42 protein-coding genes and 1 pseudogene (1 of these 43 only partly in view) are annotated in these 57,671 nt (G+C 62.5%); 19 read left to right on the forward strand and 24 right to left on the reverse strand.

The window, feature by feature from the left end:
• Window positions 1-9 precede the first annotated feature (9 nt).
• Both CAQU_RS11460 and nagA read left to right on the forward strand, forming a co-directional pair.
• Window positions 10-816: a DeoR/GlpR family DNA-binding transcription regulator gene (locus CAQU_RS11460; protein ID WP_075727876.1), complete on the forward strand. Its 807-nt coding sequence runs from the start codon at window positions 10-12 to the stop codon at window positions 814-816.
• 19 nt (window positions 817-835) lie between these two features.
• On the forward strand, window positions 836-2,005 hold the full coding sequence (nagA, locus tag CAQU_RS11465) for an N-acetylglucosamine-6-phosphate deacetylase (RefSeq protein WP_075727878.1): 1,170 nt from the start codon (window positions 836-838) through the stop codon (window positions 2,003-2,005).
• 67 nt (window positions 2,006-2,072) lie between these two features.
• Here nagA and CAQU_RS11470 read toward each other — a convergent pair whose 3' ends face one another.
• The 5 genes from CAQU_RS11470 to CAQU_RS11490 form a co-directional block, all read right to left on the reverse strand.
• Window positions 2,073-2,378, reverse strand: a complete 306-nt coding sequence (locus tag CAQU_RS11470) for a hypothetical protein (protein WP_075727880.1) — start codon at window positions 2,376-2,378, stop codon at window positions 2,073-2,075.
• A 159-nt stretch (window positions 2,379-2,537) separates the two neighbouring features.
• Window positions 2,538-2,711 (reverse strand): hypothetical protein, encoded by a 174-nt coding sequence (locus CAQU_RS12870; protein ID WP_169836045.1) that lies wholly within the window; start codon window positions 2,709-2,711, stop codon window positions 2,538-2,540.
• Between the two features lie 448 nt (window positions 2,712-3,159).
• Entirely contained in the window at window positions 3,160-4,701 is a 1,542-nt protein-coding gene (locus CAQU_RS11480; protein ID WP_075727884.1) for an acyl-CoA carboxylase subunit beta, read from the reverse strand.
• A gap of 7 nt (window positions 4,702-4,708) precedes the next feature.
• Complete coding sequence (gene pks13 / locus CAQU_RS11485) at window positions 4,709-9,607, reverse strand: polyketide synthase Pks13 (RefSeq protein ID WP_075727886.1); 4,899 nt, start codon at window positions 9,605-9,607, stop codon at window positions 4,709-4,711.
• 495 nt (window positions 9,608-10,102) lie between these two features.
• Window positions 10,103-11,953, reverse strand: a complete 1,851-nt coding sequence (locus CAQU_RS11490; RefSeq protein WP_075727888.1) for a FadD32-like long-chain-fatty-acid--AMP ligase — start codon at window positions 11,951-11,953, stop codon at window positions 10,103-10,105.
• Between the two features lie 422 nt (window positions 11,954-12,375).
• Here CAQU_RS11490 and CAQU_RS11495 point away from each other — a divergent pair, with 422 nt between their 5' ends.
• From CAQU_RS11495 to CAQU_RS11520, 6 genes are all read left to right on the forward strand, one after another.
• Entirely contained in the window at window positions 12,376-12,603 is a 228-nt protein-coding gene (locus CAQU_RS11495) for a hypothetical protein (protein WP_075727890.1), read from the forward strand.
• 262 nt (window positions 12,604-12,865) lie between these two features.
• Window positions 12,866-13,921, forward strand: a complete 1,056-nt coding sequence (locus CAQU_RS11500; RefSeq protein ID WP_075727892.1) for an ABC transporter substrate-binding protein — start codon at window positions 12,866-12,868, stop codon at window positions 13,919-13,921.
• Window positions 13,922-14,920, forward strand: a complete 999-nt coding sequence (locus CAQU_RS11505) for a FecCD family ABC transporter permease (protein WP_075727894.1) — start codon at window positions 13,922-13,924, stop codon at window positions 14,918-14,920. It abuts the gene before it with no gap.
• Window positions 14,917-15,918, forward strand: a complete 1,002-nt coding sequence (locus tag CAQU_RS11510) for a FecCD family ABC transporter permease (protein WP_075727896.1) — start codon at window positions 14,917-14,919, stop codon at window positions 15,916-15,918. The genes CAQU_RS11505 and CAQU_RS11510 overlap by 4 nt, the downstream gene beginning before the upstream one ends.
• Window positions 15,915-16,712 (forward strand): ABC transporter ATP-binding protein, encoded by a 798-nt coding sequence (locus tag CAQU_RS11515; RefSeq protein WP_075727898.1) that lies wholly within the window; start codon window positions 15,915-15,917, stop codon window positions 16,710-16,712. Before CAQU_RS11510 ends, CAQU_RS11515 begins: the two co-directional genes overlap by 4 nt.
• A 5-nt stretch (window positions 16,713-16,717) precedes the next feature.
• Entirely contained in the window at window positions 16,718-17,545 is an 828-nt protein-coding gene (locus tag CAQU_RS11520) for a siderophore-interacting protein (RefSeq protein ID WP_169836046.1), read from the forward strand.
• A gap of 91 nt (window positions 17,546-17,636) precedes the next feature.
• On the opposite strand, the gene CAQU_RS11525 is transcribed toward CAQU_RS11520, so the two are convergent.
• The 4 genes from CAQU_RS11525 to CAQU_RS11540 all read right to left on the reverse strand — a co-directional run bounded on the left by CAQU_RS11525 (window position 17,637) and on the right by CAQU_RS11540 (window position 21,687).
• Entirely contained in the window at window positions 17,637-18,062 is a 426-nt protein-coding gene (locus CAQU_RS11525) for a hypothetical protein (protein ID WP_075727902.1), read from the reverse strand.
• 5 nt (window positions 18,063-18,067) lie between these two features.
• Window positions 18,068-18,991 (reverse strand): cutinase family protein, encoded by a 924-nt coding sequence (locus tag CAQU_RS11530; RefSeq protein ID WP_075727904.1) that lies wholly within the window; start codon window positions 18,989-18,991, stop codon window positions 18,068-18,070.
• 179 nt (window positions 18,992-19,170) lie between these two features.
• A complete protein-coding gene (locus CAQU_RS11535; protein ID WP_075727906.1) occupies window positions 19,171-19,728 on the reverse strand; it encodes a DUF732 domain-containing protein in 558 nt (185 codons plus the stop codon).
• Between the two features lie 12 nt (window positions 19,729-19,740).
• Window positions 19,741-21,687 (reverse strand): alpha/beta hydrolase-fold protein, encoded by a 1,947-nt coding sequence (locus tag CAQU_RS11540; RefSeq protein WP_075727908.1) that lies wholly within the window; start codon window positions 21,685-21,687, stop codon window positions 19,741-19,743.
• Between the two features lie 367 nt (window positions 21,688-22,054).
• Here CAQU_RS11540 and CAQU_RS11545 point away from each other — a divergent pair, with 367 nt between their 5' ends.
• The gene (locus CAQU_RS11545) at window positions 22,055-23,227 is read left to right on the forward strand and encodes an oxidoreductase (protein ID WP_084563083.1); all 1,173 of its coding nucleotides are present in this window, start codon (window positions 22,055-22,057) and stop codon (window positions 23,225-23,227) included.
• A 96-nt stretch (window positions 23,228-23,323) separates the two neighbouring features.
• Here CAQU_RS11545 and CAQU_RS11550 read toward each other — a convergent pair whose 3' ends face one another.
• The 8 genes from CAQU_RS11550 to glf form a co-directional block, all read right to left on the reverse strand.
• Window positions 23,324-24,337, reverse strand: a complete 1,014-nt coding sequence (locus CAQU_RS11550; RefSeq protein WP_075727909.1) for an alpha/beta hydrolase — start codon at window positions 24,335-24,337, stop codon at window positions 23,324-23,326.
• A 301-nt stretch (window positions 24,338-24,638) separates the two neighbouring features.
• Complete coding sequence (locus CAQU_RS11555; RefSeq protein ID WP_211276116.1) at window positions 24,639-25,619, reverse strand: decaprenyl-phosphate phosphoribosyltransferase; 981 nt, start codon at window positions 25,617-25,619, stop codon at window positions 24,639-24,641.
• The gene (locus CAQU_RS11560; protein WP_075727912.1) at window positions 25,616-26,146 is read right to left on the reverse strand and encodes a phosphatase PAP2 family protein; all 531 of its coding nucleotides are present in this window, start codon (window positions 26,144-26,146) and stop codon (window positions 25,616-25,618) included. Before CAQU_RS11560 ends, CAQU_RS11555 begins: the two co-directional genes overlap by 4 nt.
• Entirely contained in the window at window positions 26,136-28,115 is a 1,980-nt protein-coding gene (locus CAQU_RS11565) for a glycosyltransferase (protein ID WP_075727914.1), read from the reverse strand. The genes CAQU_RS11560 and CAQU_RS11565 overlap by 11 nt, the downstream gene beginning before the upstream one ends.
• A gap of 394 nt (window positions 28,116-28,509) precedes the next feature.
• The gene (locus tag CAQU_RS11570; protein ID WP_157109010.1) at window positions 28,510-29,556 is read right to left on the reverse strand and encodes a hypothetical protein; all 1,047 of its coding nucleotides are present in this window, start codon (window positions 29,554-29,556) and stop codon (window positions 28,510-28,512) included.
• Window positions 29,557-30,051: 495 nt separating this feature from the next.
• Window positions 30,052-31,215 carry an RtcB family protein gene (locus tag CAQU_RS11575; RefSeq protein WP_075727918.1) on the reverse strand — a complete coding sequence of 388 codons (1,164 nt, stop codon included), beginning with the start codon at window positions 31,213-31,215 and terminating at the stop codon, window positions 30,052-30,054.
• A gap of 918 nt (window positions 31,216-32,133) precedes the next feature.
• A complete protein-coding gene (locus CAQU_RS11580) occupies window positions 32,134-32,565 on the reverse strand; it encodes a GtrA family protein (RefSeq protein ID WP_245797267.1) in 432 nt (143 codons plus the stop codon).
• Window positions 32,566-32,664: 99 nt separating this feature from the next.
• The gene (gene glf, locus CAQU_RS11585; protein WP_075727920.1) at window positions 32,665-33,819 is read right to left on the reverse strand and encodes a UDP-galactopyranose mutase; all 1,155 of its coding nucleotides are present in this window, start codon (window positions 33,817-33,819) and stop codon (window positions 32,665-32,667) included.
• A 778-nt stretch (window positions 33,820-34,597) separates the two neighbouring features.
• Between glf and CAQU_RS13320 the strand changes: the two are divergent.
• Window positions 34,598-35,548 (forward strand): annotated as a pseudogene (locus CAQU_RS13320) (peptidoglycan recognition protein family protein); the annotation flags it as partial.
• 586 nt (window positions 35,549-36,134) lie between these two features.
• Here CAQU_RS13320 and CAQU_RS11595 read toward each other — a convergent pair.
• Window positions 36,135-37,007: an HAD family hydrolase gene (locus CAQU_RS11595; RefSeq protein ID WP_075727924.1), complete on the reverse strand. Its 873-nt coding sequence runs from the start codon at window positions 37,005-37,007 to the stop codon at window positions 36,135-36,137.
• Window positions 37,004-38,956 (reverse strand): HAD-IIB family hydrolase, encoded by a 1,953-nt coding sequence (locus tag CAQU_RS11600; RefSeq protein WP_075727926.1) that lies wholly within the window; start codon window positions 38,954-38,956, stop codon window positions 37,004-37,006. The genes CAQU_RS11595 and CAQU_RS11600 overlap by 4 nt, the downstream gene beginning before the upstream one ends.
• A gap of 639 nt (window positions 38,957-39,595) precedes the next feature.
• Here CAQU_RS11600 and CAQU_RS11605 point away from each other — a divergent pair.
• The 3 genes from CAQU_RS11605 to glpK all read left to right on the forward strand — a co-directional run bounded on the left by CAQU_RS11605 (window position 39,596) and on the right by glpK (window position 44,016).
• Complete coding sequence (locus tag CAQU_RS11605) at window positions 39,596-41,341, forward strand: glycerol-3-phosphate dehydrogenase/oxidase (RefSeq protein WP_075727928.1); 1,746 nt, start codon at window positions 39,596-39,598, stop codon at window positions 41,339-41,341.
• A 240-nt stretch (window positions 41,342-41,581) separates the two neighbouring features.
• Window positions 41,582-42,331, forward strand: a complete 750-nt coding sequence (locus CAQU_RS11610; RefSeq protein WP_075727930.1) for an MIP/aquaporin family protein — start codon at window positions 41,582-41,584, stop codon at window positions 42,329-42,331.
• A 158-nt stretch (window positions 42,332-42,489) separates the two neighbouring features.
• Window positions 42,490-44,016, forward strand: a complete 1,527-nt coding sequence (glpK, locus tag CAQU_RS11615) for a glycerol kinase GlpK (RefSeq protein WP_075727932.1) — start codon at window positions 42,490-42,492, stop codon at window positions 44,014-44,016.
• Window positions 44,017-44,293: 277 nt separating this feature from the next.
• Here the strand turns inward: glpK and serS are convergent, their stop codons facing one another.
• Window positions 44,294-45,553: a serine--tRNA ligase gene (serS, locus tag CAQU_RS11620; protein WP_075727934.1), complete on the reverse strand. Its 1,260-nt coding sequence runs from the start codon at window positions 45,551-45,553 to the stop codon at window positions 44,294-44,296.
• Window positions 45,554-45,865: 312 nt separating this feature from the next.
• Between serS and CAQU_RS11625 the strand changes: the two genes are divergently transcribed.
• The 3 genes from CAQU_RS11625 (at window position 45,866) to CAQU_RS11635 (ending at window position 48,224) form a co-directional block, all read left to right on the forward strand.
• Window positions 45,866-46,615 (forward strand): GntR family transcriptional regulator, encoded by a 750-nt coding sequence (locus CAQU_RS11625; RefSeq protein WP_075727936.1) that lies wholly within the window; start codon window positions 45,866-45,868, stop codon window positions 46,613-46,615.
• A 239-nt stretch (window positions 46,616-46,854) separates the two neighbouring features.
• Window positions 46,855-47,880 (forward strand): septum formation family protein, encoded by a 1,026-nt coding sequence (locus tag CAQU_RS11630; protein WP_075727938.1) that lies wholly within the window; start codon window positions 46,855-46,857, stop codon window positions 47,878-47,880.
• A complete protein-coding gene (locus CAQU_RS11635; protein WP_075727940.1) occupies window positions 47,877-48,224 on the forward strand; it encodes a metallopeptidase family protein in 348 nt (115 codons plus the stop codon). Before CAQU_RS11630 ends, CAQU_RS11635 begins: the two co-directional genes overlap by 4 nt.
• Window positions 48,225-48,482: 258 nt before the next feature.
• Here CAQU_RS11635 and CAQU_RS11640 read toward each other — a convergent pair whose 3' ends face one another.
• The 4 genes from CAQU_RS11640 to CAQU_RS11655 form a co-directional block, all read right to left on the reverse strand.
• Entirely contained in the window at window positions 48,483-50,024 is a 1,542-nt protein-coding gene (locus CAQU_RS11640; RefSeq protein ID WP_075727942.1) for a hypothetical protein, read from the reverse strand.
• A 779-nt stretch (window positions 50,025-50,803) separates the two neighbouring features.
• Entirely contained in the window at window positions 50,804-51,976 is a 1,173-nt protein-coding gene (locus CAQU_RS11645) for an LCP family protein (RefSeq protein WP_245797268.1), read from the reverse strand.
• Between the two features lie 640 nt (window positions 51,977-52,616).
• Complete coding sequence (locus CAQU_RS11650) at window positions 52,617-53,366, reverse strand: CPBP family intramembrane glutamic endopeptidase (protein WP_075727944.1); 750 nt, start codon at window positions 53,364-53,366, stop codon at window positions 52,617-52,619.
• Window positions 53,367-53,519: 153 nt separating this feature from the next.
• Entirely contained in the window at window positions 53,520-54,923 is a 1,404-nt protein-coding gene (locus CAQU_RS11655) for an amidase (RefSeq protein WP_075727946.1), read from the reverse strand.
• A 166-nt stretch (window positions 54,924-55,089) separates the two neighbouring features.
• Here CAQU_RS11655 and pheA point away from each other — a divergent pair, with 166 nt between their 5' ends.
• The 3 genes from pheA to CAQU_RS11670 all read left to right on the forward strand — a co-directional run.
• Window positions 55,090-56,019, forward strand: coding sequence for a prephenate dehydratase (pheA, locus tag CAQU_RS11660; protein WP_075727949.1), 930 nt, complete (start codon window positions 55,090-55,092; stop codon window positions 56,017-56,019).
• 325 nt (window positions 56,020-56,344) lie between these two features.
• Complete coding sequence (locus tag CAQU_RS11665; protein ID WP_075727951.1) at window positions 56,345-57,055, forward strand: histidine phosphatase family protein; 711 nt, start codon at window positions 56,345-56,347, stop codon at window positions 57,053-57,055.
• A gap of 540 nt (window positions 57,056-57,595) precedes the next feature.
• Window positions 57,596-57,671: the 5' portion of a hypothetical protein gene (locus CAQU_RS11670; RefSeq protein ID WP_075727953.1), read on the forward strand. The gene runs 422 nt beyond the window's last position; 76 of the gene's 498 nt are visible here — the first part of the coding sequence; its start codon is at window positions 57,596-57,598; its stop codon lies off the right edge, out of view.

Below are 57,671 nucleotides of genomic sequence, written 5' to 3' on the forward strand. Positions count from 1 at the left end.
CACAACGTCATGCTGCGCAGCCAACGACTAACCAAAATTGTCGACCTCGTGACAGCCCAGGGCACAGTGTCCGTCGACGAACTCATCGACACCCTCGGCATCTCCCCCGCCACCGCCCGCCGCGACCTCGACGCGCTGGCCGAACGCGGCATGCTCCGCCGCACCCGCGGCGGCGCCAGCAGCAACATCGTCACCTTCGACCCGCCGATGCGGCAAAAAAGCAACCAAAACCCCAGCGCCAAAAGCGCCATCGCGCACCGCTGCCTGGACTTCATCCAGCCCGGCGCCGTCATCGGCATGAGCGGCGGCTCCACCTGCGGGGCCATCGCCCACGCACTCGTCGAATGGGTCACCGAACACACCAACCCCCAACTCGTCGGCAACCAACCGATCCTGACGGTCGTCACCAACGCCATCGACATCGCCTTCTCGATGATCTCCCGACCCAACATCAAAATCGTGCTGGTCGGCGGAGTCCTCAACAACAACTCCCTCGAACTCACCGGCCCCTTCGCCGGCGAAATCCTCGAAAGGCTCTGCCTCGACGTCGCCTTCATCGGAGTCAACGGCTTCGACGAAAACGGGCCCGGCACCATCGACGAATACGAAGCCGACACCAACCGCACCATGGCCTCCCGCGCCACCCGCCCCATCGTGGTGGCCGACTCCACCAAGTTCGGTCGGCGCTCATTCTCCTCTGTCGGTAGCGTGGACGTTATCGACACCATTGTCACCGACTCCGGGATCGACCCGGACGTCTTCGAATCCTTAAAGCAACGCGGCTACAACGTCATCACCGCGTCTGCCACTGTCTAGTGAAGGAAACCCACCACCCATGTCCGATCACGCCACCACCCACGGCTCCACAACCTACACCGGCGCGACCATCGTCACCGGTGAAATCGGCGGACTCATCAACGCCGGCTGCCTGCGCACCGAAGACGGCCGCATCACCCACGTCGGCACCAGTGACGACGCCGCCAACTGGCCCGCCAGCGACACCACCATCGACCTGGCCGGCAAACCACTAGTCCCCGGCTACATCGACATCCACCACCACGGTGGTGGCGGCGCCGCCTACGACGACGGCCTCGAAGCCACCGCCATCGCCCTAGCACAACACCGCAAACACGGCACCGCCCGCAGCGTCCTGTCCTTCGTCACCGCCGAACTCGACGACATCCTCGACAACATCCGCAACGCCGCCACCCTGGTCAAATCCGACTCCCGCGTGCTCGGGCTGCACCCCGAAGGCCCCTTCCTGCACCCCTCCCACAAAGGCGCACACCCCGAAGCGCTGCTGCGCGACCCGCTGCCGGAAGCCACCCAGAAAATGCTGGACGCCGCCGACGGCACCCTCGTCCAGGTCACCCTCGCCCCCGAGCGTGAAGGCGGCATCGAATCCGTCAAACTGCTCGCCGAGCACGGCGTATGCGCCGCCGTCGGCCACACCAGCGCCGACTACGACACCACCCGCGCCGCCATCGACGCCGGCGCCACCATCCTCACCCACGCCTTCAACGGCATGAACGGCATCCACCACCGCGCCCCCGGCCCCGTCACCGCTGCACTGCGCGACGAACGCATGTGGCTTGAAGTCATCAACGACACCATCCACGTCCACCCCGCCGTGGTGCGCTCCCTGTTCGAGGAAGCCCCCGAACGCGTCATCCTGGTTACCGACGCCATGAGTGCGACCTGTAACCCGGATGGTCACTACATGCTCGGTACCCTCGAAGTCGAGGTCAAAGACGGCGTCGCACGCCTGGTGGAAGGCCACTCCCTGGCCGGCTCCACCCTGACCATGGACAAGGCCGTTGCCAACGCCATCACGCGCGTCGGTGTCCCCGTAGACGTAGCCGTTGCCGCCGCTACCAGCCACCCGGCACTGGCCATCGGCATGGAAGACCAATTCGGCGTGCTTGCCCCCGGCTACCCCGCCGACCTGCTCGTGCTCGATCCGGCGACCTTCCTGCCGGAACGCATCATCTTCGACGGCGACTAACCACCCCCAACGCGACTAAAGGCTCTCCCCTTAAGGGAGAGCCTTTTCTCGTTTCCATCACGCCCCGCTAGAGGGCTTTGTTGTGCTGTTTCACCGCAGCCACCGCCTCCAGCAGCGTGGCCTGCGGATGCCGCAAACGGTATTCACGCACCTGCTCTACCGGTGGATTCGGCACATCGCTCAGCGCTTCAAGCTCAGCGAACGCCACCCGATCCTGTCTCCACCCGATAAACAGTGTCGCCAGCGAACACACCACGGTGGCAGCAAAGAGGGCCTCCCTGCCCGACCAGTCCTGCCACCACGCCAACGCCGCAGCAAAAGCCAGCACAATCGTCGCAACGGACAAAAGATTCTTCAACGTTCGGGCAGACATCGTGCTCACATCCTTAAAACCTGTACTTCCGCGCCACTGCTGCGACGCCGGCTTCAGTGGCCCCAGGATATGGGTAAACACTCCCCATGCCAAGGCCTCGGAAGGATTTATTTACCCAATCGTTAACATCCACCCCATACAGGTCGCAATGAGACCCCGTTAGTCTTCCGGGTTGCGCCACCGGAACAAGATAAAAGCGACCATCTCAACCACAAAACCGATAACAAAGACACCGAGGAAGGTGGTTAGCCCCTCTTTCCAGGATCCGCCAATAAGATCGCCCAAGGCGAAACACAGTGCGGTTCCAAGCGGCAGGATGAGCAAGACCAACACGAACCACACAAAGCTAAGTAAGCGACCAGGCTGGTTGCGACTGTTGTGGCTGCCGTGCTTGCCTGGGGGTTGTCCCTGCCGCCTGACCTGTGGCTTCACAATTCTACCCTCCTGTTCAGGATCACCCCTAGCTTGCTTAGCCACATGCTGCGCGACCGATTTAGGCTGCCCGCACGCAAAGGCGGGTGGTCCAGCTCTTTTTATAAAGCAGGTAAAAGATCTAGGGTTCGAATACTGGAATCGAGTCTAATAAAACAGGCATCTCCTTATGTGGACCTTTTCCTGGTTTTTTAACCAGGCCGGCGCTTGCCTCACACAATCGCTCACGTGAGTTGTGCTGCACAACCCACGCAGCTGCTTCGTCGAGTTTCAACCGGCGGCGTCTTGGATAGCAAAAGACCCCGAGAAAAATCTCGGGGTCTGTCCACGCGCGCAAACGCTAGCGCGTCTACATCGGCATGATGGTGTGCTTTTTCGGCAGGGTTTCTTCGCGCTTGGTTTCCAGCTGACGCAGAGCCTGGCGCAGCACCAGGCGAGTCTGGCTGGGCTCGATCATCGCATCGATGAAGCCACGCTCAGCAGCACCATAGGGGCTGGTCATGTTCTCGTCGTAGAAGTCCATGAACATCTTCTTGGCCTGGGCACGCATCTCCGGGTCAGCACCCTCGAGCTTGGCGCCCTGGATCATGACGAATGCTGCAGCAGAACCCATCACGGCGATCTGGGCGGTCGGCCATGCCAGGTTGATGTCACCGGTGAGGTTCTTCGAGCCCATGACGGCATAGGCTCCGCCGTAGGCCTTGCGGACGATCAGCGAGATCTTCGGCACGGTGGCTTCCACGACGGCGAAACCAAGCTTCGCGCCGCGGTGAATCAGGCCGGCACGTTCCTGGTCAACGCCCGGCAGGTAGCCGGGGGTGTCCACCACGAACACCAGCGGGATGTTGTAGGCGTCGCAGATGCGGATGAAACGGGCGGTCTTGTCGGCGGCATCTGCATCGATGCAGCCGGCGAAGTGCTGCGGGTTGTTGGCGACCACGCCGACGGACTTGCCGTCGATGCGGGCGAACGCGGTGATCATGTTCGGCGCGAACTCGGGCTGGATTTCCAGCACATCATCGTCGTCGAAGATCTTGGCCAGCAGCTCGTTCATGTCGTAGCCGGCGTTGGAGTCATCCGGCATGAAGGAGTCCAGGGACTCGTCGATGATTTCGTCGTCGGACGGGGCTGCGAACTCCGGGCCGGGCTCGTCGCAGGAGCTGGGCAGGTGGTCGAGCAGATCGTGGACGTAGTTAAAGGCGTCTTCTTCGTCGACGGCAACGTAGGAGACGTTGCCGTTTTCCATCTGCTGGTGGGCGCCACCGAGTTCGGCGGAGGTGATGACCTCGCCGGTGACTTCCTTGATGACGTTGGGGCCGGTGACATACATTTCGGCGCGCTCATCGACGGCGATAACGAAGTCGGTGGTCACCGGGGCGTACACCGCGCCACCAGCGCACTTGCCCAACATGATGGAAATCTGGGGGCTACGGCCGGACAGCGGTAGCTGTCGGCGGGCGATCTCTGAGTACATTGCCAGGGAGGTCACGGCGTCCTGAATACGGGCGCCGCCGGAGTCTTGAATACCGATGACCGGGCAGCCGATCTTGATGGCCATGTCCATGACCTCACAGACCTTGCGGCCGAAGGTCACGCCGACAGAACCGCCGTAGACGGTTTTGTCGTGGGCGTAGACGGCCACGGGGCGACCACCGATGCGGCCGTATCCGGTGACCACGCCGTCGCCGTAGGGGGCGTCTTTTTCGTCGGGGGTGCGACCCAGCGCACCGATTTCGACGAAGGATCCCGGATCCAGCAGGCGGTTGATGCGCTGACGCGGAGTGCTCAGCCCCTGGGCGTCACGTTTGGCGCGGGCGCGCTCACTACCAGGATCCTGGGCTTGCTCGAGGCGGGCGCGCAGGTCAGCGAGTTTTTCGGCCGTGGTACTCACGTAACTTCTAACCTCCCAGGTTATTGATGCGGCGGGTCAGATACGCGCCGACCTTGCCGATTTCCGGTTCGTCCACGATGGCGAGGTGATCGCCATTGAGTTGGACAATATCCAAGTCTTTAACGATAGCCGACCAACCACCATCGGGGTCAATCGACGCGTAGCGCGGCTCCAATTCGATCGCGCCGTCGTGCATGCGCTCCGCGCGGAACAAAGTCACCGGCACGTTCACGTCAGCCCAGTTGGCAAGGTCCACCTTGTCCAGGATGCGGTTGTCCACGAAGGATGCGCGCTGGTGTTCCAGCACACCGGCGGACAGGCCGTGCTCAGAGGCGTCGGTGTTGGCCAGGAAGTCGGCCATCATTTGCAGCATCGCGTCTTCGCCGGCGGTCTCGAGCAGTTCGTAGGGAACCGGGAAGTCCAGCCCGTAGGTCTTTTTCGCGAAGGCGGAGTAGCGCTCCCAGCGGGCACGGGTTTCTTCCGGGGTGTCCGGCACCAGTTCGCTGGGCTGGACGGTATCCAGCAGGGCGATGTGCGCGACCTCCACGTCGGTGCCGACCAGCTGGTGGGCGACCTCGTAGGCCAGCGCACCGCCGAAGGACCAGCCACCCAGGATGATGGGCAGCCCGTCGGAGTACTGCTTGATTTCGTCCAGGTAGGCGGCGGCACGCTCCGGCAGGGGGCCTTCGAGGCGCTCCACGCCGTAGACGGGAACGTCTTCGGGCAGGCGACGCATCAGCGGCTGGTACACCACCGAAGATCCACCGGCGGGGTGGAAGAAGAACACAGCAGGCTTGGTGGAGCCTTCCGGGCGGGCGCGGAGTACGCGGATGTTGCCTTCGACCTCGGTCTCAAGGCCTTCGCGGACCTTGTTGGCGATGTCTTCCAGCGCCGCGGCACTGGTGATGTCCTCGGCGGTGATCTCGGCGCCGGAGCGTTCGCTGAGTCGCTCCGCCATGGCCTGGGCGTCTTCCTCACTCAAGGTGGGCAGTTCGCTGGTCACACCGTTAGCAGCTTTGCCGGTGATGGTGGCCCAGGTGGCGAACACGAGACGCTCGGAGGCGTCGCGCGGGGCCACGCCCACGCCTTGTGCTCCGTCGTCGGATGCTTTCTCGTCGGCAGTCTCGGGTGCCGGCGCGGCGGCTTCTGCCGGGGCCGCTTCCGCCGCGGCGGTGGCAGTTGCAGCCTCGTCGGCACCGGTACCACGATGGGCAACCAGGTCTTCGACGATGGTGACCACGTCCGCCACGGACGCATCCCGCAGGGCCTGGACCTGCAGCGGCGGGATCTGGAAGTCGTGCTCGATGCGGTTTTTAATGCGCATGCCCATCAGCGAGTCCAGACCAAGATCGATCAGCGGCAATTCGCCGGGCAGGTCTTCGACATCGAAGCCCATGGACTCGGACACGATGGCGCGCAGGCGCTGCTCGACGGTTTCTTTTTCCGGATCCCAGCGGATGGTCTCGACTTCGAGGTCTTCCTCGCCGGCGACAGCGTCGTCGGTTTCTGGGCCGAAGCCCGCTGCCATGGCGGCACCTGCGACTCCGGCGGCACCGGTGGCTCCGGCTGCGGGTTCGCCGAAAATTCCGGACAGCAGATCGGTGGCGGCGGCATAGCCTTCCGCAATCAACACGGTCTGCTCCCCCATGATGCGGTGCACCGTGATGGTGGCACCACCCAAGTGGGGGCGCACCACGGTGGTCAGCTCGCCGGAGGGCGGTAGGGAGGAACGCTGATCGCACAGGGCGACCGTCAGGTTCGGGTTAACAGCCTGGGCGGCCGATTCCACCAGCAGCTGCGAGCTGGGCACCAGGTCGGCGTGGGTGGAAAACGCCACGGAGCCGTCCGGGAGGGTCACCTTGTGGCCCGGCAGTTCGTTGTTGCCGGAGGACGGGCGCGCGGCGGTCCAGTAGCGCTGGTGCTTCCACTGCACATCGGGGCCGAACAGCATGTCGCCGTGGTGCGGGAATTTCACCGGCTGGCCGGCAACATACATTTTGGCCATCAGGTCACGCATGGAATCAGAGGCTGCGACCTTGCGTTTCAGGGCGAACAGCAGCTGCGCGTCACCGTTGCCGGTGGCGAACGCGGTGTTCATCATCGGCATCAGGGCCACCGGGTTCGGGGAGATCTCCACCAGCATGGTGTGTCCGGCGGCGAAAGCCTGGGTGGTGGCGTCCTGGAAGTACACCGGGTAGCGGGTGCAGTGCAGGAAGTAGTCGGCGGTGTGCACCGTCTGGCCCGGGGAGTACACCCGGCCCTGGTGGACGGAGCTAAACAGCGGAATTCGCAGGGGCTGCGGTTCGATAAGTGACATTTCGGCCGCCAGCTCGCCGAGCAGCGGGTCGACGGCGCTGGTGTGGCCGGCGCCCTTGACGTTGAGCAGGCGGGCGAATTTGCCTTCGCCTTCGAGCTTTTCAACCAGCTGGGTGACCTGTTCGCGGGGGCCACCGACGGTGGTCATGCCGGGGCCGGCGTAGACGGCCGGCTCAATGCCGGCGTATTCGGAGTTTTCCTTCACGAAGTTCGCCAGATCGTCGGCGGCGAACTCGACCAGCGCCATCGCACCAAGTTGGTCTTCAGCCAGGGATTTTTCGCCTTCGCCCATCAGGCGGCTGCGGTGGCAGGCGATGATCATGGCGTCGTAGGCGCTCAGCCCGCCGGAGGCGTAGCCGGCGGCGATTTCACCCATGGACATGCCCATGACGGCCGCCGGGGTAATGCCCAGGTGGGCCAGCAGGTCAGTGACCGCGATTTGGATGGCGGTGATGGCGACCTGCGCGGTCTCGGTGTCGTAGGTTTGGGCGTCGTCCTCAATCAGTTCGAGGATGGACCAGCCGGACTCGAAGGTCACGATGTCGTCGAGTTCGCGCATGCGCTGCTCGAAGAAGGCGCTGTCGGCTATGAGGTCTTTGGCCATCTTGCGGTGCTGGGAGCCGAAGCCGGAGTAGACGAAGACCGGGCCGGGCTTCATGGGGGAGTCAGCGACCTCAATGCCGGCGGCTTTTTTGCCTTCGGCAACCAGACCCAGCAGGCGCACCGCATCAGCGGTGGTGCGGGCGGTGACGACCGCGCGGGAGCGGCCGTGGTTGCGGCGCGCCAGGGAGCGGGACACCTTGGCCAGCTGCTCCAGGTCGCGGGTTTCGTCGTCCTGGGTGGGCAGGGATTCGAGGTAGTCGGCCAGGGCTTTGGCGGATTGCTTGCGGCGCGACGGCAGCAGGCCGGACACTGGCAGCTGGACGGCAGCGTGGTCGAGCTCGTCGACGCGCTCGGCGATGTCGACGATGTTCTCGGCGAGCTGGGGATAGTCGGCCGGGTCGAAGGCCTGGACCACGGCGTGGGCGTTGGTGCCGCCGAATCCGAAACCGGACACACCGGCGGTGGGCTTGCCTGCGTATTCGGGCCACTCGCGCGGATCCTCAACAACTTCGAGGTGTTCGGCGTCGAAGTCGATGTAGGGGTTGGGGCCGGAGTAGTTCAGCGACGGCGGCAGCACCCCGTGCTTCATGCCGAGGGCCACCTTGATCAGGCCGGCGGCGCCGGCGGCGGATTCGGAGTGGCCGAAGTTGGTTTTCGCGGAACCCAACAGCAGCGGGTTGGCGAGGTCGCGGCCCCGGCCGAGCACGGTGCCCAGGGCGCTGGCCTCGATGGGGTCGCCCAGGATGGTGCCGGTGCCGTGTGCTTCCACGTAGTCGACGGCGTGGGGGTCGACGCCGGCGTCTTCGTAGGCGCGGCGCAGAACATCGACCTGTGCTTCGGGGTTCGGGGCGGTCAGGCCGTTGGAGCGGCCGTCGGAGTTAACGGCGGTGCCCTTGATGACGGCGACGATGTGGTCGCCGTTGGCGACGGCGTCGCGGACGCGTTTGAGCACCACCAGGCCGACGCCGTCGGAGCGGACGAAGCCGTCGGCGTCGTCGGAGAAGGCGTGAATGCCGCCGCTGGGGCTGATCACGCCGAGTTCACCGAAGGCGGTGGACACGAAGGGGCTGCTCATGATGTTCACGCCGCCGGCCAGGGCGACGTCGCATTCGCCGCCGCGCAGGGCGCGCACGGCCTGGTGCACGGCAACCAGGGAGGAGGAGCAGGCGGTATCGACGTTGACCGAGGGGCCGCGGAAGTCCAGGGCGTAGCTGACCCGGTTGGCGATGATGGAGGAGGCAGTGCCGGTCAGCGCGTAGGGGTGGGCTTCCGCCGGGTCGGCGGCGATCAGCATGCCGTAGTCGTTGTTGGTGGAGCCGACGAACACGCCGACGCTGGTGCCGCGCAGCTCGTTGGCGGGCTGGTGGGCGTCTTCCAAGGCTTCCACCGCGACCTCGAGGGTGAGGCGCTGTTGCGGATCCATGTTGGCGGCTTCCACCGGGGACAGGCCAAAGAATTCGGCGTCGAAGCTGGAGATGTCTTCCAGGTAGCCGCCGGTGGTGTTGGTTTCGGCCATGCGGCGGGTCATGACTTCGTCGTCGGCGTATTCGGACCAGCGCCCCATGGGGAGCTGGCCGGTGGCGCTGCGTCCCGCGGAGAGCAGATCCCACATGGCTTCGAGGTTTTCGGCACCGGGGAAGCGGGCCGCCATGCCGACGATGGCGATGTCGTGGTCGGCGATGTCGCCGGCCGCCGGGGTGTGGGCGCGCACCAGGGGCGCGGACTTGTCGGGGGCGCCAGCGACGAGACGCTCGGCCAGTGCACCGATGGTGGGGTACTCGTAGGCGATGGTGGCGTCGAGCTGCACTCCCAGCAGGTTTTCCAGCTCGCCGCTGAGCAGGACCACGTCGCGGGAGGACAGGCCAAACATTTCCATCGGTTTGTCGTCGGCGATGTCGGCGACGGGCAACCCGGAGGCATTTGCCACCCAGTTACGCAGCCACGTCTTGAGTTCGTGGGCGTTCATGCTCTTTGGCGTTGCATCCATGGGGCGTGTACTGGCCTTTCTTCGGCGGTGGGCGTTTGTGACATCCACACCACACTGGTGTTTCGTCGGGTGTCGACCGGGTGGCAGTGGGCGGGTTGCCGGTGGCCACGGGCGAGTCGAGGTGGTGTGCGGTTGTGGGTGTTAAACGCAGGCAGGCCACATGCCCGCAGCCATAAGCCGGTGTAAACAACGCGGTGCTGACGGGTGCTTGTCCGACTGGGGCGGCAGCTGTCAGTGGGTTGTGTACGCGTGGCGTGGTTGCGGGGCATGCGGACTACGTTCGTGCCGGATACCTCCCCGAAGTGCTAAGGAGAGACCTTTTTCGTGGTGGTACCTGGCTGCATTACTCACCAAACCATATCGTTAGCGCTGTGACTGTTGTTAACAAGCCACGCCCCTTAAGGGGACTTTTTTGGGCATATATATGTACACAGCAATGCTGCACCCCGCCGTTTGCTGCTGAAACTGGCGGGGTGCGCGGGGGCTGGGGAGGGTTTAGCCCAGGTACTTGGTCTTCATGACGCGGCGGGCGATCTTGCCGGAGGAGGAACGGGAGATCTCGTCGGGGGCGACGATACGGATGTCTTCCGGGGTGATGCCGTGGTTTTTCACCACTGCCGCGCGGATCGCTTCGATGGCGGCTGCGTCATCGGCTTCGGCCTTTTGCAGGTCACGTTCGGCGAAGATGACCAGGCGTTCGGTGCCGCCTTCTTCGGCGGCGTCGATGGCGAAGGCTGCCACGCAGTTGGGGCGGACGTGATCGGAGGCGTGCTCGACGGTGTACTCGATGTCCTGCGGGTAGTGGTTACGGCCGGCGATGACGATGAGGTCCTTGATGCGGCCGGTGATGAAGATTTCGTCGTCGATGAACACGCCGAGGTCGCCGGTGGCCATCCAGCGGTCGTCCTCGGGGGCGCCGGCGGCACGGGAGTTGGTTTCCAGGCGCTTGGCGAGGCTGTTGCGGAAGGTGGCGACGGTTTCTTCCGGGCGGTCCAGGTAGCCGACGGCCATGTTTTCGCCGTGGCACCACAGCTCGCCGATGGTGCCGTCGGCGAGTTCTTCGCGGGTGTCCGGGTCGACGATAGCCAGCTGCTGGGGTCGCACCACGGAGCCGTTGGACATCAGCGCGACCGCGCCGGCGGCGTTTTCGTCCACCACGGTGGCTTTGCCTTGGGCGAGATCGTCGCGGTCGACGTGGACGATGCGGGGGCGCACCGGGGTTTGCGGGGTGGTGACCAGCAGGGAGGCCTCGGCCAGGCCGTAGGAGGGGCGGATGACACTTTCGGGCAGCCCGTGGGGGCCGAAGGCCTCGATGAATTGGCGCACGGCCTTCGGGGTGACCGGTTCGGAGCCGACGATCACGCCGTCGAGGCCGGACAGGTCGAGCTGTTCGCCGTCTTCCGGCAGGCCGTAGCGGGCAGCCAGTTCGAGGGCGAAGTTGGGGACCACGGTGTAGGTGGTCAACTCGTCGCGCTTGTGGATCTGCTTGGTCCAGCGGCGGGGCTGCTGGATGAAGTCGCGCGGGGTCATCATTTCCATCTCGAGGCCCAGGATGGTGACGAAGGCGGCGAGGATGATGCCCATGTCGTGGTGCAGCGGCAGCCAGCTGACCAGTCGCAAGGGGGTCTTCAGCCCGGCGGCGGCGAAGATTTGCAGCACGTTGGTCATGATGGAGCGGTTGCTCAGCATCACGCCGGCGGGGGTGCGGGTGGAGCCGGAGGTGTACTGCAGGAAGGCTGGAAGGTCGACGGGTGCGCCCTGGGAGTGGGCGAGCACTGCGCGGCCAGCTTCGGTTTCCATGGGGTTGACGAAGTCAGCGGCCAGGGTGTCCGGCAGGGAGTCGACGGCGAGGATGCGGGGCCGCTCGGAGGAAGGGCGGTCTGCGAATAGGCGACGCACGGAGGCTGCAGCGGCACTGTTGGTGAGCACGAACTTCGGGCTGGAGTCGCCCAGGACCGCGGTGAGGTGGTCGGCGTGGCCGGGCTCGTTGGGGTCGTACAGGGGCACCGGCACCATGCCGGCATACAGGGAGCCCATGAAAGCGAAGATGTATTCGGGGCTGTTGCCGGCGAGGATGGCGACGCGGTCGCCGATGGTGCCGGTCTGCTGCAGGCGGGTGGCGACAGCCTTGATGCGGGTGTTGACCTCGCGGCGGTTGAAGTCGCGGGCTTCGCCGTCACGGTTGGTGGAGAAGTCCCAGAAGCGCAGGCAGTGGCGCTCGGTACCGCCGGTGGCGGCGTCCGCCATGTAGAGCATTTCGCACAGTCCGGCGAGAGTGACCTGCGGCGGCAGGTTGATGTTTCCCTTGTCGTCGAAGAATTGGCCGATCGCCTGAGACAGATCCATGGTGCTCCTTGTGCTGGTGAACGGGTGTGGGTGAATCGTTCTTGTTAGGTATGAGTGTGACCCTCCGGCACGGGTTGGTGCGGGTGGCGCGCCGTGCAGTGCGGTGGGAACGTATCCACTACGTCGTAATGGGGCTTAACAGTATTACATCCCTACAAAACTTTTTTTCGTAAGTTTGCGTGACCGATGCCACCAACATAGTTCCACCTGCGACGATATTCAGGCGAACGCGCCGAAAAACATGAGGATTTCTTCAACAAAGCTTTCCCGCACCCAGCTTTCCTATCGTTTTCTCCTCCCCTAGCGTTGCGTTCACCCTGCCCGGCGTGGTGTTGTGCAAGACTTTTCAGCCAGCAAACCCATATCGCCATTTATCCCCTGCCCCCTTATCCCCTGCCCTCCATCAAAGGATTTTCCGCTTCATGTCTTCCGCCCGCCTCCAACGCGCACTGATGCGCGTGCAGTCGTGCGCCATCGAAGCGGCCGAAGCGCAGGAAAAGCAGCGCCAGGCAGTGGCACAGGCCCGCAAGGCGGGGGCGACGTGGGAAGAAATTGGGCGCTTCTTGGGCGTCACCCGCCAGGCGGCCGCACGCCGTTTCGGAGAAAAGACCACGCCCACCCCGCCCGACGATCAATTGTCGCTGTTCTAGCGCTCGCACAGGCCACCTGACCGCCCAGCCGAATTCCAAACCCTCAAGACGCAAGCTCTCCCGAGATTTTTCGGTCACTCACCCTTGCCGCCCGCTTTGAGCGGTTCTCCCTACGCGCCCTACGCGACGATCCTCCCTTTTCGCACACACACTTTCCTGTAAGCCTAGGATTACCTTTGTGCTAGTGTGGGGCAAACTTTCACTTGATTATCCATCAGTGAATAGTTTGATACTGAAACGTTTTAGGGACAGGAGCCCCACCATGAACTCGCGAAACATCAGTCGTGCACAATTCCTCAAACTTCTTGCTGCCACGGCAGGCGGGGCCGCCCTCGCATCGTGTTCCACCGGCCCGAAAAACGAAGCCACCAACCAAACCACCCCAGCACCCGCCCAGGATTCCTTCCCGCTCACCATCGATACCGCTTTCGGCCCCACCACCATCGATAAGGCCCCCACGCGCGTGGTGTGCCTGGGATGGATCAACGGCGATGTGTGCGCTTCCCTCGGCGTTATTCCGGTACTGCAGGCCGCAATTACCTGGGGCAACAACGAAAACAACTCCAACGACTGGTTCGATGCTGCGGTCACAAAACTCGGGGCCGAACAGCCCCAGCGCTATGACGAGACCGACGGCCCGGACTTCACCGCCATCGCCGCCGCTAACCCCGATGTCATCATCAACGTCATCGGCGCCATGGATCAACAACAGTTCGACAAGCTCAGCAAGATTGCCCCGGTGGTGACCTACGCCAGCGACAGCGGAGACTGGATGACCCCATGGGATCGGGCCACCACCATCATTGGTTCCGCCCTGGGTCTCGACGCCAAAGCTAAAGAAGTCGTCGATCGGGTCAGCGGGAAAATGAAACAGGTCGGCAAGAACAATCCCGCTATCCAAGGCGCCACTTTCATTCCTTCCGCGCTCGACCCGAAGGATGAAAACCCCATCTCGCTGTATGCACCGGATGATGTGCGCAGTGTGTTCTTCGAAGGCATCGGCATGAAACGCGCACCGATTCTGAAAGAAGCCGACTTCAGTGGCGGCTTCTACGGCTCCTGGAGCCCAGAACGCGCAGACGAACTGCAATCTCAGTTCCTGTACACCTGGTCCACCCTGGAAAACGCCCACGAGGTCATCAAGAACGATCCGCTGCTCGGCAAGATCCCGGCCGTCGCCAAGGATGCGTTCGTGGCCGACAACAACCAGCGCCAGGCATTGGCACTGGGCACTTCTCCCCTGGGCATCGAGTGGCTGATCGACGAAACCGACTTCATCGATCAAGTCAACGCGGCCGCGGAAAAGGGCACCCGCTAAGTGCACGCCTCCGCCCGCATTCTGGCCGCCGCGGCGCTGTGCCTGATCGCCGCCACCGCGAGCATCACCATCGGCGCACGCACCTTGGTCGAGGTTCCCTCGCCCGGCGCGCTGTGGCAGGCCCTGGTTCATCCGGTTGCTGGGGATACGTTGTCTGCCGTGGTGCATTCCCGGATTCCTCGCACCGTGAACGCGTTGATTGCTGGTGTTGCTTTGGCGGTGGCGGGGGCGGGGATTCAGGGTTTGACCCGCAATGCCCTGGCTGAGCCTGGTTTGTTGGGGATTAATGCTGGCGCGAGTTTGTTTGTCGTTGCTGGTCTGACTGTGCTGGGTTCTTTGACGCTTCCTGCGGCTGCGGTGTTGGCGTTTTGTGGGGCGTGTGTGGCGACCGGGTTGGTGTATGTGTTGGCGGGGCGTGGTCAGGCGTCGCCGTTGAGTTTGATTTTGGTGGGGGCTGCGATCATGGCGGGTACGTCATCTTTGGTGTCGGCGTTGGTGTTGTCGTCGAATCAGACGTTGGATACTTTTCGGTCGTGGCAGATCGGCAACATTAATCGCTCTGATACTTCGCAGGCTGTGTATGTGGTTCCGGTGCTGGTGGTGGGGGTGGCTTTGGTGTGGCTGCATGCGCGGGCGTTGAATGCGTTTGCGATGGGGCGCGATATGGCGCAGGCTTTGGGGATTCATACGACGCGGGCTGCGGCTTTGGTGTTGTTGGGGGTGGCGGTGTTGTCGGCTGCGTCGGTGGCTTTGGTGGGCCCGTTGATGTTTGTGGGGTTGGTGGTTCCTCATTTGGCGCGGGCGTTGGTGGGTGGTGATTATCAGTTGATTATTGCTTTTTGTGTTTTTGCGGGGCCGGCGTTGTTGTTGGTGGCTGATGTGGTGGGCCGGGTGGTTGCTGCGCCTGCTGAGATTCCGGTGGGTGTGATGTTGGCTTTTGTTGGTGCGCCGTATTTTTTGTATGTGTTGCGTTCTTCGCGGCGGGTGTTGGCGTCATGAGTTCGGTGTTGGTGCGCCGTCAGGTGTTGGTTGGTGTGGTGTTGGTGGTGGCGATTGTTGCTAGTTGTGGTGCGCATTTGTTGTTGGGGGATTACACGGTGTCGCTGGTTGATTTTGTGGCTATTGTGCGGGGGGATGCGGTGCCGCATGCGCCGGCGGCGCGTTTTTTGATTTTGGACGATCGTTTGCCGCGGGTGTTGTTGGGGATTGTGGTGGGGTGTTCTTTTGGTTTGGGGGGCACTCTTTTCCAGTTGGTGTTGCGTAATCCTTTGGCGAGCCCGGATTTTGTGGGGGTGTCTGCGTTGTCAACGACTGCGGTGGTGGCGGCGATGGCGTTGTGGGGTGTTAGTGGCCTGGCTTTGTCGGGTGCTGCGGCGGTTGGTGGCGTGGGGGCTACTGCGCTGGTGATGGCGGTTAGTAGTGGGCGGCAGGCGACGACGCGTTTTGTGCTTAGTGGGGTGGCGGTTGCTGCGATGGCGACGGCGACGACGCAGTATTTGTTGTCGCGGATGAGTATTTATCAGGCGTCTGCGGCGGCGCAGTGGTTGAGTGGTTCTTTACATGCGGCGTCGATGGATAAGGTCGTTGTGGTTGGGGTGGTGCTAATGGTGTTGGGTGGTGTGACGGTGTTTTTGGCGCCTGGGGTGCGGATGTTGGGGATGGGTGATGATGTGGCTGCTGCGTTGGGGGTTGCGGTGTTGTGGGTGCGGTGGCTGAGTATTGGGGTGGCGGTTTTGGTGACGACGACGGCGACGGCTGCGTCGGGGCCTGTGACGTTTGTGGCGTTTTTGTCGGGTCCGATTGTGGGGTTGTTGTTGGGGGGCCGTTCGAGTCTTGTGTTGTCGGCGTTGATGGGGGCGGCGATTGTTTGTGTGGCTGATGCTGTGAGTGTTTTGGTGTTGCCGACGCCGCTTCCGGTGGGTGTTATTACTGGCGCCTTGGGGATGCCGGTGTTGCTTGCGGTGGTGGTGTCTTATCGACGAAAGGCTGGGTTATGACTCCGTTGTTGCAGACGAAGGATCTGTGTGTTGGTTATGGTGATCGCGCTGTGGTGCAGGATGTGAGTGTGGTTTTTCCTGCCGGGTGTGTGACGGCTGTGGTGGGGCCCAATGGTTCGGGGAAGTCGACGTTGTTGCGGGCGATGTGTCGTTTGTTGCCGGTGCGCCGTGGGGTGGTGGAGGTTGCGGGGCGGGAGGTTTCTGGGTTTGGGGCCCGGGAGTTTGCGCGGATGGTGGCGTTGTTGCCGCAGCATCCGGTGGCCCCGGAGGGGATTTCGGTGCGGGAGTTGGTGGCTCGTGGTAGGTATCCGCATCAGGGGTTTTTGCATTCGCCGTCGGCTGAGGATCGTGAGGTGGTTCAGTGGGCGTTGGAGGCTACTTCGGTGGCGGGTTTTGCGGATCGGATGTGTTCGTCGTTGTCGGGTGGGCAGCGTCAGCGGGTGTGGATGGCGATGGTGTTGGCGCAGCGTACGCCGATTGTGTGTTTGGATGAGCCGACGACGTATTTGGATATGGCGCATCAGATTGAGTTGTTGGATTTGGTGCGGGATTTGGCGCGTGAGCGGCAGCTGACGGTGGTTGCGGTGTTGCACGAGTTGAATTTGGCGGCGCGGTGCGCGGAGCAGGTGGTGACGATTAAGGATGGTCGGGTGGCTGCTTGTGGTGCGCCGGCGGAGGTGTTTACCCCGGGGTTGTGTCGGGAGATTTTTGATCTTGACGCGGTTGTTATTGATGATCCGGCCGTTGGTCATCCGCTGGTTGCGGGGCGTGGCCGTTTAGTAGAAGGAGTGTGATGGGGATGAGGATTGTGCGTTGTGTGGTGTCATCAGTTGAGGATGTGGCGCCGCAGATTCGGCGGGTGTGGGTGGATCATGAGGATTTGCCGGTGTTTGAGCGGATTGCTGATTATTCGGTGAAGTTGTTGGTGCCGGTGTGCCAGGCCCCGTTGTTGCGGGAGGGGGAGTTGGATGGCCAGTGGCGGATGGAGTTGTTGTCGTCGGGGACGGTGGAGTTTCGGACGTACACGGTGGCTGAGTGTGAGCCGGGGCGGTATGCGTTGGATTGTGCTGTGCATCCGGATCCGGGGGTGGGGACTCAGTGGTTTATGTCGGCGCGTTGTGGCCAGGATGCGTGGCTGGCGGTGCCTTCTGGCGAGGATGGTATTTGGGCGCCGTTTGTTTCTGTGGCGCCACCGCAGTGTTTGTGTGCGGTGGTGGATGATACTGCGACGATGGCGTTGCGGACGATCATGCGGGAGGCGGAGTATCCGGTGCGGGCGGTGGCGTGTGTTGCTGGGGATACGGCCGAGGGTTATGTGGAGGGGGTGGAGTTTGTGCGTCGCCGTGGGCCGATTGGGCAGTATTCGGATGTGGTGGCGCATCGTTTTGTTGAGGTGGTGCGTGCTGCGGTGGGTGCTGATCGGCCGGGGGTTGGGGTGGATGAGTCCGCGTTAGATAATCCGGAGATGATTGGGCCGTATTTGTGGCATGTGGGTTCGAGCTCGGCGGGGGTGCATGTGTTTATTGCGGGGGAGTCGGGGTTTGTCAAAACGGTGCGCCGGGCGGTGTTGGCTGCTGGGTTGGTGGCGAGGGAGCAGGTGAGTTTTATGGGTTATTGGAAGGCGTGAGTTTTTTTGGGGGCTGTGGGCCCCGGTTTGTGGCCCGGTGTGGGTGTGTAGTGGTGTCGGCTGGCTGTGGGCTGGCCGGTGTTGGGGGCTGCTAGTGGGGCAGCATGATGGCTACTGCGAAGGTTGCTGCGAGCACCACGAAGAACACGAAGAAGGCGCCGAGGGCGTCAAAGACTGCCGGCACTTTGTCTTTTACCGCCGCGCGGTACAGGCCGGCGCAGATGAACCCGAGGGCGAGGCCGGCTTTGGGCCAGTGTTCGAAGAAGGGTTCATCGCGCCGAAACATCAGCACTTGTAGGCCCCACAGCAGCAGGAAGATGGCGCCTGTCCACATCATGGATGATGGGGTGAAGATGCCGCGCCAGCCTACTTTTTGGGCCTCGAGTTGTGCTTGTTCGGCGCGTTGCTGTGCGGCTTGTTCTTTCTTGCGGGCCAGCTCATCGCGGCGGCTGATGAGCGCGTCGATGCGCTCCAGGCGCTCACGTTCTTCCTGGCTGGGGCGGGTGGTGTCGTCCATGGCGGCTAGTTGTCGATGAGGCCTTCGACCCAGCCGACGAGCCATTGGCTGGTGGTCTGCCCGGGGATGACGTCGGGGTTGGTGGCGTATTGGGCGTGAATGCCGGTGTTGTCGGCAATCGCCTGGGCCCGGTCGATGGCATTGGGCACGCCGATGGGCAGGTCGCAGATGTGGTCGTTGGGGGCGCAGATTTCGAAGGTGCGGTCGCTCAAGCTGCCGAATCCGCCCACGCGCGGGCCGCGCATGGTGGCGCCGGGCAGGGCCAAACCGACCACGGGGTTGAGTGCTTCGAGGGAGACCTCAGCACCGACGCCGGGCACGTTGTAGCCGGGGTCTATGCCGACGCCGGGTTCGCGGCGCCCGTCGGCAACCAGGGCCACGCCCTTGACGCGGTCGGCGGGGATCGGCTGGTCGCTGTTGCCGATGTCGTTGGCGAGGTCACCGATGATGACTGCGCCTTGGGAGAATCCGGTCAGGATGAATTCGGTTTTCGGGCACTGTTCGTGGGTGGTGATCATTTCACCGCGCACTCTGGAGGTGCCTTCGTCGCGGGACTCGTCGTAGCCCATCTGATCCATGGCTTGGCGGCTTTTGAACTGGGCCGTGTAGGGCAGGGTCCACACCTTGACCTCATCCGGGGTGTAGCGCTCCTGCAGGGGGCGGGTGACGGTGAGCATGAAGGAGTTGGGGTTGGCCTGCGGGTTGATGGGGTCATCGTCCGCGGCGGACTCCCAGGTGCCGGGGGCGGCGATCACTTCGTAGGTGGGGCACCAGTCGGGTTGTTCCGGGGTGGGTGGTGCTTCGGTGGGGGCGGGTTCGGCGCCGGGTGGTAGTTGTTGATCGTCGCGGGTGGAGACATAGTGTGCGATGCCGCCGATGATGAGCGCGACCACGATGATCGCTGCGATGACGGTTAGTGCTTTTTTCATTGGCTCGCCCCTCTTTGGTCAAAGTTGAGGTCGTAGATGTGTGCGGGTGCACGAATCTAGTCGGTGTTCCTGGCAGTTTCCTGCACTGGGGCAGGTTGCTGCCTTGGGTGGGGTGTAGTTAGCAGTCCACCCCGCGCGGGTGGGCGCGGGGTGGTGCTGGGTGTGGGCGTTATCCGCTGCTAGGAGCAGTACGCTTTTTCTGCCGCTTGGGTGATCAGGTTGGCGGCCTGGTCGGCGGGCAGGGAGGTGTGGTTTTGTTCGACGAGCTGGCCGCCGAAGCCTTGCACCAGGTAGGACTGGCCGCCTTGCTCCTTGTTCATGCACACGTCTTGTGCCATGCCAATGAGCTGGTTTTCCAGGCCTTCGGTGCTAATACCGCCGTCTTGGAGTTGCTTGAGGTAGTCGTTGTCGGCCGTGGTGCGGTCGTTCGGCGCGGACGGGATTTCGCTGATTTCGCGGGTGCTGTCCTGGCCGAAGGTTGGCGGGGCCGCAACTGGTGCCTCGGTGGCTCCGGGCTGCGCGGAAGCGCTGGCAGCAGCGCTAGTGGAGGAGGCCGCGCTGGTGGAGGCCTTCTCACTGGGGCTTGCCGCGTCGCTGGGTTTGAGTGGGGCGACGGTGGTGGGCACGCCTTCGTCTTCGGTGGTGGCGCCGCCACAGCCTGCGAGCAGCAGGCCGAGGGCGCTGGCACCGGCAACCATGGCCAGCGCGTGGCGGGTGCGTCCGTGTCGGGCTGTCATAGACATTCCCCTTTACTTTTTGTCGACGATGACAACACCGTTGATTTGTTTGATGGTGCCGTGCTGGAAGTCGATGGTCAGACCACCCGCGGGGATGGACTTCTCGTCGCTGGTGGGCCAGCCGAGCTCACCTTGCTCCCAGCCGCGCTTGCCCCATTCGTCGCGGATATCACCGTTGAAGATGAAGTGCGCGCCGGAGGCTGCGGACCAGTAGAAGGTGCCGTTGTCGTAGTTTTGCAGCACGCCACCGGGGATGGTGATCTCGTTGGAGGTCGGTGCGCCCAGCTTGGAGACGACGGTGTTGATGGCGGTGTACCGCTTGGCGATTTCACCCTTGACGATGAACGCGCCCTTGCGCTTGTCGTCATCACCCTTGTCGTTGCGGACGATGTAGCCGCCCTGGAACTGCTGGATGAGGGTGCCGTCCTCGCCCTTGGGCTCAGAGATCGGGTATCCGAGGATGCCGGTCTCGTAGCCTTCGGTGGCCCACGCATCAACCATGTCCTTCGGGATGGCGTGTGCGCCGGTCTCCGGGGTCCAGTAGATGGAGCCGTGCTGGAAGTGCACGAAGCGTCCGACGCCGTCCGGGGTCTTCAGCTCGTTGGTGATGGGGAAGCCGAGCCAGGACTCCGGGCCGCCGATCTCGGAGTAGCGGGCGGCGATACGGCCGATGAGGACGTGGGCGCCGGTTTCTGCAGACCAGAAGGCGCGGCCGGCGGTGAAGTCTTCGGCTTTGCCGCCGGCGATGTCGTACTCGTTGTTGATGCAGGTGCCGTACTGGCCGCCCTTGGTGACTTCGGCGATCAGGCCGGTCGGGGTGCAGTCGGCGCCGCGGTCGTTTTTATCCAGGCCGAGGGAGTCGGCGATGTAGGGCCACGCCTGCTCCAACTCGAACTGCCAGTAGGGCCAGTTGTGCACGCCGGTGGGGCGGAACTTCTGGATGACGTCCACGCCGTCGCGCTTGGCGCGGTCGACGAAGGTTTGGGTGGTCATGCGGGCCATGACCTCCAGGCCGATGCCGGCCATGTTGGACGGGCCGGTTGCCACGGAGCCGGGCTTGCCGTAGTCGTCGGTGCCGTTACCGGCGGCGACGTAGACGGTCTTGCCCTTGAGTGCAGAGATGCCGAGCTTCGGATCGTTGTCGATCCACCGCTTGGAGCCGGCCGGGCCCCACATGGCGTCGGCGTCGTATCCGCCGCCGTCCTTCAGGGCGCCGGCGATACCCATCGGCATGCCGATGGAGGTGGTGTCCAGGTAGCCGGAGAAGGAACCGACGAATTCGAACAGGTCGGGGCGGTGCTCCGCGAGGTTGATGGCGGCGGTGCCACCCATGGACAAGCCGACGATGGCGCGCTTGCCGTTGGAGCGGTAGCCGTTGTTCAAAACGGCGGGCAGCTCATTGGTCAAGAAGCTTTCCCACATGTAGTGCTTGCCGTTGTCGGGGCGCTCCCAGTCGGTGTAGAAGGATGCTTCACCGCCGACGGGCAGGATCACGTTGACGTTGCGGCCGGCGTACTGCTGCTGGATGTTGGTGTGCAGCGTCCAGCCGTTTTCTTCCTCGTTGGCGCGCAGACCGTCCAGGGCCCACACCTCCGGGAACTTCCTATCCGGGTGGCTGTACCAGTCGCGGGCCAGCAGGATCTGCACCTGGATGGGCTTTTCCGGCATGGCGGCGGAACGGATGAACAGGGCCACGCGGTGGCTGTCCAGCCACTCCTGGCGTTCCACGCTCACGCCTTCCGGCAGGCCTTCGATCTTCGGGAAGTCGGTGCGCACCGGGGTGCGCTCCGGGACGTTGTCGTCCTGCAGGTAGTCGGAGATGTTGGAGGAGCCACCGAACAGCGAGCTCTGCGCATCTGCGGGAAGGGTAAGTGCTCCGAGACCCAGTGCGAGGGCGGTGGGGATGGCGCCGAGGGCGATCAGGCGGTTACGCCGCGTGTTTTTCTGTGCTTTGCGCATGATGGTGGTGTACGTCCTTGCGGTGTGTCGTGGGCGTGGAAAAGTCAGCCGGCCGCGCCGTCCGGGGGTTCCCCTCCCCCGGCAAGCAAGCGCGCCGCGCGTGGAATGTTTACGCTTAGTGACAAGTTGAACCCGTTGTGGGATTCACTGTCGCTAAAGTTTCCTCAAGTTTAAGTTGAACTTGAAGGTTTTCGCTAGAGGTTTGCTCGGCGTGTTGCTAGAAAAGCCATCTTTTTTTAAAAAACACGGCATTCTAAAACCCGCCGCAGGCAAAGCCTTATACGTGAAACATAGCCACACACGCCCCACGCGTTACAACTGCCTGTTATCAGCTCTTTATTCTTCTTCACACGGATTGGTTTCCACCATGTCGCCACACCACCACACCCCACCCCGCGCGGACTACCCACGCGTCAACCAGCCGGCACCCCTTGCAGCAGATTCCGCCCTGCTTCAGCCCCTTAACGTCGGCAGTCTCACCCTGTCTAACCGCATCGTTTTCGCCCCACTGACCCGCATGCGCGCCGCCACCGACGGGGTACCCAACGACATGATGGCCACCTACTATGCCCAACGCAGCGATGTCGGACTCATCGTCACTGAGGGCACCTACCCCTCTCAGGCCGGCATGAAATACGTCCACGGCCCCGGCATTATCAACGGTGCCCAGCAGGCCGGGTGGAAAAAGGTTGCCGACGCCGTGCACAACCACGGCGGCACGATCGTGATGCAGCTGATGCACGCAGGTTTTTCCACCCACGAAAAAATCACCGGCGAAAAAGTCATCGCCGCCAGCGCCGTCGACCACGAAGGTTTCCTGCGCGATGCCGAGGGCAACGACGTGCACTACGAAACCCCTGAGCCAGTTGCGGCCGCCGACATCCCCGGCATCGTCGACGAGTTCGTCGCCGCGGCCACCCGCGCCCTTGACGCCGGGCTCGACGGGGTGGAAGTGCACTCCGCCAACGGATACCTGCTGCACCAATTCCTCTCCCCGCACACCAACCTGCGGGAAGACAACTACGGCGGCTCCCCCGCCGCGCGCGCCCGCCTTACAGCCGAGGTCACCCGCGCCATCGCCGACGCCGTCGGCGCCGACAAAGTCGGTATCCGGCTGAGCCCCGGCATCACCATGAGTGGTGTCACCGAAGACGACCCGGAGGATATCTACGCCACCTACCAGGCACTCATGAAAACCATCGCCCCACTGAAGCTGGCATATGTCTCCATCCTGCACCGCGACCCCAACGACAAAACCGTGGCCATGATTCGCGACAGCGCCCAAGCGCACGGCACCGCGGTATTCTTCAACGACTTCTCCTTCGGCCCCACCGCACGCCCCGAAGGCGTCGCCACCAACGTCGCCGCCCGCGCCGAGGAGCACTACGCCCACGGGGCCGGCGATGCGATCGCGATTGGCCGCATGGTCGGCGCAAACCCCAGCTTCGTGCACAAACTCACCCAGGGCCTAGCACTGAACGTGCCCGACCCCACGACCTTCTACACCCACGACGCCGCAGGCTACATCGACTACCCCTAAACACCTCACCCCAGCGCACGACAAAGCCCGCACCGCGAAGAAAGATTATTCTTTCGCAGTGCGGGCTTTGCCCAATGGCTTTATTGTGGCCGGGGTTTACCAGGCACCCATCACATCGAGCACGCGGCCCTTGGTGCGGTGCAGCTGATCAGTCCAGATACCCCAGTTGTGCACACCAGCCGGGATGTAATCCACGGTCGGGTTCAGTCCGGAAGCACGCGCCTTCATCTCCCAGGCGGCGGTGGAGTTACGGGCCATGTTCTCCAGGGCCCAACCCATCACCCGCGGGCCGAGCGGCAGACCCATATCGGCCGGGGTCCACAAACCGGTGGACGCAGAAACGTAAATGTCCTTGCCGCGCAGACCATCCATGTTCCAGAACGGGTCGTTCTCAAAACGGCGGGGGCTCAAAATAGAGGTGTACATCGAGTTGATGTTGAACCCGCCGGTATCAATCAGCGCCATGCGCAGCAGGGTCTGCATACCCGGCATGGTGGTGGTCAAGTAGCCGGAGAAGCTCAACACCTGCTGGAACTGCTGCGGGTGGCGGGCAGCCAAGTTCATCGCGGCAGTACCGCCCATGGACAAACCAGCAATGGAGTTGCGGTTCGGGTTCACCCCGAAGTTAGCCTGCAGGTAGGCGGGCAGCTCGGAGGTGAGGAAGGTTTCCCAGCGGTACAGCACCGGCGGGCCGGAAAAGGTCGCCGGGGCGTCCCAGTCGGTGTAGAAGGAACCAGCACCACCGATCGGCATGATCAGGTTGATGTTGGAATCCGCATAGGTCGCCGGGGCGTCCGCAAACATCGTCCAACCGGTCTGGTTGTCGTCGGCACGCATACCGTCGAGCAGGTAGAAACCAGCGTCACCGCCACGCCCGGAGGGCTGGATCAGCACCGGGATGCTGCGGTTCATCGCGGGAGACCACACGTCACACCGCTGCACCCAGTAGCCGGCGCCATCCCAGTCACAGTGGCCGGTAGCATCCGGGCGCAACCAATCGCGGTTGCCGGCGTGAGCTTCAGGGGCAGCCACGCTCAAAGCTGTTGCGGCAGCCACCGCGACAGCGGCGGCCTTCATGCCGATGCTGCGCAAGCGCTTTCGAAGGGACATTATTCTCCTCAACCGTTGGTGTACAGGCGGGTCATTAACAACATTTTCGAACAATCCTTTGCGCCGCCGTCAGCGGGGCAGAAGTATCGCACGAACGATGCACCTGCCTGGTACATCTCGCAATGAGACCGAATCGTTACCGTTTTAAGGTACACGGCCAGCGCACCTTAAGGCACCTTTTTGCCCCACCAGTCCCATCTGACCCATAAAAAACACCCCAGTCGGCCCTGCCACCGATAAAAAGCGCAAGCACTTTACGGTGGGAAAAAGGGGGCCGACTGGGGCAAATAACCTCTTTGGGCTAGCCGAAGGCGGGGATGACGTAGACCGCCATCGCGATACAGGCCAACCACAACAAGGCGAGTGCCTGCAGGGTGCGGTCGGACAAGGCAATCTCGTCCGGGGCGCCGCCCTCACCGCGGTCCACATCGGCGGCGTAACGCAGGATCGCCACAGTAAAGGGCACCATGGAAATCTGGTACCACACGCCCGCGCCGTCGACGATGGCGGCCTTAGACAGGTTGAAGCCCCACAGCGCGTAGCTCATCACCACGGCGGTGGCCGACAGGGTCCACACGAAACGCAGGTAGGTAGGCGTGTAGCCCTCCAGGGACTTGCGGATCTTCGCACCCGATTCCTGGGCGAGCAGGATTTCCGCATAGCGCTTACCGGAGGCCATAAACAGGGAACCAAAGGCTGCGACCAGTAGGAACCACTGGGACAAGGCGATACCACCGGCGACGCCGCCGGCCATGGTGCGCAGCATGAAACCACTGGACACCAAGGCAATGTCGATCACCGGCTGGTGCTTCCAGCCGAAGCAGTAGCCCAGCTGCAGGGCAATGTAGATCGCCATCACGATGGCCAGGTTCATGCCGCTGGTGGCCAGCAGGGATACCCCGATGCTGCCAATGATCAGCACCACAGCCATGATGTAGGCCAGGTTCACCGGCAGCACGCCGGCGGCGATCGGACGGAATCGTTTGGTGGGGTGCGCCCGGTCGGCCTCAACGTCGCGGGCGTCGTTGATCAGGTAGATAGCGGACGCGGCCATGCAGAACACGACGAAGGCGATAGCGACGTCGATCAAGGTGCGGTGGTGGAACAGCACCTCGCCGCCGGCGGCGGCCGGCGCTGCCAGCACGAGGACGTTTTTGACCCACTGCTTGGGGCGCAGCGCCTTGATCATGGCGTCGCCGAGATTCTTCGGCGGTTTCTTGCCGCTGGCGCTCGCATCGAGACCCGCTGTGTGGGGTTCGGAGCCTAAAAGTTGCTCGCTCACGCGAATTCCTTCTCTATCTTTTCGCTTGCCTTAACGACACCGACTGCGGTGAGGGCACCGAGTGCCGCGCCGCTGGCGACGTCTGTGGGGTAATGAACCCCGAGTACCATACGCGAAGCCATCATCACAGGCACACCGACAACCGGCCAGGGGGTTCGCAAAATCAGTGCGGTGGCCACCAGTGCGCCCGCCGTGGAGGTGGCGTGGCTGGACGGGAAACTGTGGTTACTGGGGGTGCTCACCCCGATGGTCAGCCGCGGGTCGTGGGGGCGGGGCCGGCGCACAATGCGCTTGACGACCACGCTTAACCCGTGGGACACGAAAGCGCTGGCGCCGACGGCTGCCCAGCCGGCACGACGCTTGCTGTCAAGCAGCATGCCCGCACCCGAAAGCGCGAACCAGCCCAGCGCGTGCTCCCCGAAATGGGACAGCCCGCGCGCCCCCATGAGGACATAGGGGTTGGTGCCGACGGCTTTTTGCAGGGCGAAAAGCAGGTCGGCTTCTTTGTCGGTGGTGTTAAGAGCCATTGCCGAAGATCCGTTCCCAAGCCGCGAGGCTTGTCAGGTCCTTGTGTGCCGCGCGGTAGCGCTGCTGCATTTCATCGAAGCGGTCCAGCACTTCCTTCTGCAGCTTGAAGGATTCGGTGGCCAGCTCGCGGGCCTTGTCGCGGTCGCGCTTGCGGTAGACCACGCCCCGCCCATCGGCGGTGGTGACGGTGGCACCGTCCACACGCGACAGGCTAAACCAGCGCGCCTCGATGGGGGCGAAGTTCGCCTGGGGTGCCTCGTGGTGCTCGTCGTTGTGGCTCGACAGGGAGTGCTTGAGTCCCTTGAGCAGCCACATGCCCTTCTTGATGGGGGCAAGGCGGCCGCCGATGTCCTTGGTGGGCACCCCCGGCGCGCCGGTGGGTTTGGGCAGGTCAGCTGCGGTGGGCAGGACGACTGCGTCGGGGTAGTTTTTGCGCATGGCGTTGATGCGCGGCAGGGAGGTTTCGAGGACGTCGAAGAGCTGCTCGGGGCCGGCGAGGAAGTCTTTCATCGCTTCGTTTTGGATGGCGACGGTGGAGTATTCGAGGCAGAGCAGGTGTTTGAAGGTGGCTTTGGCCATGGATTTGACGATGCCTTTGGCGTCGCCGTCGTGGTCGATGGCGGCGACGATGAGGCGGTTGCGCAGGTGGAAGTATGCCTGCCAGTCGATGGCGTCGTCTTTGTCGGACCAGGCCATGTGCCAGATGGCGATGCCGGGCCAGGTGGCGGTGGGGTATCCGGCTTTGCCGGCGCGCAGGCCGTATTCGGCGTCGTCCCACTTGATGAACAGCGGGAGGGGTTGGCCGATTTCTTGGGCGACGTGGCGGGGGATCATGCACATCCACCAGCCGTTGTAGTCGACGTCGATGCGGCGGTGGAGGTCGCGGGAGTCCTTGACGTCCGGGTCCTTTGAGGTGTTGTTTTTGTAGCTCAAAGGCATTTCGGAGAAGTCGTGGTCGTAGTGGACGTGCGGTGCGGAGGTCCACATGAAGCTGCCGCGGTCGATGACTTCGCCCATGGAGTGCAGGTGACTGCGCTCTTGGAGGTTGAGCATTTGGCCGCCGATGAGCATGGGGGTTTTGGCGTAGCGGGCGGCCTGGAGGGCGCGCAGGACGCTGTCGGGCTCGATGGCGATGTCGTCATCCATGTACAGGATGTAGGGGGATTCGGCTTTTCCGGCCTCGCCGGTGCCGTCGGGCCCGCCGAGGGCTTCGTACATGATGCGGGAGTAGCCGCCGGAGCCGCCGAGGTTGCCTTGGCGGAATTCGAAGAATCGCTTGCCGAAGTGAGCGACGGCTTCCTGGTAGCCGGGTTCGTCTGCGGGGTGCTTGTTGCCCTGGTCAGGCATGATGACGGTGTCGATGATGGCGTCGACGGCCGCGTCGCTGGCGAGTGCTTCGAGGGCGGCGACGGCGTCGGCTGGGCGGTTGAAGGTGGGGATGCCGACGGTGACGCGCTTGTCGAAGGGGCCGACGGTGCCGCCGTCGGGCAGGACCTGGGGGCCGGGGGCGGCGGGGGCGTACCAGCCGGCGGATTTCAGGTCGACGTCGGTTTCTGCGGTGATGTCGAACCAGTACCAGCCGCCGTCTTCGAAGGGGGCGAGGTCGAGGACGAATTCGGCCACCCCGTTGTTGGTGGTGTCGCTGAGGTCTTGTCCGCCGCAGCCGATGCGGGATCCGTCGATCTTGGAGCGGTAGACCTCGACGCGTGCTTGGCCGGTGATTTCGACGCGCAGCACGACCTGGTTCAGCTGGGACCAGCGGCGCCAGTAGGAGGCGGGGAAGGCGTTGAAGTAGGTCTGGAAACTGACTTCTGCGCCTGCGGGGATGTGCGCGGTGGTGCGGCTATCCCAGCTAGAGCGTGGGGTTCCGTCGGTTTCTAGCAGGTACAGGGAGCGCACATCGTGCGGTTCGCCGGCGCGCGGAAGTAGCACGCGTTGCAGTTGCTCGACAGCCTGAGTAGTAGTCACCTAGGTCCCTTCTAACGACCTTACTTTTCTTCGTGACCTGCACGTGTTTCCTGCCGTGAAAAGGTGGCTGGATGCTTTTGTGCGGGTCGTGTGCATCCCACCACCAAGGATTGTTGGCGCCGTGTGGGCTGCGGGCTGTTCACCATATATATGGTGTGCTGCCGGCAGTCCACGTGGCCGGTGGGTGCACTATTGACGCAACCAGCCTAGTAGTGCGGTGGCGTGTGGGTGTCACCCCACGCCCTTAAAGGGTGTGTGAAATTACTGTGAGTCGACTCATCGCGTGCGGTGCCATCGGGTTCTGCGGGGTCTTTTCACCACAGATGCCCGGCGGTTGTGTGGTCAACCAGCCGGGCATGTGGTGGTGCACCGTGAGCGGTGATGTATCGGGGTGTTAGCTCGCGAGGCGGGCGCCGATGCGGCTACCGGCCATGGTGTCGCCCATGCCTTCGAACATCCAGGCATACTTTTTGCGTTTCTTGTGCTTGACGGCGTTGCGGAACCACGGGTGGCTGGTGTCGCATTCATTGGAGGAGATGAAGCGGATGGCGTTCCACATCGCCACCTGTTCGGGGATGTGGAGGCCTTGTGCGCCAACGCCGGGGATCCATCGCTTGTGGCCGAGGAACCAGTGGCCGGGGTCTGCGATGGGCAGACTGTCGATGGTGTCGGCGCCTGCGACGGCCTTGTGGTCGAAGACGTCGTCGTAGACGATGCCCCAGATCTGCCCGCCTTTGCGGGTATGAAGAAACTCGTCGGCGAAATCTTCTCCATCAAAGTGTGCGCTGGCAATTGTGCTGAGGTGCTGGCCGGCCTCGCGGGCAATCCTCAAGTATTCGCTGGTGAAGTCGGGCGAGTTTGCCTTTTCCTGCAGTGTGTCGAGTTGGCTGGCCAGTTCGCGCAGCGCGGCGTTGTCGCCCTTCGAGGCTCCTGGGACGTTGGATTCTGTGACAGTGAGCAGGGACATGCGGAGTTCGCCGGCGGCGGTTTTGCGCGCGAACTCTTCGCCGTTGTCGATGGCCTCGATCCACTCCAACGCGCGCCGAATCATCAGGTACTCGGTTCCGTCTTGAACCAGCGGACCCTTGAATTCGCCGCCGCTCTTTGTGCCCTTGGTGAGGGGGAAAATGAGGGGGTTGACTGTTCTGATGTTGAGCAGTGTGCGTCGTGGGGGAAGGTCACCGTAGGCGCGCATGCGCTCGCAGAGTGCCTCCCAGTGCCGCAGTTGTTCCTTGGAGACGAACTCTTCTGGCAGTGCTCGCAGCTGTGCGTCCATCTCGTCCATCTGCTCTAGGAATTCCTGTCGGTGGCGCACGAAGGTGGAGTAGGTTTTGCCCACCCAAAACCATCGTGCGGGGAGTACGGCCACGTAAATGACCAACAAGAGCAGGGCCACGCAGGACAAGGCGATGGCAGCTGGATGGTCGGAGACTTTAGCCACCACTTCCATCAGTTTGAACCCGAGTAAGAGGCCGACGATAACGCCAGCAATGGCTCCGAGTCCAGTAGTGAATCCATGCGGTGTGGTGAGTTTCGGTTTGACGAACTCAGCGCGCGTGAAAACGCTTGGGCGATTATGAAGCGTAACTTGTGACATACCTCTCAACATAGTGATTTCCCGCGGGGCTTTAAAGGCTAAAACCGCATACTTTTTGCCTTCCCACGCCTGGGCCCCTTTGCAGTGTTCACGGCGCACCCCATCGGGCGGCATGGTCGCCATGCACCGCGACACCTGGCCATGTAGCCCGAATGCAGCATGCATTCTTCGCGCGCAGCATGGACTCCGACCTGGTGTTTTCCAGATTCACCAGTTTCACAACAATTTTGCTCCGTGGGGCACTGTTCGCGGGCTCCACGCCCCACCATCCGACACGCCTGCAGCACCCGGCGCCCGAGAATCTCGGATGTCGGGTGCTGCACGGTGGGGTGTCAACGTCTAGGTGCCTTTGACGTTGAGCACCTGGCGCAAGGTGTGGACGACCTCCACGAGCGGGGCGGCGTCTTCCATCACCTGGTCGATGTCCTTGTAGGCGTCCGGAATTTCGTCCACCCATTCATCGCCATGGCGGTAGACGATGCCGGCCATACGGCGATCGAGGTCGCCGGCGGTGAAGGCTTTTTTGGCCTCCGTGCGACTCATCCGCCGCCCCGCGCCGTGGGGTGCCGATCGCAGCGCCTCGGCATTGCCTTTGCCACGCACGACGTAGGAGCGCGTACCCATGGAACCGGGGATCAGCGCCGGGGTGCCAGCGTCTGCCAACACCGCACCTTTGCGGGTCAACCACACGGTCTGCCCGTAGTGATCTTCCGGCACGGTGTAGTTGTGGTGGCAGTTGATGCGCTGTTCTTCCACAATGTCTTCGCCGACGAAGTCGGCCAAGCAGTCGCGGAAGCGATCCATCATTTCCTCGCGGTTTAAGTAGGCGAAGCGCTGCGCCCACGCAAGGTCTGCGAGGTAGGAATCGAACTCGGGCGTGCCCTCGGTGAGGTAGGCAAGATCCTTGCTGGCCAGTTTCACGCCCGCATCACGCACCTGCTTCTTCGCGGCGTTGATGTGTTTGCGCGCGATCTTGTTGCCCACACCCCGGGAGCCGGAGTGCAGGAACATCCACACGTGGTCTTCTTCGTCGAGGCAGAGCTCGATGAAGTGGTTGCCGCCGCCCAGGCTGCCGAGCTGCTGCCGCCACTTCGGGGAGTGGCTCAGATCCACACCCGTGTCTTTGGCGAGTGCGTCGAGTTCCCGGCAGCGCGCATCGGCGGTGCCCTCGATGTGCCAGGAGTTGTAGTTTCCCGGGCTCAAGGGGATGGCCGCCTCAATGGCATCCCTAAGGGCAACCAAGTCTTTGCCTGCAAGATCTGCGGCCCGGAGGTGGGTTCTCACCCCGATCATTCCGCAGCCTATGTCGACGCCAACGGCCGCCGGGATGATGGCCCCTTTGGTGCCGAAGACGGTGCCGACGGAGCTTCCCATGCCGTAGTGCGCGTCGGGCATGAGCGCGACGTGCGGGTAGATAAACGGCAGGGAGGCGGTCATCTGTGCCTGCTCTAGGACTTGGTCCTCGATGAGGCTGGCAAAGTTCTTGATTTCTTTCGCGGACATGGTGTGTCCCCTTTCGTGGGTTGTGAAGTGGTTGTTTGTTTTTTCGCAAACCCTTTGGCTTTACCCCACGCGGCAAAAGGTGCGCGGGATAGTGCGGGATAGTGGGGCGCGATTCCCGGGTGCGGGATAACCAGTTCACAAAAGGGGATTTTTTTAAGACATCTCGCGGGGGCATCTATGCCGCCTGTTTGCGCGAGGATCCTGGGCCGGTGGCCAGCGTGGTGGCGGTGTGGCTGCCAGGTGATATTTGTCGTTTGTGTCCCGTATGCGCGCTGGTCATCCAGCGCGCGGGGGCCTGGATGAGCGCTATGTCTCCTGCAGTTGCTGCAGCACAAATTCAGCACACAGCTGCTGCTGGTGCAGATATGACTGCTTGCGTGACATAGCTTTTGGCTCCTTGAAACCAGGCGAAAAACGAACAAATTACTTGGACTTAGGCGCCACGATTGCCCGCCACACCACATCCATGGGTGTGTTTCGGGGCTGGCGCCTAGTTACCAAGCAGTACAGGCAACCCGGTTATCTCGTCAACACCTGCCCCGATATTCCTTTACCCCCGACTGTATGAGACGAAATGCTACAGGCTATGTGTTTATCGCCCCGGCAGCCCAGCGCATTTAGGGCACGCGGCAGCGGTGAGGCCGGAGGTTCGTGACCACACGATCTCCTCCCCTGCTGTGAGCGCAGTTTCACCGCGATTTCCCCTTGATGACCTGAGTTTTTCGTGCTGGTGTCTGTTGTTGTTTACGGGCTTCCACCACGAAAGCGGCACTGCAAAAAGATGCAACGACGACCCGGCGCGCCCGCTTGCCTTCAGCGCCGGTGGCGCACGCTGTTATACGTTGCGGCGCGAGGCGGGGATGGAGGCAGAAAAAATACCCCCGAAGGAGGTGTCCTTCGAGGGTGTTGACTGCGGAGTTAGCTGCGGGATTGGAAGACCCAGTTGCGCTGGAGGAGGAAGTTCAGCACGGTGGCGACTGCTTGGGAGAAGAACCAGGCGAGGAACATGTACATCGGCCCGTGGTAGATGTTGCGGACGATGGCGTCCACGCCGACGGCGGCGATGAAGCAGAACACGTAGCTTAGGGCCGCGCGGGTCATTTCTGCGCGGGTGCGCTCCCCGGAGAAGGTGAAAAAGGAGTTGAGGAAGTACGCGCAGGTGGAGCCCAGGATGTAGGAGCCGCCGCGGGCCAGCATGGGGCTGACCACGTGCAGCAGCAGGGTGCGGGATCCGTAGTCGACGCAGGCGCTGACAATGCCGACGAGCACGAAGCGGACAAGCTGCTTGGTCAGGCCTTTGAGCGGGTTGCGGGTAAACCGTGCCTTGCGCGCGGACAGAATCTTTTTCACTTAACTCACCTGGTTTTCTTCAGTGGTGTTCACCAGGGCTGCTTGTTGCCGAGCAGTCGTGGGAGCAAAAACTTCGCCGATGTGGCTCGCAGGCTCATCCTAGAGCAGGTCTTTGAGCTTGTTGTCCCACATACTCAGGGCGGAGGCAATCGCCATGTGCATGTCGAGGTACTGGTAGGTGCCCAGGCGGCCGCCGAAGTAGACCTTGTTGTTGGCGGTTTCTTCCTCCGCGCGCTGGCGGTAGGCCAACAGCTTTTCGCGATCTTCGGGGGTGTTGATCGGGTAGTAGGGCTCGTCTTCACCTTCGGCGAAGCGGGAGTATTCCTTCATGATGACCGTCTTGTCCTTGGGGTAGGACTCGGCGCGCTCCGGGTGGAAGTGGCGGAACTCGTGGATGCGGGTGTAGTCGACGTCGGCGTCGTTGTAGTTCATCACCGGGGTGCCCTGGAAGTCGGGGATGTTGAGCACTTCGGTGTCGAAGTCGAGGGTGCGCCAGCCGAGTTTGCCTTCCGCGTAGTCGAAGTACCGGTCGAGCGGCCCGGTGTAGACCACCGGGGCATCGGGGCTGTCGGCGCGCAGCTGCTCGCGGACCGCGAAGTAGTCGGTGTTCAGGCGCACCTCAATGTTGGGGCTGTCTGCCATGTTGTTCAGCCAGGCGGCGTAGCCGTCGGTGGGCAGACCCTCGTAGGTGTCGTTGAAGTAGCGGTTGTCGAAGTTGTAGCGCACCGGCAGGCGGGTGATGTTGGCGGCGGGCAGTTCCTTGGGGTCGGTCTGCCACTGCTTGGCGGTGTAGTCGCGGATGAACGCCTCGTAGAGGGGCCGGCCAATCAGCGAGATGGCCTTTTCTTCCAGGTTGGTGGCGTCCTCAGTATCGATTTCGGCGGCCTGCTCGGCAATAAGCGCCTTGGCTTCCTCGGGGCTGTAGTACTTGCCGAAGAACTGGGCGATCAGCCCCAGGCCCATGGGGAACTGGTAGGCCTGGCCGTTGTGCATGGCGAAGACGCGGTGCTGGTAGTTGGTGAAGGTGGTGAACTTGTTGACGTAATCCCACACGCGCTTGTTGGAGGTGTGGAACAGGTGGGCGCCGTATTTGTGGACCTCGATGCCGGTTTCGGGCTCGGCTTCGGAGTAGGCGTTGCCACCGAGGTGGCTGCGCTTTTCGACGATGAGGACGCGTTTGCCGGCGTCGGCGGCGCGTTCCGCGATGGTGAGGCCGAACAGCCCGGATCCAACAACAATGAGGTCGTAAGTCATAACCACCAAGCTAACACGCCCCAGGTGTGCTGCTGCCTGGCTACACGCCCAGGCACGAGGGTTGGTGCCGGCTGTGAGCCGGAAGTTTTTGCCCCGGGGTGGTGGGGGTTTATGGCGCAGCCACTTTGGGCAGCTCTACACCGGAGCTCATCGGGGCGAAGCTGCACCGGGGTTGGGGCTTTAGGCCTAAAGGCCGGGGTTGGGCTTTTTGGGGTCGGGGGTTGGGGCGGGCGGGCGTGCTGTGAGGGCGTTGGGTGGGGCGAGTGTGGGACTGTGCGCGGGGGATTGCTTGGGCATTGCTCGGGCGTTAGTTGGGCGTTGGTTCGGGGATTGTATGGGGATTGTGTGGGGGTTGGGTGGGCGTGAAGGCTGAAGAAAAACTCACGACACAACCCAAATCACACTAGACAACAATCTTTTCACTGATACCATGTGTCACAGTCCTTAACTAGAACCACAGGGAGTTTTTGTGTTCACTCGCCACCGACGCCGGCTCGCCGGCACCACCCGGCGGCCCGTCGCTGCCACCCTCGCGGTCACCGCACTGGCAGCTGCAGCAGGCGTTTCCTACGTCGCTACCACCCCGGAGCCGACCAACACCTTCGTCGTCACCGACGGTGAAGATGTCGCACCCGTCGACGCCACCATCGAGCAAACCTCCTTCGCCGACGGCGCCTCCGTCGTCGTCGACGATCCAGCGATCGTGTCCCAGGGCGAAGCCCCCGGACCGAAGGCCGTCCGCGAATTCACCCGCGAGAACCCCTTCTCCATGTTCGCGCTGACCTGGACCTCCGATCACGACATCGCCGCCTTCTTCCGCGCGCAGCAGGCCGACGGCTCCTGGTCGCCGTGGTACGACGCGGAAACCCTCAGCGAGAAGGAAAGCACCACCACCCAGGGCACCGAGCCGATCTACGTGGCCCCGACCACCCGCATCCAGGTGTCCACCACCGGTGTCGACGCGGCTGAGCCGCCGGCCGACCTCAACGCCGTGTTCATCGACGGCAACGAGCAGGCCGGCCCCGAGATCGAACTGACCGCCGACTCCGACGGGCTGACCCGCGTGGTCTCCCGCAAGGGCTGGGGCGCCAACGAATCCCTGCGTTGCCAAAACCCCACCATCGATGATGGCGTCTCCGCCATCACCATCCACCACACCGCCGGCTCCAACGACTACACCAAGTCGCAGGCCAAGAGCATCATGCGTGGCATCTACCAGTACCACGCCCAAACCCTGGGCTGGTGCGATGTGGGATACAACGCGCTGGTTGATAAGTGGGGCACCATTTACGAAGGCCGCGCCGGCGGCCTGAACCGTGCCGTGCAAGGCGCCCACGCCGGTGGCTTCAACGAAAACACCTGGGGTATCTCCATGATGGGCGACTACTCCACCGTGCAGCCCTCTGCCGCCACCATCAAAGCCGTCGGCGAGCTCGCCGGCTGGCGCGCCTACGTGGCCGGCTTCGATCCCACCGGATACGACACCCACATCTCCGAAGGCACCCGCTACACCAAGTACCCGCAGGGCACCTCGGTCACGCTGCCGAACATCTTCGCCCACCGCGACGTCGGCCTGACCACCTGCCCCGGCGACGCCGGCTACAGCCACATGGGTGAGATCCGCCAGATCGCGAAGAAGAAGTTCGACGCCCTCTCGGCCGGTACCGACGTCTCCACCCCCGGAAACTCGGTCACCACCCCGCCGACAACCTCGGACAGCACCAGCCCGGGCACCAAGGACCTGACCACCGTCACCCCGGACACCCCCGGCGGCACCAAAGACGACGAGCTCAACGACAGCGCCCTGTCCAAGGTGGTGGGCTCCAGCGTGTCCGCCTCCAGCGAAGACAACGCCCCCGCCGCCACCAACACCGGCACCGGCAACACCGAGGCCGACCTGAAAGACATGGTCGACACCCTCAAAACCGCCATCGATGCCGCCCAGCGCATCGAAGAAGCCACCCGCCCCTACCGCCAATAGCGGCCAGATAAGCCCCTGGCCGAAAACATTGTCGGCCACGGCCTTTTGAAAGCTCGGGACAACAGCGCACCCCTACCGCGCCTGTTGTCCCGAGCTTTTTGCATAAACCCCTCCCCTTACAACCCCACCACACCCCGCCCTGCACCTGTCGCACACCCCGCACACACCAGCCACAACAGCAACCACAACAGCAGTCACGCACCGGCCACACACCAGTCACACACCCATCACATACCCGGCACACACCTCCCCCACTACCCCACTACCCAACTACCCCAGAGCTCGGTGGGGGCGAGTCGGCAGGGTTATGTGGTTTGGAAGCGGACGGGCTTTTCTAAGAACTCGTGGCGGGAAACCAGCGCTCCAGCACCCGCGCCACACCATCCTCATCATTGGTGGCGGTGACCTCGTTGGCGCACTGTTTAACGATGTCGGGGGCGTTTCCCATGGCCACACCCCAGCCGGCCCAGGTAAGCATTTCGCAATCGTTGGGCATATCCCCAAAGCAGGCGACTTCCTGCCGGCTGGCACCGATCAGCGATGCCAGCTCCCGCACCCCGACCTCCTTAGTCACGCCGGGAGCTGCGACCTCAACCAGACCGTCGCCAAAGCTGTAGGTGACATGGGCCAGATCCTGAGGGATGTTAGGGCCGATGAGTGCGAACATCTCCGCAGAAGACAAGCTGGTGCTGCGCAGCAGCAGCTTGATGGCGGGCGTGCCGAAAAGTTCGGCCTCCTCCTGGATGCCATGCTCCACGGACTCCCACGCGTGGTCATAGTCAGGGGCGGTGGCAAATAGGTTGCTGGCGTCCTCAAAAGCGCTCGTTCCGGCGCGCTCCACGGCGAAGCCGACACCGCCATGATCGGCGAAGGTATCCCGGGCAATGGCCGCAATCTGGTGCAGCACCGTCGGCTCTAATGCGCGGGTGGACAGGATGGTGTCGGTGGCGGAGTCGTACAGGATCGCCCCGTTGGCGCACACACAGGTGGGCCGCACGTTGAGCTGTTCCAGCACGGGAAAGATCCAGCGGGGTGGCCTTCCGGTGGCCAGCGCCAGCACGGTGCCGGCGCGGGTCATGCGGGCAATGACCTGCCGGGTGCGGGCGCTGATGCGCTCCTGGGAGTTAATCAGGGTGCCGTCGACGTCGGTGGCGACCAGAAGGGGGGCGTCGGCGCTGGGGGTGAGGGTGGGGACGACCGCGCTCACTTGGTGTCGTTCCCGTCGCCGGGGTGCTCCTCTGGGGTGGCATCGCTTTCGGCGCGGCGAAGTTGTTCGCGCTCGATAATGTCGGCGAGGAACATCGATACCCCGTCGCAGTCGACCGGGCTGGTGACCCATTTGGCGTTGTTGATCAACTCCGCGTCACCGCGCCCCATGGCAACACCGGTACCAACCAGGTCGAGCATCTCCACATCGTTGCGCATGTCACCGAAGGCGATGACCCGGCCGGGCTTGATGTTGTGTTCCTCCAGCAGCCACTTCAGGCTGCTGCCCTTGTTCACGCCGGCCGGCATGATTTCGGCGTAGCCGTAGGAGGCGGAAAAGCTCGCGGTGGCAGCCACGTCGGCGCTGGCGAGTTCTTCGGCCAGGGCGGCGGCAATTGCGGGGGCCGGAGCTTCGGCACTGACGGTGAATTTGACGGCCTGGCCGGCAACCCGGTGGGCGTGGATGCTCATCTCGCCCAGGGCGGTGCCATGGGCCGCCACGCGGGCTGCGTTGAAGGCCTCCACCACCGCATGGGCGGTGCCCTCATCGAAACTGCGGTCGTAGACGATGGCGGTGGAGGCGTTGTCGGCGCTGAGCGCCTCCCCCTCGTCCAGCAGGCTGGTGTCAACAACCAGGGCACCGTTGGCGGCGATGACGGTGGGCCGGAAGGGGATCTGGCTCAAGATCGTGTCGAGTTCTTCCGGGGCACGCCCGGTGGCCAGGAACACGTCGACGTCGAGGCTGCGCAGCTGCTTGAAGGTGGCAATGGCTTGCTCCCGCACCACGCCGTTTTCGGCGATGGTGCCGTCAATATCGGTGACTACCGCCTCGGGCAGCTTGTGTACTCGGCTGCTGACGCGGTGGGGCAGGCGATCGCGGATCTGCTTGGCTTCTGCGATCAGCTGGTTGAGGGCATCGGTGCTAGCCTGCGGGACGGTCGCGGGGATTTGGGCGGCGAGCTCCTTGAGCCGCTCGCCGGCGGCGGACAGCTTGGCCGCGCCTTCCTTCGCGCCGCTGGCCGCATCGTCGGCGAGCTGCTCCAGCATGCTGCGGGTGGTGGCCGCCGTGGCGGCCGCCTGGTTGGCGGTGGTCTCGGCGGATTGCACGACCAGTTCCTTGGAAGTGGTCGAGATGCTGGCAACGGTGGCGGCGACCTTGTCGGCCAAAGCTTCTAGGTCGTCGCGCAGCTGGCGCACGCGCCGGCGCTCGGCGACGATTTCGTCGTCGAGCTTTTGGGCTTCCTCCAGGGTCAGGGCGCTACCGCCGAAGCGGGCGGGAATCCATTCCGCCCCTTCGGGCAAGGGCCCGTGGCGCTTGGCGTAGCGATCCCACAGGTTGGTCAGGCCCTCTGCCATGATGTGCCGCAGCTGCATGGTGGCATCGTTGATGTCGATGTCTTTCGGCGGCATCCACTGGGGCAGCACATCGATTTCGATCGGGGTGTTGGAGCGCCCCAGGTGCTTAGTGCCCCACTTGGGCCACACCCGCTGGGAGCCGATGAGGATCACGGGCACGATGGGCACGCCGGCCTCCAAGGCCATGCGCACCGCGCCGGTGCGCAGCTTCTTGATCTCCAAGCTGCGCGAGACGGTGCCTTCGGGGAAAATGCCAACCAGCTCGCCGTCTTTGAGATTGCGGACCGCTTCCCGGTAGGACTGCTCAGTATCGATGCGATCGACGGGGATGTGGCCCATGCCCCGCATGACGGGACCACCGATGGGGTTTTTCCACACTTCCGCTTTCGCCATAAAGCGCACCACGCGGCGCTGCTGCTCCCAGAAGGGGATGCCCACGTAGGTGAAGTCGAGATAGCCGGTGTGGTTGGCAACGACGACCGCGCCACCCGTGGGGAGGTTCTCGGTGCCGGTGATGTTAAACCGCAGGCCTTGGGCCTTGAAAACGCCGCGGACGAAGCGGATGACGGTGTGGTAAAAACGGTCGCTGCGCATGTGCCTTACCTTACATGAGCTTTCGGTTAACACTTTCGCTTCGCGTCGAAAAATGTCTGAGCTCACGCGCCGCACACCACGCCCGCGCCCAGTCGACCACCAGGCCGGATGCGGCACAGTCATGCGCTTTTAGCCAAGTGGTATCCGCTGTCGCAGACACCGGGGCGATCGTCTATTTGGCCGGGAAGACGGCATATTTATCCGACACCTTCACTCTCATAAACGGCGCCCGACCGATACCTGTGACCCAATTCACCATCGCTAAAATCACCCCCATTTAGGCCACAGAAACATCACCCGGCCCGCCCATTTTTCGCCCCCATTGGGGGTGAAACACCCCAACGGGTCAGGTGGGTACAGACAAACCCACCCGCCCCACCTTCCACTTGCAAAGTGACCCACAGCACCTGAATTTCGTTTCGTGACGTGCGATACATCGCATTTGATAGCCTGGCTTCATTGCCCCCGAATTGGGGCACCACGCACCGGCGCTGAGGACACAGGCCCCAGGCCACGCCCCCTAAACCGGTGCACCACAGATACATCCCACCATCGGCGAAAAAGACCAGCCCCACGGATTTCTACCACCGCGCCTGGTTACCCCGCCGACGCATTCCATCCGAGAAGGTCAACACTGTCATGACTCACGCACACCACCAGGGATACCTCGCCCCCAGCGCAGCCTTGAACAAGGAACAACAGGAAAAGGCCTGGGAGGACTTCGGCACCGAGCACTACGACGTCGTCATCATCGGCGGCGGCTCCGTCGGCGCGGGCGCAGCCCTCGACGCCGCCACCCGTGGCCTGAAAGTCGCAGTCGTCGAAACCCGCGACTTCGCCGGCGGCACCTCCTCCCGCTCCTCCAAGATGTTCCACGGCGGCCTGCGCTACCTGGCCATGCTGGACTTCAAACTCGTCGCAGAATCCCTGCGTGAGCGCGAGCTGTCCATGTCCACCCTGGCACCCCACCTGGTCAAGCCACTGAAGTTCGTCTTCCCGCTGACCCACCGCGTCTGGGAGCGCCCCTACATGGCCTCCGGCTTCATGCTCTATGACCTCATGGGCGGCGCGAAGACCGTGCCGATGCAAAAGCACCTCACCCGCAAGGGCACCCTGAAGCTCGCTGGCGGCCTGAAAGAAGACGCCCTCGTCGGCGGCGTCCGCTACTTCGACACCCTCGTCGACGACGCCCGCCACACCATGATGGTGCTGCGCACCGCCGCCCACTTCGGCGCCACCATCCGCCCCTCCACCCAGGTCACCGGGTTCGAAAAAGACGGCAGCCGCGTCACCGGCGCCCACCTCGTCGACACCGACACCGGCCGCACCACCACCATCCACGGCCACGTCTTCGTCAACGCCACCGGCATCTGGAACGACGAGCTGCAAAACCTCGCCGGTGTTACCGGCAAGTTCAAGGTCCACACCTCCAAGGGCGTACACATCGTCGTGCCGAAGGACGTCCTCGAAGGCGAAGTCGCCATGACCTTCGTGACCGAAAAGTCCGTCCTGTTCGTCATCCCCTGGGGCGAATACTGGATCATCGGCACCACCGACACCGACTGGAAACTCAACCTGGCCAACCCGGCCGCCACCAAGGAAGACATCGAGTACATCCTCGACCACGTCAACGCCAAGGTGAAGCGCCAAATCCGTCCCGAAGACATCGTTGGTGTGTACTCCGGCCTGCGCCCCCTGCTCGAGGGCTCCTCCGACTCCACCACCAACCTGTCCCGCAACCACGCCGTCGCCCGCGTCGCCCCCGGCATGGTCTCCGTCGCCGGCGGCAAGTACACCACCTACCGCGTCATCGGTAAGGACGCCATCGACGCCGCCGTCCAGGACGTGCCGAAGAAGGTGCCCGAATCCGTCACCACCCAGGTGCCGCTGCTCGGCGCCGACGGCTACCACGCACTGGCCAACAAGGTTCCGGCCCTGGCCGAAGAACTCGGCCTCAGCCGCGTCCAGGTCGAACACCTCCTCGGCCGCTACGGCTCCCTGATGTTCGAGGTTCTCGCAGAAGCCAAGGACAAGCCCGAACTGCTCAAGCCGGTGCCCGGCGCCGAGGCCTACCTGCTGGCAGAAGTCGCCTACGCCGTCACCCACGAAGGTGCCATCCACCTCGACGACGTACTCAGCCGCCGCCTGCGCATCACCATGGAATACGGCCACCGCGGCATCGAATGCGCCCAGCCCGTCGCCGAGCTCATGGCCCAGTACCTCGACTGGGACCAGGCCCGCATCGACGAAGAAGTCCGCATCTTCACCGAGTTCACCGAAGCAGCCCTGGCCGCCGAAAAGGAACTCACCGACCAGGCCGCCAACAGCATCGCAGCTAAGGCACCCTATGCCCGCAAGAACATCGACCTGACGCAGGACCGCTAAACCGTCAACCTGCGCCCGGCCGACGCGGGCCACCACGCGTACCGCACCCCCCCTTTTCCCGCGGTACGCGTGGTCTCGCATACCCACATCCGCCCCACACCGGGGCACCCCAGGTGTCTTCAGGCCACGCCACCTAAGCCCACCCAGGCAACCGGCCATGCCCCACAGCACCAGCCCACACACCCAACCGCCACCACCGGCGACCAACCCAACAACCAAGAATCGGGGTGACACGTCCACATGGATCAACTCACTGGAATGTCTGTCTTCGGCTGGGAGTTTCTAGGAACTGCCCTACTCCTGCTATTCGGCAACGGCGTGTGCGCAGCCAACGGCCTGCGCACCTCCGGGGCCCGCAACACCGGCTGGCTGATCATCGCCTTCGGCTGGGGATTCGCCGTGTTCATCGGCGCCTCCGTCGCCGACGTGTCCGGCGGCCACCTCAACCCGGCCGTCACCCTGGGCCTAGCCATCAACGGCTCCACCTCCTGGAACCTGGTGCCCTACTACATCGCCGGCCAACTCCTCGGAGCCTTCACCGGCGCTGTGCTGGCATGGGCCGCCTTCAAGCAACTCTTTGACGCCAACAACGTCGACGAGGCCGGCAACGTCACCGGCGACAACGCCGGCACCGGCGGCATGTTCTTCACCGGCCCCGCCCACGGAAACAACTTCTGGAACGCCGTCACCGAGTTCATCGCCACCTACGCCCTGCTGGCCTTCATCCTCTTCGGCCCCGGCGGCGGCGAACTCGGCCCCATGAAGTACCTGGCGGTGTCCTTCATCGTCGTCGGTATCGGCATGTCCCTCGGCTCGCCCACCGGCTACGCCATCAACCCCGCCCGCGACCTCGGCCCCCGCCTCGCCTACGCCTTCGCACTGCCGATCCCCGGCAAGGGAGACGCCAACTGGGGCTACGCCTGGGTTCCGATCGTCGCTCCCCTGCTGGGTGCCGCAGCCGCCGGCCTGACCGCCGTGGTCCTGCTCTAACCCACACCACACACCCCAAGGTGGCCGGGCAATCCCCAAATGATTGCCCAAAACCACCCCACAACACGCAGCAATCACTGCACAATAGATTTCATCAACGACGCACCATCGATTAACCCGGTGGGGCGCCAAGCCACGAGAAAACACGAGGTTTTCCCATGACCCAGTACATTGCCTCCATCGACCAGGGCACCACCTCCACCCGCTGCATCCTGTTCACCAAGGAAGGCGACATCCACAAGGTCGCCCAGTTCGAGCACGAGCAGATCTTCCCCCAGAAGGGTTGGGTCGAGCACGACCCCATGGAAATCTGGGAGAACACCCGCCGCGCCGTCGGCGAGGTCATCGCCCAGGCCGACACCACCCCCTCCGACATCCTCGCCGTCGGCATCACCAACCAGCGTGAAACCACCGTGGTGTGGGACAAGAACACCGGCGAGCCGGTGTACAACGCCATCGTCTGGCAAGACACCCGCACCATGAAGATCTGCGACGAGATCGCAGGCGAGGACGGCCCGGAGAAGTACCGCGAAAAGACCGGCCTGTTCATCAACTCCTACCCCTCCGCACCGAAAATCAAGTGGATCCTCGACAACGTCGACGGCGCCCGCGAGCGCGCCGAGGCCGGCGATTTGCTGTTCGGCACCATCGACACCTGGCTTTTGTGGAACCTCACCGGCGGCGCAGAGGGCGACAACGGTGAGCCGGCACTGCACTGCACCGACGTCACCAACGCCTCCCGCACCCTGCTGATGGACATCAACACCCTGCAGTGGGATGAGCAGCTGTGCGCCGACATGGGCATTCCGATGTCGATGCTGCCGAAGATCTGCCCCTCGGTCGGCGACTTCCGCACCATCCGCGCCCGCGGCTCCCTGCCGGGTGTGCCGATCCGTGGCATCCTCGGCGACCAGCAGGCCGCCATGTTCGGCCAGGCCTGCTTCAAAAACGGCGACGCCAAAAACACCTACGGCACCGGCCTGTTCATGCTGCTGAACACCGGCACCAAGCCGAAGTTCTCCGAGCACGGCATGCTCACCACCGTCTGCTACCAGATCGAGGGCCAAAAGCCCGTGTACGCACTGGAAGGCTCCGTCGCAGTCGGCGGCTCCCTGGTGCAGTGGCTGCGCGACAACCTGCAGCTCATCCCGAACGCACCCTCCATTGAGAACCTCGCCCGCGAGGTACCGGACAACGGTGGCGTGTACATCGTGCCGGCATTCTCCGGCCTGTTCGCCCCGCGCTGGCGTCCGGATGCCCGCGGCGCCATCGTCGGCCTGACCCGCTTCGCCAACCGCAAGCACCTGGCCCGCGCCGTGCTGGAAGCCACCGCATACCAGACCCGCGAGGTCGCCGAAGCTATGGTTGGTGACTCCGGCGTGGAAATCAACAGCCTCAAGGTCGACGGCGGCATGGTGTACAACGAGCTGCTCATGCAGTTCCAGGCAGACATGCTCGGCACCGACGTGGTGCGCCCCCGCATCACCGAGACCACCGCCCTGGGTGCTGCCTACGCCGCAGGCCTGTCCATCGGCTTCTGGGATTCCCTGGAAGTACTGCAGGACCAGAACAGCGTCGACAAGGTGTGGCACCCCACCATGCCGGAAGAAGAGCGCGCCAAGCTGTACCACGACTGGAACCGCGCCGTGGAGCGCACCTACGCGTGGGAGGAAGGCGAGGACTAATCCCCTCCCCCTAACGTATAAAGACTCCACGCAGTCTTAAGCACCCAAAGGGCCGGGCCCCGTTGGTTGGTTCACCACAGTGAACCCCATAAGGCCCGGCCTTTTGCTGACTTGGGGCAGCACCGCGAAAGACTCAGCGCAGGTGAGCACACAGGCTCACTCATTGTGCCAACACAGCGAACCCCCAAAACAGTCGAAACCCCGACACCACCACCTTCTGCCCCACTGCAAAGGGCGAAAGTCGGTGTCGGGGTTTGCGCGTGAAACCTGGGTGGTCTTACTTGATGGGCTCCAGGATCTCCTTGCCCACGAACGGGCGCAGCGCCTCAGGAACCACCACAGAGCCATCGGCTAGCTGGTTGTTCTCCAGGATGGCTACCAGCCAGCGGGTGGTGGCCAAGGTGCCGTTCAGGGTGGCGCACACCTGCGGCTTGCCGTTCTCGTCGCGGTAACGCACCTGCAGGCGGCGAGCCTGGAAGGTGGTGCAGTTAGACGTGGAGGTGAGCTCACGGTAGGTGTTCTGGGTGGGAACCCACGCCTCGGTGTCGAACTTGCGGGCAGCAGAGGAGCCCAGATCGCCACCGGCAACATCGATGATGCGGTAGGGAACGTTGACGGCACCGAGCATGTCGCGCTCCATGTCGAGCAGACGCTGGTGCTCAGCGGCGGCATCTTCCGGCTTGCAGTAGGAGAACATCTCCACCTTATCGAACTGGTGCACACGCAAAATGCCGCGGGTGTCCTTACCGTAGGAACCGGCCTCGCGACGGAAGCAGGAGGACCAGCCGGCGTAGCGCTTCGGGCCTGCAGACAGGTCAATAATTTCACCCTGGTGGTAGCCGGCCAACGCCACCTCGGAGGTACCGACCAGGTACAGCTCGTCTTCGGGCAGGTAGTAAATCTCATCGGAGTGGGCGCCGAGGAAGCCGGTGCCCGCCATCGCCTCGGGGCGCACCAGCACCGGGGGAACCATCAGCTGGAAGCCAGCCTGACGGGCCTTCACCGCAGCCAGGTTCAGCATGGCCAGCTGCAGGAACGCGCCGTCGCCGGTGAGGAAGTAGAAACGGGCGCCGGAGACTTTGGTGCCGCGCTCCATGTCGATAAGACCCAGGGACTCACCCAGCTCCAGGTGATCCTTCGGCTCAAAGTCGAAGGTGGGCGGGGTACCGACGTGCTCGAGGACGACGAAGTCGTCTTCGCCGCCGGCGGGCGCACCCTCGACAACGTTGCCGATCAGGTACTGCAGACGCTCCACCTCAGCGGCAGCAGCCTTCTCATCGGCTTCTGCCTGCTTGACCTTTTCCTTCAGCTCGTTGGAGCCCTCCAGAAGTGCCGGGCGATCTTCAGGCGCAGCCTGTCCGATCTTCTTGCCGAATGCCTTTTGCTCAGCGCGCAGTTCATCGGCCTGGGCGATAGAGCTACGACGGGATTCGTCGGCTGCCAGCAGCTGGTCAACCAGTGCCGGGTCTTCGCCGCGGGTGCGCTGGGATTCGCGCACAACGTCAGGATTGGCTCGCAAGAATTTCAGATCGATCATGTGCACAAACTTTACCCGCTGAAGTTCACCGACCTAAACAACCAGGGGTAAAAACTCCCACCGTGTCCGCACACCAATCACCCACCCCCCACATCCCATGCCCCCGCGCCCCACAAGCCATGCCCATTCCGCCCAACTCATCACCAGGATGAGCGAGATGGATGGGCAGCCTTCACGATGGGTATTTGCACGCCGCATCCGGGGACTAGAACTCCGGCCGAAGAGCTTACAAACATCGCTCGCGGTGAGGGTGGCGAAAAGTACAGCCCAAAGAAGCAAAAGGTTATGACCAGTAGCGGTAAAGTGTAAGACATGCACGACGATGGCACGCTTTTTGTAGGCTACGCCCACCGCATCTGCGAGGATGGGCCGCCCAAGCATGCTCAACTGCGCGAAATCCTGGAAGAGATCTGTCGCACCAAGCTCAAGCCTGGCGACATGCTCCCCGGTGAACGCACCATCGAAAAAGCCTTCAATGTTTCGCGCATTACCGTGCGGCGCGCGATTGGCGACTTGGTCACCCAAGGTGTGGTTAAACGCGCCCGGGGCAAAGGAACCTTCGTTGCACCTTCGGCATTGGTCACTCGACTGCACCTTGCGAGCTTTTCCAGTGAGATGAATGCGCAAAGCTTGACCCCGTCGTCAAAAATCTTGACCGCCGGACGCTTTGAAGCCCCCGACCAGGTTGAAGAATTCTTCGGCTCTACAAGCCCCACCCACACGCGCCTGAAAAGATTGCGACTCGGCAACGGTTTGCCCTATGCCATCGATGACGGATGGTACAACGCCGATCTGGTTCCAGACCTGTTGGAAAACAATGTGTATCTGTCGGTCTATTCCATCCTGGAAGACCACTATCACCTTCCGGTGACTGATGCTGAGCAAACAGCCACGGCTGTAGCAGCCGATGTGGAACAGGCACGTCTCTTAGATGTTCCTTTGGGCGCTCCCCTACTCAAGATTGTTCGCCTGTCCCAATCGGATGGCAAACCGTTGGAGCATTGTTCCAGCTACTACCGCACCGATCGGTACACGCTAAAAACCCACATCTCACGCTCCTAGATTCACCCCACCGCCGGACGCAGCACACGCACCCCGCCGGTGGGGTTGCCTTGTGAAAGCATCTGCCTCCAGCGCCACCTCATAGTGCGCACGCCCGCCTCATTCATGGCAATACAGAACTTTGTGCGCAGCGTGGGATTCACCACCTTGGCGCCGGCTGATGATGCTTGGCATATTTTTAGGCGTATTCCTAGGTGAAGTTTGTAGGCTCGCCCCCACTTTGAGGCAGAATATAAGGCATGAATAACACCTGGCGAAGTTCCCTCAGCATCAACACGGCTCTCGTGGCGATGCTGGCTGGTTGCGCAGGAGTTGGCAGTTATCTTTATGCCTCGGGCGAAGCCCCCGAGGCGCAGGCTCCTGCCGACAGCGAAACAGCAACCACCGCCGCAGCTGCCGCGTCGTCTTCTGCTGACGCTTCAAGCACAGCTCAAGCCGCGCCGTTTACTTCTGCCGACGTTGGTGATTGCCTCACCTGGGAGAAAGGCGACGGGGATAAGGTCCGCGACTTTGGTCGCACCGACTGCCTGAGCCCCCACCGTTTCGAGGTATCAGCCCGCGAGGACCTGGCAACCTATCCCGCTAGCGAATTCGGCCCGACTTCCCAGCCCCCGGAGCTCACCCGCCAGGCTCAATTGCGTGAGGAGCTGTGCAAGGCTCCCACCATTAAGTACTTGGAGGGCCGGTACGACCCGGTTGGTCGTTACAGTATTGCCTCCATCCTTCCCTCCGCGGAAGCGTGGAAGGCTGGCGACCGCACCATGCTGTGTGGCGTCCAGGTGACTGACGATTCTGGCGAACCGATTCTGACCGAGGGTTCTGCCCGTGAACAAGATCAAGCCCGTATTGCTCAGGCAGGCGAGTGCGTTGCCATTGATCCGGCGAATGCCACCCACATCGTTCCCTGCGACCAGCCTCACCAATATGAGGTCACTCAGGTGGTAGACCTCAAGCCCATCTTCCCGGAGGGTAATCCTTCGATCGAAGATCAAGATGCGGCGTTGAAGCCGATCTGCACCCAAGCAGCCCTAGATTACGTAGGGGGTGACGATAACTTGTACAACTCCACCCTGCAGCCATTCTGGACTACTATCCCCACTAACTCCTGGACGGGTGGCTCCCACACGGTGAACTGTGCTTTGGTTTTCGGCAACCCAGACGGTTCTTTCGCGGAGCTCGGTGGCAGCGCAAAGGGCGCGTTCACTATCAATGGCAATCCCCCGCCACCAATGCCGGTCCGTAACCCGTTGAGGAACCCGCAATGATCGATGTTTCCGACGAGCGTTTTGAGGAGCTAGTCGACCAGGCACTTGAACTGGTGCCGGAGAAGTTTCTCGACCATCTGGACAACACGGTCATTTTGATCCGTGATCGTCACCCTGATTCGTGGACCATCTTGGGCCTGTACGAGGGCGTGTCCCTTCCGGAGCGCACAAGTGATTATTCGATGCATCTCCCGGACACCATCAGCATTTTTCGCGAATCACTAAAACGCTATTGCGATACCGAAGAAGAGTTGGTTGAGCAGGTAAAGATCACGGTCATCCATGAGATCGGCCATCATTTCGGATTGAGTGACGAGGATCTTCACCGTTACGGCTGGGGTTAAGAGCCCACCAAGTTCAAAAGGGGCTTCTCCCACTGACACCCAGTGGGAGAAGCCCCTTCTTCTTTTGCCTCACATTGACGAAAGTTCAGCAGGTTAGGCCGGCAGGAAAAGCTGCTCTAACGACCGTGATCTCCGCCCGGTCATTGACCATGGCATGTACTTAGATGCTTAACGCGAAAATAATCCCCTCCACCAGGGGCGGAGGGGATTATTCAGAAGCGACTTTCAGTCACTTGCACCCTAAAGGCAAGGTATTAATTAAGCCTTGGGGAGCAGGTGCTGGAGGTGCGGGAAGGCAGCAGCGATAGCAGCGATGATGGCTGCGATGACTGCGAAGATGCCGACGGTCTTCATGTCGAACTTCTTGTCACCCTTGTTGTCGGAAGAACCGGGCTTCTTGTTGTCGTCAGCAGGCTTCTTGTTGTCGACAGGAGCCTCAACCTTGGTGTCGTTGACAGCAGCAGCTGCGTTCTTGTTAGCAGCGATCTCAGCGAGGAGACGGTTGGTCTCAGCCTTAGCGTCAGCCTCAGCCTTCTTTGCCTCTTCAGCAGCCTTAGCCTGCTCAGCCTGAGCATCCTTGCCGAACTGAGCCTTCAGCAGCTGCAGCTTCTCAACAGCCATCTGCCAGTCAGCGTTGTTAACGATGTCGTTGTAGTTCTGGATAGCCAGCACGCCACGCTCGGTGTAGTAAGTGCGCAGCTCCTGATCCTTCTTCCAGTCAGTGGAGTTCTTGAGGTCAACCTCAAAGCCCTCGTAGGAATCGTTGAAGATCTTGTCTGCAGCCTTCAGGTCGTTGATAGCACCAGGCAGGAGAGCGCGCAGTCCGAGCATCACGTCCTTGTACTTCGGACGCAGGGTGGTCCAGCCCTCCTGGTAGTCAGCGTAGAGAGCGTCGTTCTCGTAGAGGTCGACGAAGGTAGCGGTGGTGCCGTAGACAGCCTCGAGGATGCGGAGAGTCTGAACCTGGGCGTTGGCGCGAGCTAGAGCGGCCTGCAGGACGATAACGTCGTGCTTTTCAGCCTGCAGGATAGCGTCGTTGCCTGCACCCATGACAGCGGTCAATTCCTTGACAGCCTTGTCATTCTTCAGGGTTTCCAGAGCTGCAGCGTAGTCACGAGCAACGAAGTGCTTGTCATCGTTGTCGACGTTGCCGTAGTGGTCAACGTTAGCGAGGTGGATGTTGATTGCGCGCAGAACGTCAGCAACGTTTGCAGCGGTGGCAGCGGAAGTGGTGTGGGTCTTGTCCAGCCAGAGGTAAGGAATGTCGCCAAGACCGGTCTTGTTGGCCTTGTTGACTGCGGCGATCAGGTTGTTGATGTAAAGGTTCTTGTTGTGGACGTCACGAACCTGTCCCTCGAGAGCGCCGGAAGCAACGCGAGCTTTTTCGTCGTCAGCCAGAGCGGCAGCGACAGAGGCACGCGCATCGTCAGCGTTCTTACCGGCCTGAGCGAGCTGTGCAGAGATTTCCTTCTTGACAGCCTCGAAAGCCTCGACGGTGGACTGCTCGTCGACGTTCAGGGCACCATTGGTGGTCTTGAATGCGAAAGCGGTCTGGTACTTGTTCTGAATCTGATCACGGTAGTCGTGCTTTGCGATCAACCAGGTGGAGATCGCATCTTCAGCAGCACGGAGTTCAGCCTCAGACTTGACGGTGCCGGCGGCCGGAGCAGAGTTGTCGGGCTTGTTCATGTGGTTGCCGGTGTTCTCGGCTGCGAAAGCCGGAACTGCGACGCCGGAAAGGCTGGTAGCCAGGGCGACAGCACCTGCGATAGCTGCGGTGCGGATGCGGTTCTTCATCATGCGGAAAAGTCTCCTGTTTTCGAGTGAAAGATGTGTACCAGGTCTGGAGGATAAAGGGGGTCGAGGATTATCCTGAAGACCTTTATCTCACTGGTGCGAACTACAACCGAAGCCACCAACTGTTTTACGTCTGGTGCTGCGATGCTTTTCATCGTCCGCTCCTTGAACCATAAGACGTTGCAGCGCCCCGCGCTAGCTGTTGATGGGCCAAAAATTGCTGATTTTTCGCGTTTTGCACCCCTTTTCCTTGGAATCACCTGTCAAAAAATTGGCATTGACATGGCACTTTACGCATAGCGATGTCACAAGTGTGACGTATGTTTCGTTAGATAAAATTAACCCTAGCGGGCTACCCCTGACGGGGGTATTTCAAAAAGCTAAGCACCCGTTCGAGCCATATAACCGTTTGAACTAAACAGATTTTCATGCCCAGAAAACCCCTCACCCGACCGGCGCAGGCACAAAAAAGTACCCCCGAAAAAAGGGGGCATCTTAGTGGGGCTACTTATTAATAGCCCAAGGCAGAGGGCTTATACGAGGTGGCCAGAGGGCTAAAAAGACCATATCGTTGAACAAACTACCAATATTACACCATTGTAATTAGTTTTCAGCGGAATCGGTGAAATGCCTGCTTATTTAGTTGTGTGGCGCTTTGTACTTTGCTGGTTCATTTGTTCGGGTGATAAACATTCCTCCCCCGACCGGGTTACTGCACTTATTGAGATTGAATGGCATGAAAAAAGCGGCGCCGAAGCGCCGCTCTCACAGGTTTTTCCAAGCTATTGCTGCTTAGCACCCAGACTCGACAGCAACTGCTGGGCCGCCGGCTGGTCCCACAGCACCACGTTGCCCACATCGGTGTCTTCAAATCCGCCAACAGGCATGGTCACCTGTTCGACTCCGCCTGCAACAGCAAACGCTGCCCGAGCAAGCGACCACACGTGATCGCCATCGCCAATGGTCACCGAGTCTTTCACCGCTTTAGCCAACTGGAAGTCTTTCCACGGGTTCAACAACGTGGAGGCAGAGGTGGTCTCATCCACCAGGGCGGCGAAGAACTCCCGCTGCCTGCGCACGCGATCTAGGTCGCCTTCCGCTGTGGCGCGGGTTCGCACGAAGCCCAGTGCGGTCGGTCCATCCATTTCCTGACAGCCCGCGACCACATTGAGGTGCGCAAGCGGGTCGTCGATGTCTTGATCCGGGCACAGGGTTACTCCCCCAACGGCGTCAACCATGCCGGCGAAGCCACCGAAGCCAACTTCGGCGTAATGGTCGATAGGCAAACCGGTAGCTTGTTCCACCGTTTGAACTAGTAACTGGGGGCCACCTGCGGCGAAGGAGGCGTTGATCTTGTCCATTCCGATACCGGGCACGTTGACATAGGAGTCACGTGGAATCGACAGCAAGGTGGGTTTACCGAAGGTGTCCAGGTGCAGCACCATGATGGTGTCGGTGCGGCTGGAGCCGATATCGCCACCGGTACCCAACCTTTGCACGTCTTCCTCTGTCAGGCCTTGTCGGCTATCGGAGCCCACCAGCAGCCAGTTGGTTCCCTTTGTCCCGGCTACTCGCACATCTGGCTGGTAGGGAACCCGGTTGATGGTGGTATCGATCCACACCGCGGAGGCGACCACACTAAAGACCAGCAGCACCAAGGCCAAGGCAATGCCGCGCATACAACCGCGAGGCTTAAGCGCGATGCGGGGTCGTGGCAGTGCGCGGCGGGGTTTATCGGCCCGGCCGGCGTCAAAGTTGACATCACTGGCACCAAAGCGGGGTGCAGCCGGTGGCAGCCCACCGACCGGCTGTGCCGGGGGCTGCTGGCGGTATCCCCCGTCGGCGGCGCGACGGTAGACCGGTTGAGCTGCAGGTCGCGGGCGGGGTACTTCACGCCGATAGCTTCCCCCCTGCGAGTGCCCGGCGGTTTGGCCCGAGCCTGCGGATGGGTACATGCGGGTGGAATCCTGCCGGCCGCGCTGTTGCGGTAGGTAGGGTTCCCGGGTTGCGCGGGAATATCCCGGATCGCGGGGCTGCTGGGGCCGATATCCTTCAGCGCGGGGGCGGGTCCCGCGCGCGGCTGATTCTCCTGGTTGGCGCCGGGGTAAATCGCGGCGCCGATAGCGTTCTTCTGTCCCACCGGCAGATCGTGGGTTTTCCGGGTAGTTCTCCCGGCGGTAGCGATCATCACGGTAGCTTGCGCGAGGGCTATCGCTGTACCCGCGCCGTACCCCAGGGTTTTCTTCCGCACGGTTGTACCTAGCCCGCCCCTGTTCAGGCCGTGGTCGGCCGTCACCCCGCGGGGTGTACCGGTTGGGATCTCGTGGCTGTTGGCTGGGGCGCGGCGGGTGTGGTTCGGCGGGTCCTCCACGGCGACCAGCATCTCCCGCGGGGCGGGGATTGGTGCTTCGCTGCGGTCGGCGCATCACCGGACGGCCGAAGCGATCCCTGATGATGCGTCCCTCGCGGTCGCGCGCGTACTGATCTTCGTGGTTCATAGCTCACCAGCGTAGTGCGGTTGGTGCTTGCTTCTCGGCAGGCAGTGGTGTGGGGGTTATGGGTAGGCCTTTTGTACTCGGGCTATCCAGTTGTTGTTTACAGGCCGGGCAGGTGGATTCCTGAAGCGATAAGCAGGGGGTATCCGAGAAAGGCGATGGCATCGATGAGGAAGTGGGCGCAGATCAAGGGCCATACTTTGTTGGTTTTGTGGAAGTAGGTGGCGAAGATAACGCCCATGACAAGGTTGCCGATGCCGGCGGGGATTCCTTGGTACAGGTGGTAGCTGCCGCGCAGGACGGCGGATAGCCCAATGATCAGTGCTGGCCGGAGGTGGAGTTGTTTCAGCCTGGTGCTTAGCCACATGACGACAACGGTTTCCTCGGCGAAGGCGTTGGCGAAGGCCCACACGAGCAGGGGCAGCACCATGGTGAGGCTGAGGTGCTCTGCGGGGATGACTTCGCGGCTTAACCCTAGGAGTCGGCCGGCAAGATACAGCCCGAGACCGGGGATCCCGATCAGTGCCGCTAGTGCAGCACCGTGCGCCCAGTCTTTTGGGCGCAGGCGGGGCAGGTGGGTGCCGAGGAGGTAGAGGGCGAGCAAACCCCACCCGATCAGCACTGCGGCGCTGGCGAATTGGAGGATCGCATCGATGAGGGGTTGGGGGTTGCGGGTGGGGTTGAGAACGACCTGGCTGTCGGAGGGTTTACCCCGCAAGTAGACGCTGATGAGCGCGATGATGGCTTTGAATCCGCTCATGCCGAAGGTGATGAGCAGGACGATGCCGATTTCTTGTCGGATTCGCCGCGCTGGCGGAGTGGTGTTTGCTGTGGGGGTGTGGCCGGTCATCGGGTGTTTTCGCCTTGGGTGTCTTGAGTTTCCGCGGGGCGTGTCAAAGGTGGTGTTTAGTGGTGAGCGTAGTAGGTGGTTCCGGCAGCGGTGTGGGAGGTCTTAGGGCTGTGCCTGTGGGTGTGCTTGGCGTTAGCTGGACTGGGTAGCGTTTTAAGAAGCGGCCGGGGTGGGGTTTTCGAGTAGGGCTGCCAGCTTGAGCAAGGTGTTGTCGAGCTGGCCCGTTGGGTCTTTACGTAGGCAGCCGAGTTGGATGCTGCGTGGCCCGTGGGGGACGCTGATGGAGGCGAATCCGCACATGTTGAACAGGGTGCACCAGGGGGTCCAGTGGGTTTGCTCCAAAAAGTCTTTTTCTGGGGGCAGCGCGGAGAAGTATCCGATGGGCGGTGGGTCGAAAGCCAGGGTGGGGGTAAGCAGGAAGTCGATGCCGGGGGCTGCTTGTGCGATGCGTTCGGGAAGTTGGTGGTAGATGTCGAGAGCGCGGGTGAGCTGGCCGGTGGTGATGGTTTGTCCGGTGGCGACGAGCCATTCAACTAGTGGGCTGGCTGGGGTGGGGACTTTGCTGCAGCGGTAGGCGAGGATGGTGCGGAAGGCGTTAAAGGGTTGCTCGTCGTAGAGCGGCGGTATGTCGACGATGTCGATTCCGTGGGCGGCGAGGGTGTGTGCCGCCGAGTCGGCGGCGTTGAGCCAGTCGGTGTCGACGTCGTGGTGGGTGCGGCCACCGTGCAGGGGATCGCGCATGAGCCCTACCCGAATACGCCGGGCAGGTGGGTGTGGCTGCGATGGGGTGGTTGCGGGCAGCAGGCCTGTGGCGCGTGCCGCGTAGTGGGCGTCGGCGACGGTGCGGGTGATGAATCCGCCGGCGGCGAGTTGGCCACCGCGGGAGTCGTGGGCGGGTTTGAAGCCGACGGTGCCGGTACTGGCGGCGGGGACACGTAAGGATCCTCCGCCATCGGTCCCGTGGGCGATGGGGGCGGTGCCGTCGGCCACGAGCAGTGCTGCCCCGCCGGAGGACCCGCCGGGGGTTTTGGTCGCATCGGGGTAGCCGGGTACCGGCGGGTAGCCTACGGGTTCGCAGTAGGCGGTGAGTCCCATTTCGCTGGAGTGGGTAATCCCGGTGAGAATCGCACCCCGGGTGGCGGCGCGTGCCAGCAGCGGATCAGTATCGGTGGCGACCGTGCGGCGGCGGGCGGAGCCGTAGCTGATGGGCCAGCCGGCGACTGGGCAGAGGTCTTTGGCGGGCAGAGGAATGCCAAACAGCGGTGGTGCGGGTGATGTAGGTGTTTCGGCCGCTGCTGCCTGCTCGCCCTGGTGGTTTTGCTGGTGGGTTTGCTGCTGGAGTTGTTCGTGGGCGCGGGTGGCGCGCCGTAGCGCGTCGTCTATGTCGACGTGGATGATGCCGGGGTGGTCGGCCATGCGTTGCGCAGTGGTGCGGATGACGTCGAGGTGGTGCTCCGGGTTGCGGGCAAAGGTGTCCGACAGTGTGTCTAACGCGGGCCAGGGGTGCGGGATGTGCGCAGCGTGGCCGGGGCTATGTGGCGTGTCGGAGGTGGTCATTACATCTACACTAGAGCACCAAACGGGTGTTGATGCCGGGCGCGTTCAAAAGTGAATTATTTTCCCCGATACCTTATATATATGTGCTCGTGTGGAACGTTACGTTCGTAGGCGCAATTGTGAGTATTGCCTCCGGCGGTGGTGATGACCATCTAAGCTGGCGGGTATGAGCGAAAAAGTTGCGTATCTTGGCCCGGCGGGAACGTTTACGGAGCAGGCACTGTGGCAGTTTGCTGACACTGGGGTGTTGGGGGATCGGGATGTGATTGAGCCGGTTCCGGTGAAAAGCCCCGCAGAGGCCCTCGATGCGGTGGCTAATGGTTCGGCGGGGTTCGCGGTGGTAGCAATTGAGAATTCCGTTGACGGTCCGGTGACGCACACTTTTGACGCGTTGGCGGCGCACCCGGGGGTGCATATTTATGGGGAAACTGACGTGTCGATCGCGTTTGCGATCATGGTGCGCCCGGGCTTTGCGTTAAGCGATGCGCGGAGTTTTTCCACCCACCCGGTGGCGCGCCCGCAGGTGGCTGGGTGGTTGCGGGAGAACTTAGCCGGGGTGGAGGACATTCCGGCGTCTTCTAATGCGGCGGCAGCGCAGGCGGTGGCTGAGGGGCGGGTGGATGTTGCCGCAGCCCCCTTGCGGGCGGCTGATGTGTATGGCCTTGAGGTGGTGGCGCGTGAGGTGGCCGATGTTGCTGGCGCCCGCACGCGGTTTATTGTGGTCGGCCCCGCTCATGTACCGCCGGCCCGGACGGGCAATGATCGCACGGGTGTGGTGTTTACCTTGCCGAATACTCCGGGCAGTTTGGTGGGGGCGTTGATGGAGTTCGGGTCTCGCGGGGTGGATCTCACCCGGCTGGAGTCTCGTCCGACGCGCACTGGTTTGGGCACGTATCGTTTCCACGCGGATTTGGCCGGGCACATCACCGATGCTCCCATTGCCGAGGCATTGGCGGCGTTGCATCGTCGGTGCGACGAGGTGCAATTTTTGGGTTCCTGGCCGGCGGTGTCGGGCAATGCAGTTGCTGTCCCTAAACAGTGGGAGGAGTCCCGTCGGTGGGTGGAAAGCCTCACCGGGGAATACACCCAGGGTTAGGTGCAGATAGTCCGCTGTTTGTGCCGGGGATCCAACACCAGGGCGAGACACCCGATAAAGCCTCACCCGGTGGCACCCGGTGAGCAGTTGAAACCCTGTATGCCTTGCAGGACAACCATAAAGCCTTAGCCGACGGTTTTCGCAGCCTCGTCTGCACGCAGGGGCACCCGAGCCGGTGCTGCTGAAGCGGGCAGCGAGGTTTTGTTGCTAACAATGCAGTAGGCGTCGTGCGATCGAATAGGCTCGTGGCGCATCCGTTGTCGCCACGAAGCTGCATCACGCGTGATATGGCCGTTTCTTGTTTTTTACTTAGCACCAGGAGTCGATGTTGTTTACCCAAGTTTTGCGACCAGGCCGACTGATTCTTGTGCGTCACGGCCAAACTCACGGCAATGTGGAGGGTCGCCTGGATACCGCTTTGCCGGGCGCGGATTTGACCGAGTTGGGTCGGCAGCAGGCGGTGGAGGTTGGCCAGGAACTCGCGGGTCTTATCGGCGAGGTCGGGCCTGCGGCAATTTTGACCTCTGAGGCGCTTCGTGCCCAGCACACCGGCGAGCTCATTCGCGAGGGCCTGTCCCAGCAGGGGGTTGATGCGCCCAACATTGAGATCGTGCCCGGCATTAAGGAGATTGCGGCCGGCGATTTGGAGGGGGCAACCGACCGGGAATCCATGGATCACTACATCTCGGTGTGTTTTTCCTGGCTTGAGGGCCGTTTCGATGCGCAGCTGCCGGGTGGGGAAACCTATGAGGGTTTTGTGGCCCGTTGGGCACCGGTGTTTGAGGAGTTGCGGGCAGCACTGTCCCCGGATGGTGCGTGGGCGGGGCGCGATGTGGTGCTGGTGTCTCATGGCGCGGCGATCCGCATGATTGTGGCGGCGATGACGGTGGTGGATCCGCTGCTGATGCGGCAGTCTTTGATCCGTAATTGCGGCTATGTGGTGTTGCATCCTCCCGCCGAGGATGGCCAGTTGTGGTTTGTCTCGGAATGGAAGCGTGTCACTCAGATCGCGGGTGCCGGCACGGCCGGCGGGTAAACCATTAGCTCCCATGCCGGGGGTATGTGTCCTTAATCACCTGCAACGTTGCTGCGCAAAAGTACCAACGATGTAATTCCCAGGGGTTTTGCCGACAAATGCCAGCTGACGTGGATTTTTAAGATTTGCTGAGAAATCTTGACAGGTACACCCAATCGGGTGAGCTACCAGCCGAACCGCACCGGGTGAGAAAAAATCCCCACCATAAGCCCAGGAATACTAGCGAAAGTGAAAAACCCGTTGTAAGCTACCCTGCGCGTCTACAAAACAATAAAAGCCGGTGCCCCATCGACCCGCTGGGAGTTCGCCCCACGGAACCCTTGATGAGCACCAACTTTTTGTAGAAGCACTCCACACCAGTTCTAGCCGATCGCCAACTGATTAAGAATGCGGTACGTACCGCATCATGCGGTGTTTGCTACCCCCGTGGGGGTGGCCTCGGTTGTCGAACCTTAAGAACTGAATGGACATTCTTGACTAATGCTGTCAAGCTGTTCAGGAGAAACTGTAGGTCCAATCCCCCACGGGAAGGTTTATTTCATGCGTAACATTCGCCGCGCAGCTCTGGCTGGCGCAACCGCTCTCGCCGTCTCCCTCACCGGTGTCGTCGCTCACG

This window comes from Corynebacterium aquilae DSM 44791 (genome assembly GCF_001941445.1).
In the GTDB taxonomy this organism is placed as follows: Bacteria; Actinomycetota; Actinomycetes; order Mycobacteriales; family Mycobacteriaceae; genus Corynebacterium; species Corynebacterium aquilae.

What these genes read in the sequence shown, in the direction of transcription:
- glf (WP_075727920.1), bottom strand. Translation starts at nt 33,819, where the DNA reads ATGACTTACGACCTCATTGTTGTTGGATCCGGGCTGTTCGGCCTCACC.
- CAQU_RS11490 (WP_075727888.1), bottom strand. Translation starts at nt 11,953, where the DNA reads ATGGATCTGTCTCAGGCGATCGGCCAATTCTTCGACGACAAGGGAAAC.
- CAQU_RS11540 (WP_075727908.1), bottom strand. Translation starts at nt 21,687, where the DNA reads ATGCGCAAAGCACAGAAAAACACGCGGCGTAACCGCCTGATCGCCCTC.
- CAQU_RS11600 (WP_075727926.1), bottom strand. Translation starts at nt 38,956, where the DNA reads ATGCGCAGCGACCGTTTTTACCACACCGTCATCCGCTTCGTCCGCGGC.
- nagA (WP_075727878.1), top strand. Translation starts at nt 836, where the DNA reads ATGTCCGATCACGCCACCACCCACGGCTCCACAACCTACACCGGCGCG.
- CAQU_RS11500 (WP_075727892.1), top strand. Translation starts at nt 12,866, where the DNA reads ATGAACTCGCGAAACATCAGTCGTGCACAATTCCTCAAACTTCTTGCT.
- serS (WP_075727934.1), bottom strand. Translation starts at nt 45,553, where the DNA reads ATGATCGATCTGAAATTCTTGCGAGCCAATCCTGACGTTGTGCGCGAA.
- CAQU_RS11605 (WP_075727928.1), top strand. Translation starts at nt 39,596, where the DNA reads ATGACTCACGCACACCACCAGGGATACCTCGCCCCCAGCGCAGCCTTG.
- CAQU_RS11495 (WP_075727890.1), top strand. Translation starts at nt 12,376, where the DNA reads ATGTCTTCCGCCCGCCTCCAACGCGCACTGATGCGCGTGCAGTCGTGC.
- CAQU_RS11535 (WP_075727906.1), bottom strand. Translation starts at nt 19,728, where the DNA reads ATGACAGCCCGACACGGACGCACCCGCCACGCGCTGGCCATGGTTGCC.
- CAQU_RS11575 (WP_075727918.1), bottom strand. Translation starts at nt 31,215, where the DNA reads ATGTCCGCGAAAGAAATCAAGAACTTTGCCAGCCTCATCGAGGACCAA.
- CAQU_RS11645 (WP_245797268.1), bottom strand. Translation starts at nt 51,976, where the DNA reads ATGTACCCATCCGCAGGCTCGGGCCAAACCGCCGGGCACTCGCAGGGG.
- CAQU_RS11560 (WP_075727912.1), bottom strand. Translation starts at nt 26,146, where the DNA reads ATGGCTCTTAACACCACCGACAAAGAAGCCGACCTGCTTTTCGCCCTG.
- CAQU_RS11665 (WP_075727951.1), top strand. Translation starts at nt 56,345, where the DNA reads ATGTTGTTTACCCAAGTTTTGCGACCAGGCCGACTGATTCTTGTGCGT.
- CAQU_RS11530 (WP_075727904.1), bottom strand. Translation starts at nt 18,991, where the DNA reads ATGAAAAAAGCACTAACCGTCATCGCAGCGATCATCGTGGTCGCGCTC.
- CAQU_RS11545 (WP_084563083.1), top strand. Translation starts at nt 22,055, where the DNA reads ATGTCGCCACACCACCACACCCCACCCCGCGCGGACTACCCACGCGTC.
- glpK (WP_075727932.1), top strand. Translation starts at nt 42,490, where the DNA reads ATGACCCAGTACATTGCCTCCATCGACCAGGGCACCACCTCCACCCGC.
- CAQU_RS11630 (WP_075727938.1), top strand. Translation starts at nt 46,855, where the DNA reads ATGAATAACACCTGGCGAAGTTCCCTCAGCATCAACACGGCTCTCGTG.
- CAQU_RS11610 (WP_075727930.1), top strand. Translation starts at nt 41,582, where the DNA reads ATGGATCAACTCACTGGAATGTCTGTCTTCGGCTGGGAGTTTCTAGGA.
- CAQU_RS11520 (WP_169836046.1), top strand. Translation starts at nt 16,718, where the DNA reads ATGAGGATTGTGCGTTGTGTGGTGTCATCAGTTGAGGATGTGGCGCCG.
- pheA (WP_075727949.1), top strand. Translation starts at nt 55,090, where the DNA reads ATGAGCGAAAAAGTTGCGTATCTTGGCCCGGCGGGAACGTTTACGGAG.
- CAQU_RS11510 (WP_075727896.1), top strand. Translation starts at nt 14,917, where the DNA reads ATGAGTTCGGTGTTGGTGCGCCGTCAGGTGTTGGTTGGTGTGGTGTTG.
- CAQU_RS11470 (WP_075727880.1), bottom strand. Translation starts at nt 2,378, where the DNA reads ATGTCTGCCCGAACGTTGAAGAATCTTTTGTCCGTTGCGACGATTGTG.
- CAQU_RS11650 (WP_075727944.1), bottom strand. Translation starts at nt 53,366, where the DNA reads ATGACCGGCCACACCCCCACAGCAAACACCACTCCGCCAGCGCGGCGA.
- CAQU_RS11460 (WP_075727876.1), top strand. Translation starts at nt 10, where the DNA reads ATGCTGCGCAGCCAACGACTAACCAAAATTGTCGACCTCGTGACAGCC.
- CAQU_RS11525 (WP_075727902.1), bottom strand. Translation starts at nt 18,062, where the DNA reads ATGGACGACACCACCCGCCCCAGCCAGGAAGAACGTGAGCGCCTGGAG.
- CAQU_RS11655 (WP_075727946.1), bottom strand. Translation starts at nt 54,923, where the DNA reads ATGACCACCTCCGACACGCCACATAGCCCCGGCCACGCTGCGCACATC.
- CAQU_RS11625 (WP_075727936.1), top strand. Translation starts at nt 45,866, where the DNA reads ATGCACGACGATGGCACGCTTTTTGTAGGCTACGCCCACCGCATCTGC.
- CAQU_RS11550 (WP_075727909.1), bottom strand. Translation starts at nt 24,337, where the DNA reads ATGTCCCTTCGAAAGCGCTTGCGCAGCATCGGCATGAAGGCCGCCGCT.
- CAQU_RS11635 (WP_075727940.1), top strand. Translation starts at nt 47,877, where the DNA reads ATGATCGATGTTTCCGACGAGCGTTTTGAGGAGCTAGTCGACCAGGCA.
- CAQU_RS11640 (WP_075727942.1), bottom strand. Translation starts at nt 50,024, where the DNA reads ATGATGAAGAACCGCATCCGCACCGCAGCTATCGCAGGTGCTGTCGCC.
- CAQU_RS11515 (WP_075727898.1), top strand. Translation starts at nt 15,915, where the DNA reads ATGACTCCGTTGTTGCAGACGAAGGATCTGTGTGTTGGTTATGGTGAT.
- pks13 (WP_075727886.1), bottom strand. Translation starts at nt 9,607, where the DNA reads ATGGATGCAACGCCAAAGAGCATGAACGCCCACGAACTCAAGACGTGG.